Source organism: Mesorhizobium sp. B2-3-12 (assembly GCF_006442205.1).
In the GTDB taxonomy this organism is placed as follows: Bacteria; Pseudomonadota; Alphaproteobacteria; order Rhizobiales; family Rhizobiaceae; genus Mesorhizobium.
Map to the genome: position 1 here is coordinate 393,190 of NZ_VFVR01000002.1, position 56,563 is coordinate 449,752.

Consider the following 56,563-nt stretch of genomic DNA (forward strand, 5'->3'; position numbering starts at 1 on the left):
CAGCTCCCGTCGAAGCAGCAACACCTATCCGCTTCGCGCTGTCGGACGTCGATGCCGAGTGCGTCGCCGGCCAGACCGTGCTGCAGACGGCCCGCGCCTCGGGCGTGCGGATCCCGGCAGCCTGCGAATTCGGCCTGTGCGGAACCTGCAAGGTGAAGAAAGTCTCCGGCGCCGTCGAGATGAGCCACAATGGCGGCATCCTCGATCACGAGATCGACGACGGCTTCATCCTGGCCTGTTGTTCCAAGCCACTGTCGGCACTGGAAATCGAGGTTTGATCCGGCTGGCCTTCGACTGATCCCGCATATGGCCGACGCCTTACCGGCAAAGGTTACCTTGCCAAGGAACAACCGAAAGTTTACAGGCGTTGTCGGTGGAACGGGTCCTGCTGGCGGGCAGGAATGCTAAGCGGGGCGACAATGATGCATGAATCCCATGCCTATGCGGTTGCGAGCCGGGATATAGTTTTCGAATCCTTCGATGGCGAGGCCGTGGTGCTCAACCTTGCGAATGGCAAGTATTTCGGCTTCTCCGATTCCGGCAGCAAGGTGTGGCAGGCGCTTTCGTCCGGAATGGACGCCCGGGCTCTGGTCGGGCTGGCCGCGGGCGGCTCGACAATAGGCGAGGCCCAACTCGATCACTTCATAGCGCAATTGCTCGAACTGGGCTTGCTGGTGCCTTCCGACGCGACGGTGCAGCCATTGCCGGACGAATTGGCCGCCGAGCTGGCCGCCACGAACGAGCCGCTCGATGTGAGCATTCACGACGACCTCGCCGACCTGATCGTCATTGATCCCATCCACGAGGTCGAGGAACCACTCGGCTGGCCGGCGGTCAAGCAGGCTTCCTGACGGGCCGGCCGCTGCCGTGATGGAAGGCGCTTGATGCCGCGCGTCACGCTGGAAACCTTGCCCGATTACGGCCGGTATCTCCTCGCCGCCGCCGAAGATGCGGGCTTGCGCTATCCGACCACACGCAAGGTCAGCCTGCCCCTGTTGGAACTGACCGTGCATCTCGGTCACGGCGTGCTTGCCGATGCACTGGGCCATGCATTTGTCGAGGCCGGGCATGATCGGCCCGAACCGGCCGCGTGCCGCGTCTTCATCGCTCATCCCGGCATCCACGGCATTCCGGAGCCCGCGCGATGGGGCGACGCGCATTTCACCGAGCACGGTTTTGCCAAACGGCTCGCCGAAGCCGGGTTGCGCGGCCACTATTTCCACGACCTGGATTTCTGGCAGATCTACGATCCGCACCGTAGCGTTGGCGTGCAGCTGATGGCGTCGGCCGATGCCTTTCCGCCCTGGGAGCCGGGGGCGCCGCTGCGCGCCTTCCTGCACTGGGAATATGCCGCGCGCGGCATGCGGCTGACCCATGCCGGCACGCTCGGCATCGACGGCAAGGGTATCCTGCTCGCCGGCGCGGGCGGGGCGGGGAAATCCGGCACTGTCGCCGCCGGCCTGCTCAATGGGCTCGACAGTGTCGGCGACGACTATGTGCTGATCGATCTCGTCGGGGGCGTGACCGCGCGGCCCCTTTTCTCCACCCTGAAACAGGACGCGCGAGGTTTCGCGCGGCTGGGCCTGCAACAGAGGCTGGCTGAGCAAGGCCCGCTGAACTGGCAGGGCAAGCACACGTTTCACATTGGCGACGTAACGCCCCGCCCGGTGCCCGCGATGCTGGACATCGTCGCGCTGGTGATGCCACATATCAGCGGTGGCGGAGCAAGTTCGATCATGCCGGTGTCACGCAGGGATGCCATGATTGCCTTGGCGCCGTCCGGCATCGCCCAGATGCCGGGCGAGCGCGAAAGCGGCTTTCGCTTCTTCAGCGAATTGACCCGCCTCTTGCCGTGCTTTCGTTTGTCCCTCGGCACCGACCCGGCAGAAATCGCCGGCGCGATCGAGAATTTCCTGACGCGAGGCCTCTCGTGAAGCTCAGCGTGATCATGCCAGTGTACAATCGCGAGCGCTATGTCGTCTCGGCGCTGCGCTCCCTGATCAGGCAGCGCGCTGACGCCGACTTCGACATCATCGTCATCGACGACGGCTCCACGGACGCCTCGGTGGAGGCGATACGGTCTGCGATGCGCGAGGCGTCCTGCATCCGCCTGGTCCTGCAACCCAATATGGGCGTCGCGAGGGCGCGCAACGCCGGGCTTAGACACTTGCCGCCGGATGCCGGGTTTGTGTCATTCCTCGATTCCGACGACATCTCGCTTGCCGGACGCTTCAAGACGGATCTGGCTTGCTTCGAGGCCGAGCCGGGCCTTGACCTGACCTACTCCCTGATGACCCTGGCCGAGCAGATAGACGATGACACGATGGAGCCGGTAGCGGGCAGTCGCACTGTAACGCTGCGCGGAATTTCAATGAGCACCGGCCTGTTCAGCAGGGCGCTTATCGATCGCATAGGCTATTTCGACGAGGAATTCGATCAGTGCGAGGACACTGACTATCTGTTGCGCATCTTCGAAACGGGTCCGAATTACCGCCTTCTGGAGACGGTCGCGATCTACTACAGGCGCCATGCCGGCAATATCACCGGGAAGCGCGAGAGCCGGCTCCGCGACCACATGCGGGCGATCCACAAATCGATCCGGCGACGCAGGGCCAACCCATCCCTGCGTGAGATTCCCGGCATTTTCGAGCTCAAGAGCTCGCCCGACTGGCGGGGGCTTTAATGCGGTATATCTCGCGATCAAATCGGATGGTGCAGCAGCGGCCGCGAGGTCACGGATGAGGCTGAGCGTGATCATGCCGGTCTACAATCGCGAAGCCTATGTCGGCGCCGCGCTGCGTTCGCTGCTCAGGCAAGGCGACGCCGCCGATCTCGACGTCATCGTCGTCGACGACGGTTCGACCGACGGTTCGGTCGAGGCCGTGCGCGCGATGATGCATGATCATTCCTGCATCCGGCTGTTCCGGCAAGAGAACATGGGGGTGACGCGGGCGCGCAACAGCGGGCTCAGGCTGCTCAAGCCCGAGGCAGACCTGGTCTCGTTCCTCGATTCGGACGACATCTCGCCGGCCGGGCGCTTCGAGGCGGATGTCGCGCTTTTCCGGAAGAATCCCGATCTCGATCTGACCTACTCAAGGATGATGCTGGTCGACAAGATCGATGACGGGATCCTGGAACCCACGGAGGACAGCAACTGCATCACGATTCGTGGCATTCACCTGTCGGCGGCGATCTTCGCGCGCCGGCTCGTCGCGCGCATAGGCGATTTCGACGAGGATTTCGTCCAGGCCGAAGACACCGACTACCTGCTGCGCGGTTTTGAGATCGGCCCCAGATACGTGCTTCCCGACACGGTCGCACTCTACTACAGACGGCATGCGGGCAACATGACGAGGCAAGAGGACGTCCAGTCGCGGGAATTCCTGCGCGCTATCTATAAATCCATGAAGCGGCGCAAGGCCGACCCGTCGCTACGGCCGATCGAAGGTATCTTCGAGCTGGACAAACTGACAGATTGGCACTCCCTGTGATGGACGGATACGGCGTCGTCATACCGGCCTTCAACGCCTCCGGCACTATTGCCGAGACGCTGCGGTCGGTCGCTGCCCAGACGGTGCGGCCTGAGCTGGTGGTGATCGTCGATGACGGATCGACCGACGACCTCGCCGCGGCGATCGGCGGAACGGACCTGCCGCTGCGCCTGCTGCGCCAGGCAAATGCCGGGCCGGGCAGTGCCACCACCAGGGGCATCGCCGCGCTGTCGACGCCGTTCATCGCGACGCTCGACGCCGATGATCTGTGGTTGCCCGCCAAGATCGAAACACAGCTCGCGCATCTCGAAAGATTTCCCACGGCATCGGGAGTTTTTTGCCAATGGCGGAATTTCCGCAATGACCGGCCAGATGCGCCCGAAGGCGCGGCTCTGCCCGGCTGGTCGCGGACCACGATGCTGATCCGGCGCGAGGGTGCCGAGACCGTCGGACCCGTCGTCGATCCGCCGGGCGGCCGTGGCGAGATGATCGACTGGATCGCGCGGGCGCGCGAGGCGGGCCTTGCCCTCGACATGATCGAGGAGGTGCTGGCGCTGCGTCGCATCAGACCGGGCAGCCTGTCCTACGGGCGCGATGCCACGCGCGATCGCGGCTACCTGGAAGTGGCGCGGCTGGCCATGCTGCGGCGGGCCCGAAACAAGGCCGGCGCGGGCTGATGGCGCGCATTCGCCGCATCGGCCGACGCTTCCCGGACTATGGCTGGTCCTGGCCGACGGGCGGGCTCGACCAGTTGCTCAAGGCGGCGCTTCTTGCCGACGACGACGCGGCCGCCGGTTGCGCGATGGAGTGGCTGAGCGCGAACGACATCGACCTCGTCTCCTTCAGGGAGCATCGGCTGCTGACCGCCATCTGCGACCGGTTCGGCCGGAAATTGGCCGGGCATTCCGCCTATCCACGTCTTGTCGGCCTGCAAAAGATGCTGTGGACCAAGTCGCGCATGGCGATGCGCGAGGCCGAACCGGCGCTGCAGGCGATGACCGAGGCCGGATGCATGGTGATGCTGATCAAGGGTGCCAGCCGCATTGCCTTGAACGCGTCGGCGCAGCGGGGCCGGGTGGCGCACGACATCGACATATTGGTGCGGTCGCAGGACATGCCGGCGGCGTTCGACGTGCTGCGCGAGCGCGACTGGCAGATCGCCACCGGGGTGAGCCCGCAATATCTGAGGACAAGACTGGCGTCCTTGCGCTCGATGAACTTCTTCAAGGGCAATTATGGCGATATCGACCTGCACCAACTCGCCTATGACGGTTCCCAGCAAAGCGACGAGGACGACCAGGCGATCTGGCGGCGGGCGGCGGCGGCCGAGTTCAGCGGCGTCGGCGTGCTGGTACCGTCGCCCGCCGACCGCATCGCGCTGGCGATAGCGCATGGCGGGCTCGACGCCCACACGCACAGCGATTGGCTGGTCGATTGCGCGGTGGCCATTCGCGCCGGCGACGTCGACTGGGACGTGTTCCTCGATATTGTCGCCAGGCGGCGCCTTGCCGTTGCCGCGGCAGTGGCGCTCTCCTACCTAGCGCTCGAGATTGGCGTGACGGTGCCGGACAGCGTGCTGGCGCGCGTGCTGGAGATGGCCGACCGCACCGGCCTGTCGCGCTGGTCGGCCGTGCTGCAGGCCAAGCCGCGAACCGATTTCGGCAGGCTGGCCTGGCTGTCGCGCGGTTTTGCCAAGCAGTTGCGGCTGAGACGCAAGAGCGGCCGGCTGCGGCAAGAACCGCCGACCAAAGCCTGGCGTGGCCGCCGCGCCAGCCGCGTGCCGCTGGGCGCGGCCTCGCCATCGGCATTCTCCCAAGCCATACCCTGCCCACCGACGGCCGGAGACATGATGCTGGACATCACGATCCGGGTCAGTGTTCCGCCGATCCGGCGCCGCATCGAAATGGAGATCAATGCCGACGATCACCATGTCGCGCGCCTGCGCGCCATGGCCATCAGCCGGTCCGGAGGCGACCGGGTGCTGCATTTTCGCGGCAAGGTGACGCTCGACGGCCAACAGCATGCCCTGACGCTGGAGGCACGACCGTCCCGGCAATTCCGCCAATGGGAAGACCAGGCAACGGTCGCGGCCTATGGCGCGCTGCCTTTCCAGCTGGTCTCGGCGGCTTTTTCGCCGCTGCGCTGAAGACGCCGCCGCCAAAGGCAGCAGGGCCGGAGCGCGGTAGAGGCGCCCGCGGCTATACGGTGTTCCCGTCGGGCTTCGTTACCCGCCGCAGCGTCAGGTTGATCCTGCCGCCGTTCTTGAGCAGCGCCGAGGTCGAAGGGTAGATGCGGTCGACGCCATGGAAGGCAAGACGGCCCTCGCCGCCAAGCACGACGACATCGCCGCTTTTCAGCCTGAACGATTTGGTGGCGCCGTCGCGCGTCGTCTGGCCGACCCTGAACAGGCAGTCGTCGCCGAGCGAGACGGAGACGACGGGGGCCGAGAGGTCGGCCTCGTCGCGATCCTGATGCAGGCCCATCTTCGCGTCGGGCGTGTAGAAATTGATCAGGCAGGCCTCCGGTAGATGCGGATAGCCCGACACCTGCCGCCACAGGTCGAGCAGACTGCCGGGGATGGGCGGCCATGGCGTCCCGGTCACGGGATGCGTCGGCTGGTAGCGGTAGCCGCGTTCCTTGTCGGTGACCCAGCCGAGCGGACCGCAATTGGTCATGCGCACGCTCATCTCCTTGCCGGTGCGCGGCATGGCCGGCACGAACAGCGGCGCCTGCTGGACGATGGCCCTGACGTCCTCGACCAGCGCCTCCTGCACCTCGCGAGACAGATGGGCCGGCATGTGGCGGACGCCCTTGGGCAGAACGAGCAATTGGCTCACCTTTCGAATGTTCGGACCCGCAAGATGCCACCATCGGACGCCGAGGGCGACCCGAAAGCAGTCGTCGATTTCACTGAAATTGCCGAGGCGGGAATGCGCGGTGAATTCGTCTCACCAAATCAGCCAGAGGCGTTGACGGATAAAGATGATTAACTTAGCCAAGATTTTGAACCTGAGTGTCTAAGGCAACAATTTCACCCGGGCGCCGGACGGAGGCCATGGGGAACGAATGACGAGAGCGAGGTAATATAAAAGTGGTGTTTCTTCGAGACTTCGGAGCGGTCAAGCGCGGCGGTATCTGGTTCCGGCGAGGGCTTGTGGCGACGACGTGCCTGTCGACGGTGCTTGGCGTTGGCCATGCATCGGCACAGCAGGCCGGCACCCAGGCATCCGACGGTACGGGGGTGCTGGAGCCGATTACGGTCAGCGGCAAGACCGGCAGCGACACTTCCCGAGAAGACGACAAGATGGTGGCCGCCAAGCGCAGCTCCGGCGCGACCAAGACGGACACGCCGCTTATCGAAACGCCGCGCTCCGTCTCGGTGGTGACACGCAAGGAGATCGAGGAGCGCGGCGCGCAGGACATCATCGAGGCGGTGCGCTATTCCGCCGGCGTGAGCACCGGCGCCTATGGGTTCGACCCGCGCTTCGACCAAATCTACATCAGAGGCTACGATGCCACCACGCTCGGCGACTACAAGGACGGCCTGCGCCAGCCCTACATCAACTACGGCACTTTCCGCACCGACCCCTATTCGCTCGAACGCGTCGAGGTGATCAAGGGGCCGGTGTCGGTGCTTTACGGCGCGGGAACGCCGGCCGGCATCGTCAACAAGGTGCCCAAGCTGCCGACCGAGGACAGGATACGGGAAGTCGAACTGCTCTATGGCACGAAGGACAGGGCGCAGGCCGCCTTCGATTTCGGCGGACCCGTCACCGAGGGCAGCGACGATTTTCTCTACAGGATCGTCGGCCTGGCGCGAAACGGCGACACGAATTTCGACATCGCCGACGACCGTTATCTCCTGCAACCGTCCTTCACCTGGAACCCGGATGCCGCGACCTCCTTCACGGTCTACGGGCTGGTGCAGGCCGATGAGACGGATTCCAATCCTGGCGTGATCACCGACCCGTCGGGGAAGGTGCATGCCCTGCGCGAGAGCGACCCGGATTACGATTACCAGAAGATCCGGCAGCAGCAGGTTGGCTACAAGTTCGAGCACGATTTCGGCGACGGCATCACCGTGCGCCAGAATGTTCGATACTCCCATCTCGACCTGAGGTCGCGCTATCTCGCGGTCTCCGGCTGGACAGGTACGGTCGCGCATCGCTATGCGACCGCGATTCGCGACGAAATGAACGTCTTCCAGGCCGACAACCAGGTCGAGGCCAAATTCGACACTGGCGCGCTCGCCCACACGCTGCTTCTCGGCCTCGACTATACGAACCTGACCTCGTCCTTCGGCTATGGATTCGATGCGGCCGATCCGGCCTATGATTTCGACATCGCCAACCCGACCTACGGTGTCTCCGGCCCGACGCCGGCCACCACGTTCTCGGCCTCCGACGCGGATCTGCGCCAGACCGGAATCTATGCGCTGGACCAGGTCGAGCTGGACAGATGGCGCTTCACCCTTGGCGGGCGCCAGACCTGGGTCGAGCAGACGCGGGACTACGTTGGGGGCGGCTCCGAAGCGGTGAACAAGAACGCCTTCAGCATGCAGGCCGGCGCGCTTTATCTGTTCGACAATGGCTTCGCGCCCTTCGCGAGCTATGCGACTTCGTTCGAGCCGATCTCGAACCGGTCGGCCGATGGTGGCGGCATCCTGCAGCCGACGAAGGGCGAACAGGTCGAGCTCGGCATCAAGTACCAGCCGCCGGGAAGCGATATCCTGCTCTCGGCCGTCGCCTATCACCTCGTCGAGAAGAACAAGCCGGTCGTCGTGGATCCCAATGCGGGAACCTATCGTTCACTGGGCGAGGTCACCAGCAATGGATTTGAGCTGGAGGCCCGCGCGGCCGTCATGGACGGACTCGATGTGATCGCGGCCTATAACTACAACCATGCCGAGATCACGGGCGCCGCCGCTGGCTCGACGGAGCTCGGCAAGGTCCCCGCCGTCACCCCCGAGCATGTCGCGAGCCTCTGGGCCAATTACAAGTTCGACGAGAGCAGTGCCGCTCCAGGCCTTTCGGTGGGCGCGGGCGTGCGGTTGCAGAGCGCGACCTATACCGACACATCGAACACGGCCAAGAACGATGCCGCCGTCTATCTCGATGCGTCGGCGTCCTATGATTTCGGCGCCATCGACAAGAAGTATGAAGGTGTCTCGGCCGCCTTTGCCGTCCGCAACATCGCCGACGACCGCGCGACGGTATGCAACAGCGGCTATTGCTACATGGGCCAGGGCCGCAACATCACGGCTTCGCTGAAGCGCCGCTGGTAAAGGCAACGCCCCGCGCCCTTTCGGACGCGCGGCGCATTGATTCCACCGTTTGGATGCAACCCGGCTCGGCGGTTCAGCCAAGCTCGGGGATGCGCAGGACCTGGCCCGGATAGATCTTGTCGGGATGGGTCAGCATCGGCTTGTTGGCCTCGAAGATGACCGTGTTCTTGACACCCTGGCCCTTGCCATAGCTCTTTTCGGCGATCTTCCAGAGATTGTCGCCCTTCTGGACGGTGTAGAAGGTCGGCTCCTTGGCCGGGGCGGCCGTGCCGGAAGCCGGCGCGACCTGCAACTCGTCAGCCTGTACCTTGGAGACGCCGAGCGTGTTGCCGACGGCGATGACCGCCTTTTCGAAGATCGACTGGTCCTTGACCACGCCCTTCAGCACCGCGGTATCGCCCTGGACGACAACCTGCACGCCATCGGTGCCGAGCTTGTGCGAATCGAGTTCTTTCTTGAGGGTGTCGGCGGTGGGTGCGGCTTCCTCGTCGCCGCCTATGCCGAGCTTCTTGCCGACGCTCTTGACGAAATCGAACATACCCATTTCTACGTCTCCCTTGCTGTGGCAATAAGGGAAACTTGCATCTGCAACGCAAAATTGAAAGCGGTTTTGCGCACGCGACTGGCGCGTTGCTTAATCGTTCTCTACCCGGCCGCGCAGCTTCTTGATCGTACCGCGCCCCGCCTTGCTCTTCAGTCGCCGCTCGACCGCCCCCTTTGAGGGCCTTGTCTTCTTGCGCGGCGGCGGTGGCGGTTCGGCCGCCTTGGCGACCAGCGCCGTGAGCCTTGCCCGGGCATCCGCCCGGTTCTGTTCCTGGGTGCGGAAGCGTCCGGCCTCGATGACGATGACACCGTCCTTGGTGGCGCGTTGGCCGGCAAGCTTTATGGTCCGCTCGCGCACGCGGTCCGACAGGCCCTCCGCGTTGTGCGCGTCGAAGCGCAACTGCACCGCTGTCGCCACCTTGTTGACGTTCTGGCCGCCAGGACCGGACGAGCGGATGAAATCCTCGTGCAGATCGCCCGGATGGATCACGGCTTCGCCCGATATGATGATGTCGTCGTCGATCGGCATGCCGCAGTCATGGCGCGGCGGACTAAAAAAGAAAAGGCCCGATCGAAGCCGGGCCCTTCCAATGCATGTCGCCCAGAAGTGACGTCGGTTCCGGGATGACGACATGCATGAGAGAACGTCGAGCGGCGGGATGATTACTCCGCCGCTTCCTGCATCCGCGGTGCGGCCCCCAGCACCACGGCGTCGACATGGCTTTCGAATTTCTCGAAGTTGACGGCGAACATGCCGACCAGCCTTGCCGCCTGCCGGTCATAGGCGGCCTTGTCGGCCCAGGTGGAGCGCGGGTCGAGAATGGCGCTGTCGACGCCAGTCACGGCCTCCGGCACCTCGAAGCCGAAATTGGCGTCGGTGCGGAACCTGGCCGTCTTCAGCGAACCGTCGAGGGCCGCGGCGAGCAAGGCGCGCGTCGCCTTGATCGGCATACGCTTGCCGGTGCCGTAAGCGCCGCCGGTCCAGCCGGTGTTGACCAGCCAGCAATCGGCGCCATGGCGGGCAATGAGTTCGCGCAGCAGATTGCCATATTCCGAGGGGTGACGCGGCATGAAAGGGGCACCGAAGCAGGTCGAGAAGGTGGCTTCGGGCTCGGTCACGCCCTTTTCGGTTCCGGCGACCTTGGCCGTGTAACCGGAAAGGAAATGATACATCGCCTGCGCCGGTGTCAGCCTGGCGATCGGAGGCATCACGCCGAAAGCATCGGCGGTCAGCATGATGATGTTCTTCGGATGACTGGCGCGCCCGGTCTTCGAGGCATTGGGGATGAAGTCGAGCGGATAGGCGCAGCGTGTGTTTTCGGTGAGCCGGCCGTCATCGAAGTCCGGCACGCCATCGGCGTCGAGCACGACATTTTCCAGAACCGTGCCGAAGCGCTGCGTGGTGGCGAAGATCTCCGGCTCGGCTTGCGCCGACAGCTTGATCGTCTTGGCATAGCAGCCGCCTTCGAAATTGAAGATGCCGTGCGGACCCCAGCCATGCTCGTCGTCGCCGATCAGCGTGCGGGACGGATCGGCCGACAGCGTGGTCTTGCCGGTGCCCGACAGGCCGAAGAAGATGGCGGCGTCACCTGCCGGACCTTCATTGGCCGAGCAGTGCATCGGCATGACGCCCTTTTCCGGCAAGAGGTAGTTCAGCATGGTGAACACCGACTTCTTCATTTCGCCGGCATAGGAGGTGCCGCCGATCAGCACGATCTTGCGCGTCAGGTCGACGGCGATCACCGTTTCGGTGCGGCTGCCGTGGCGGGCGGGATCGGCGCGGAAGGACGGCAGGTCGATGATCGTCATCCCCGGCACGAACTGTTCGAGTTCGGCCGCGTCGGGACGGATGAGCAGGTTGCGGATGAACAGCGAGTGCCAGGCAAATTCGGTGATCACCCTGGTGGGCAGCTTGAGCTCCGCGTCGGCGCCGCCGACCAGATCCTGCACATAGAGATCCTTGTCGGCGGCCTGGGCCTGGAAGTCGGCGAGCAAGGCGTCGAATTGGGCCGGCGAGATCGCCTTGTTGTTGTCCCACCAGACTGGCAGTTCGGTGGTGGCGTCGCGCACGACGAACTTGTCCTTAGGCGAGCGACCGGTGTGCTGGCCGGTTTCGGCGACAAGCGCGCCATGCGCGGTCAGCCGGGCTTCACCGCGCCGGATCGCTTCCTCATAAAGGGCGGCCGCGCCGAAATTGTAGCGCACCACGCCGGAGGTTTTCAGACCGACATGATCGATCGCGCAGGCAGGATTGCGTTTGCCGACTTCCGACATTGGTGACCCTTCTTGAGATTTGCCGCATCTTTGCCGGCACATTTCCGGCACACCTGCCAAGCAGGCTAGGATGGTCAGAACCAGAAAAGCCAAATGATATCAAATCATTAATCGATTTAAATATTTTGAAAGTTGTTTAAATCGTTTATATATGCGAAAAGTTTCATGGCTGCCCAAAGGATTGGACGTGTCCGTTCGTCCAATCCGTGTCGAGGTAGGATTGTGGCCGCCGGCACCCCGCGCGTGACAGCGGATAAGGCCTATGCCACATTTTGTACCTAATTTGTCCTGCAAAAGCCCCTTCTCTTACGACAGAAGGGACAGCTCATGAGGGAGCCACTTGAAATGGCAACAATCGCGCTTGTCGATGACGACCGCAACATTCTGACGTCGGTGTCGATCGCCCTCGAATCCGAAGGCTACCGCGTCGAGACCTATACGGATGGTGCGTCCGCGCTGGAAGGCCTGGCGGCCCGGCCGCCGAATCTTGCCATCCTCGACATCAAGATGCCGCGCATGGACGGCATGGAGCTTCTGCGCCGGATGCGCCAGAAATCCGACCTGCCAGTGATCTTCCTGACCTCCAAGGATGACGAGATCGATGAATTGTTCGGTCTCAAGATGGGCGCCGACGACTTCATCCGCAAACCGTTCTCGCAGCGCCTACTGGTCGAGCGGGTGCGCGCCGTTCTGCGCCGGGCCAGCGCCCGCGAGGCCGCGGCAAAAACGCCCAGCCAGCAGGCTCGCTCGCTCGAGCGCGGCCAGCTCGTCATGGACCAGGAGCGCCATACCTGCACCTGGAAGGGCGAGCCGGTAACGCTCACCGTCACCGAGTTCCTGATCCTGCATTCGCTGGCGCAACGCCCGGGCGTGGTAAAAAGCCGTGATGCGCTGATGGATTCGGCCTATGATGAGCAGGTCTATGTCGACGACCGCACGATCGACAGCCACATCAAGCGGCTGCGCAAGAAATTCAAGGCCGTCGACGACGACTTCGAAATGATCGAAACCCTTTACGGAGTCGGATACCGGTTCCGCGAAGCGTAAAGCCTAGTCAGGAGCTGCTATTCGATGGCAGTGGAAGCACAACGAAGCAGACCAGCGGCCGCTGCCAGGCGGCCGTCGCGCATCATGCCGTCCTTCGTGTCGAAATTCACGGTGCCGATGCGCCGCTTCCTCGGCCATCATATCTTCTCCAGCCTGACGCGGCGTATCCTTTTTCTCAATCTCGCCGGGCTGGCGGTGCTCGTCACCGGCATCCTCTATCTCAACACCTTCCGCGACGGGCTGATCGACGCGCGCGTCGAAAGCCTGATGACGCAAGGCGAGATCATCGCCGGCGCCATCGCGGCGTCGGCGACGGTCGAGACGGATTCGATCAGCATCGACCCGGAAAAACTGCTCGAGCTGCAGGCCGGCGAAAGCCTGGGGCCGGGCTCGGACCAGCTCGACAATCTGGATTTTCCGATCAATCCCGAGCGCGTGGCGCCCGTGCTGCGGCGGCTGATCTCGCCGACCCGCACACGCGCCCGCATCTATGACCGCGACGCCAACCTGCTGCTCGATTCGCGCCATCTCTATTCGCGCGGCCAGATCCTGCGCTACGACCTGCCGCCGGTCGACGAGGAAGAGCCCGATCTTGTCGAGCGCGTCCAGAAGTTCATCTTCGACTTCTTCCGCAACACCGACCTGCCGGTCTATCACGAGCAGCCGGGCGGCAATGGCGCTACCTTCCCCGAAGTGGTCAAGGCGCTGACCGGCAGCCCGTCGACCATCGTGCGGGTCTCCGAACAGGGCGAGCAGATCGTCTCGGTGGCGGTGCCGATCCAGCGTTTTCGCGCCGTTCTCGGCGTGCTGATGCTGTCGACCGAAGGCGGCGACATCGACAAGATCGTCGCCGCCGAACGCAAGGCGATCCTGCGCGTCTTCGGCATCGCGGCGCTCGTCACGGCCATCCTGTCGATGCTGCTGGCCTCCACCATCGCCAATCCGCTGCGCCGGCTGTCCGCCGCTGCCGTTCGGGTGCGCCGCGGTGTCAAGAGCCGCGAGGAAATCCCCGACTTTTCCGACCGCCAGGACGAGATCGGCAATCTGTCTGTCGCCGTGCGCGACATGACCAACGCGCTCTACGCGCGCATCGAGGCCATCGAAAGCTTCGCCGCCGATGTTTCGCATGAGCTGAAGAACCCGCTGACATCGCTGCGCAGCGCCGTCGAAACATTACCGCTGGCGAAAAACGATAATTCACGCGCGCGTCTGATGGAGATCATCCAGCATGACGTCAAACGGCTGGACCGCCTCATCACCGACATTTCCGACGCCTCGCGGCTCGACGCCGAGTTGGCCCGCGAAGATGCCGGAACCGTCGACCTGAAGAAATTCGTCACCGACCTCGTCGCTGTTTCGCGTGAGACGACGCGCAACAAGAAGGCGGTCGAGATCGAACTCAAGGTGGCCAAGCTGCCGCAGGGCGCCAAAGGCTATCTGGTCGTCGGCCACGATCTGCGCATCGGCCAGGTCATCACCAACCTGATCGAGAACGCGCGCTCCTTCGTTCCCGAGGACCACGGCCACATCAGCCTGTCGCTGGCGCGCGCCGGCAAGTTCAACATCCTGACAGTCGACGACAATGGTCCCGGCATCCGCGCCGACAACATCGAGCGCATCTTCGAACGCTTCTATACCGACCGACCGGCCGGCGAGGCGTTCGGGCAGAACTCGGGTCTGGGCCTGTCGATCTCCAGGCAGATCGTCGAGGCTCACGGCGGTACGCTGACCGCCGAAAACATTCCCGGGACCAAGCCCGGCGAGATCAAGGGCGCACGCTTCGTCGTGACGCTGCCAGCCGAGGGATGAGCGCCTATCGCCGGGGATTGCGACGTGCGACCTGAAAACATTCACGCGACGGCGCTGCTGATCGGCGAGCGCGGCGTCTTCATCACCGGTGCGTCCGGTTCAGGCAAGACAACGCTGGCGCTGACGCTGATCGGCCATTGCCAGCAGCACGGATTGTTCTCGCGGCTCGTCGGCGACGATCAGCTCTTCGTCGAAGCTCGTGCGGGGCGGCTGGTCTGCCGCGCGCCCACCACCATAGCGGGCCTGGCCGAAGTGCCGGGGCTTGGGCCGCGGCCTCTCCCATTCGAGCCGGCCTGCGTCGTCGACCTGCATCTGCGGCTGCTGCCGGCCGGTCAAATCGCGCGCTTCCAGGAGGACGCCAGCGACGACATCGCCGGCTGCGCGGTGGCGCGGATCGATCTGGCCGAGCGCAATGTCGCGGCCGCCTTGCCGGCCGTGATGGCGCGGGTGTCGATCGCGCCTTTTCCATGATCCGCCCCGGGTTTTTTGCTGCAATGCGTCAAAATGGCATGGGCCGGCGCAATTTTGGGCTTGTCAACGGGCCGCGCGTCGACAAGATAGCGCTCCCGCCGCCTGGATTGGCTGGCGAGCATAAAATGCGCCTGTGAAGCGGCGATGACGGGAGCCACCATAGAATGATCGGACTCGTGCTTGTAACGCACGGTCAACTGGCCACCGAGTTCCGACATGCCGTCGAACATGTCGTCGGGCCACAAGACAATTTCGAAACCGTGGCGATCGGTGCCGACGACGATATGGAGCAGCGTCGCCGCGACATCGTCGACGCCGTCGCCCGCGTCGATACAGGGACGGGCGTGATCGTGCTGACCGACATGTTCGGCGGCACGCCGTCCAACCTTGCGATCTCGGTGATGGAGTCGGGCCGCACCGAGGTGATCGCCGGCATGAACCTGCCGATGCTGATCAAGCTGTCCTCGATCCGCAAGGGCGACAACATGGCCGCCGCCCTCGATGAGGCGCAGGCCGCCGGCCGCAAATACATCAACGTCGCCAGCCAGCTTCTGAGCAGCAAATGAACGCGCTATCCCCGGAAAAAGACCAGATCATCCGGGAGTTTCCGATCGTCAACCAGCGTGGCCTGCATGCGCGCGCATCGGCGAAGTTTGTCCAGCTGGCCAGCGGCTTCAACGCTTCGGTCCATGTCGAGAAGGATGGCGTCAAGGTCGGCGGCACCTCGATCATGGGCCTGATGATGCTGGCGGCAAGTCCGGGATACTCGATCCGCGTCACCGCCAGCGGCCCCGAAGCACTTGAGGTCATGGACGCGCTGGAGCAGCTCGTCGCCTCCCGTTTCGGCGAGGAGTGCTGACCCGGAAATCAGTCCGCCGGGGACATGCACGAATAAAGATTTCTTTATATCCCATTGTCGTACGAAGCCTGATCTGCTAGTCAGGCCGGCAATTCGCGCGCCTGGAAATGTCTTCCGGCTCGGGCGCATCCGCAAACAATTCGCACGCATTACATTCGCAGGGAGCACTGCCATGACGGGTAGCAAGGACTATGTGGTCGCCGACATCTCGCTTGCCGGCTGGGGCCGCAAGGAACTGGATATCGCCGAGACCGAAATGCCGGGCCTGATGGCCTGCCGCGAGGAATTCGGCGCCAAGAAGCCACTCAAGGGCGCGCGCATCACCGGCTCGCTGCATATGACCATCCAGACGGCGGTGCTGATCGAGACGCTGAAGGAGCTCGGCGCCGATATCCGCTGGGCTTCCTGCAACATCTTTTCGACCCAGGACCATGCCGCCGCGGCCATCGCCGAGGCCGGCATTCCGGTCTTCGCCGTCAAGGGCGAGAGCCTCGAACAGTACTGGGACTACACCGACAGGATCTTCCAGTGGGCCGATGGCGGCCTCTCCAACATGATCCTCGACGATGGCGGCGATGCCACCATGTATATCCTGATCGGCGCCCGCGCCGAAGCCGGCGAGGACGTGCTGTCCAATCCGCAGAGCGAGGAAGAGGAATATTTCTACGCCCAGGTCAAGAAGCGCCTGAAGGCTTCGCCGGGCTTCTTCACCAAGCAGCGGGAAGCGATCCGCGGCGTCACCGAGGAGACGACCACCGGCGTCAACCGGCTCTACCAGCTGCAGAAGAAGGGCCTGCTGCCTTTCCCCGCCATCAACGTCAACGACTCGGTCACCAAGTCGAAGTTCGACAACAAATATGGCTGCAAGGAATCGCTGGTCGACGGCATCCGTCGCGGTACCGACACGATGATGGCCGGCAAGGTCGCGGTCGTCTGCGGCTATGGCGACGTCGGCAAGGGCTCGTCGGCCTCGCTCAAGGGCGCGGGCGCCCGCGTCAAGGTCACCGAGGTCGATCCGATCTGCGCGCTGCAGGCCGCGATGGACGGTTTTGAAGTGGTCACGCTGGAAGATGCGGCACCGACCGCCGACATCGTCATCACCACCACCGGCAACAAGGATGTCGTCACCCTCGAGCATATGCGCTCGATGAAGGACATGGTGATCGTCGGCAACATCGGCCATTTCGACAACGAGATCCAGGTCGCGTCGCTGCGCAATCTGAAGTGGACCAATGTCAAGCCGCAGGTCGACATGATCACCTTCCCGGATGGCAAGCGCATGATCCTTCTGTCGGAAGGCCGCCTGCTCAATCTCGGCAACGCCACCGGTCATCCGAGCTTCGTCATGTCGGCCTCCTTCACCAACCAGGTGCTGGCGCAGATCGAGCTCTACACCAAGGGCGAGCAGTACCAGAACCAGGTCTATGTGCTGCCCAAGCATCTCGACGAGAAGGTCGCGCGCCTGCATCTCGACAAGCTCGGCGCCCGGTTGACCGAACTGTCGGGTGAGCAGGCCGCCTATATCGGCGTCACGCCACAGGGTCCGTTCAAGCCGGAACACTACCGCTATTAACCAAAGCTAGATTTACTACCAGATATTGACGCCGGGCGATTGACTTTTCGCCCGGCTTTATTTTTGCGCCGAATGATTCTTCACGCCGATTCCGGCAGGCGCTATTGTTGTGATTCGCGGGCTCGGGGACGAGGGTCGGCGTACGCATCAGGGCGGTCTTGCATTCAGGCGGCGAAGAGGACCAAGACATGCCGGGGGATAACCCGCTTCACGCGGGACAGGCCGTTTCCGGCGGCCATCAGGATTCGAGGGCCACTGGCTCGGCCAGGCCTAGCGGGCGCCGTTCGTGGCGTGGCCGCGCGGGACTGCTGCTTGCCGGCTCCACGCTCGCCGGTCCGTTGTTTGGCGGAGCGGGGCGCGCCCAGGGCGCCGAAGTGGCGGTAGCCAGCCTCTCGATCAACACTGTCGAGGTCATGCAACTGGCCGTCTTTGCCGGGGTGATGGGAGCGGCGTTCCTCTCAGCCATCGTTCTGATCCGCGAACGCGCGCGCGCATCGGCGGAAAATGTCGACCTGAGAAGCCGCGTCGCCGATGTCAGCGCCGCGTTGCGGCGTTCGGAGGCGCTGCTCAATCTGCGCGACCAGCGTGTCGTCGTCTGGGCTTCGGAGAACAAGAAACCCGAACTCATCGGCACATTGCCGACTGAAAGCGGCGCACCGGAGGAGCGGGCCGCGTTCCTGGCCTTCGGCCGCTGGCTGATGCCGCGTTCGGCGGCCGCACTCGAACATGCCATAGCGGGTTTGCGCGAAAAGGGCAGGCCGTTCGACCTGGTGATGGAATCGCAGGCCGGCGCCCCATTGGAAGTGCATGGCCGCAAGAGCGCGGCCCATGTGCTGGTGCGGTTTGTTTCGCTTTCCGAAACACAACGCAGCCAGGCCCGGCTCAAGATCGACAACCAGCGGCTGGCAGCCGACCATGACACGATGATCGGCCTGCTCGAGGCGCTGAAGATGCCGGCATGGCTGCGCGACGAGCATGGCCGCCTTAAATGGGTCAACCGGGCCTATGCCGACGCGGTCGAAGCCGAGAGCGCCGAGGCCGCCGTGCGTGACGCCAAGGAATTCCTCGGCGGCCAGGCGCGCGAAGCCATCGCCACGCAACACAAATCGCATCCGGTGTTCGAGCAGTCGCTTTCGACGGTGATCGAAGGCGACCGCCGCGTGTTCGCGGTGACCGACTTTGCCGGCGCCGACGGTTCGGCCGGCCTTGCCTGCGACACCAGCGCCATCGAGGCCATCCGCGGCGAATATGAGCGGACCGTGCGCAGCCACGCCGATACGCTCGACCAGCTCAACACCGCTGTCGCCATCTTCGACACCGACGAGAAGCTGCGCTTCTTCAACCAGGCCTTCCAGAAACTGTGGGGGCTGGACAGCGGCTTCCTGCACAGCGCGCCCGACAACGCCCTTCTGCTCGACCGGCTACGCAGCGAAGGCAAGATCGCCGAGCAGCCGGAATGGCGCCGCTGGAAGGAAGGCCTGCTCGGCGCCTACCGTGCGGTCGAATCGCAGGAACACTGGTGGCATTTGCCGGACGGCAAGACGATCCGCGTCCTCGCCAACCCGCAACCCAAGGGCGGCGTCACCTGGGTGTTCGAGAACCTGACCGAGAAGATGGACCTGGAAAGCCGCTACCGGACCGCGGTCCGGGTCCAGGGCGAAACGCTCGACAATCTGGCTGAGGGCGTCGCGGTGTTCGGCCCCGACGGCCGGTTGCGCCTGTCGAACCCGGCTTTTGCCACGCTGTGGGGGTTGGACAAGGAAGCCGCCAAGCCCAGTGTGCATGTATCGGCCATACGCGACCTCTGCGACCGGCAAGCCGTCGAGAGCCCGTGGCCCGGCTTCGTCGCCGCCATCACCGGCTTCGACGAAGAGCGCCGCGACCGCCACGGCCAGACCGAGCTCAACAACGGCACCGTGCTGCGTTACGCCATGATCCCGCTGCCCAACGGGCAAGTGATGATGACCTTCGTCGACGTCACCGACAGCGTCCATGTCGAACGCGCGCTCAAGGACAGGAACGAGGCGCTGGAGAAATCGGACCAGCTCAAGAACGACTTCGTCCAGCATGTGTCCTACGAACTGCGTTCGCCGCTGACCAACATCATCGGCTTCACCGAGCTGCTGTCGCTACCCACGACCGGCCCCTTGACGCAGAAGCAGCGCGAATATGTCGAGCATGTCGGCTCGTCCTCCTCGGTGTTGCTGACCATCGTCAACGACATACTGGACCTTGCGACGGTCGACGCCGGCATCATGCAGCTCGACATTTCCGAAGTGCGTGTCGACCGCACCATCGCGGCCGCCGCCGAACTCGTCTCCGACCGGCTGGAGGAGCATTCGATCCGCCTCGCGGTCGACGCCGCCGCGGCGCCGAAGACGTTCCATGGCGACGAAACCCGAATCCGCCAGATCCTCTACAATCTGCTGAGCAACGCCGCCAACTACGCGCCGGAGGCCAGCACCATCCGGCTGGCCTGCCGCCAGCTGGCGGACGGAGTCGAGTTCTCGGTTCACGACGACGGGCCCGGCATGCCGCCCGACGTGCTCGATTCGGTGTTCCGCCGCTTCGAGCCGCGCGCCAATGGCGGCCGCCGGCGCGGCGCTGGCCTCGGCCTGTCGATCGTCAAGAGCTTTGTCGAACTGCATGGCGGCGCCGTTCGCATCGAAACCGGTAGGGACAAGGGCACGACCGTCATCTGCACCTTCCCCGACATGCCGGGCATCCGCGCCGCGGCCGAGTAGCGCGCTCGATGACGCAACCGGTGCTGGAGCGCTTGCTCGCCGACGAGACCCAGACAGCGCGGCTGGGCGAGGATCTCGCACTGGCGCTGCGCGCGGGGGACGTGCTGGCGCTCAAGGGCGATCTCGGCGCCGGCAAGTCGACCTTGGCGCGGGCGCTGATCAGGACATTGGCCGACGATGCCGGCCTCGAAGTGCCGAGCCCTACCTTCACATTGGTTCAGAGCTACGACACGCGCATCCCGGTCCATCATTTCGATCTTTACCGGCTGTCCTCGGCGGCCGAACTCGACGAACTCGGCTTCGATGAGGCGCTGGCGCAAGGTGCCGCCCTGGTCGAATGGCCGGAGCGCGCCGACGGCTATCTGCCCAAGTCGACGGTGCTGATCGAACTTACCCAGCATGGCGAGGGGCGGCTGGCGCGATTGTCGGGGCAAGGCGCGACCTTCGACCGTTTCGCGCGCTCGCTGGCCATGCGCGGCTTCCTCGACGGCGCGGGATGGGGGCAAGCGCGGCGCCGGCATTTCATCGGCGATGCCTCGGCCCGCTCCTACGAGATCGTGTCGCTTCCCGGCGAGGCGCCGCGCGTGCTGATGAACTCGCCACGGCTGGTGCTCGGCCCTCCCGTGCGCGACGGCAAGCCCTATGCGGTGATCGCCCACACGGCCCAGTCGGTGTCGGCTTTCGTCGCCATCGACCGTGCGCTGCTGGCCGCAGGGGTCGCGGTGCCTCGGATCGACGCTCAGGATCTAGACCAGGGTTTCCTGCTGCTCGAGCATCTGGGCTCGGAAGGCTTCCTCGCCGGCAATGGCGAGCCGGTGGCCGAACGTTACGAGGCGGCGGCCGAACTGCTTGCCATGATGCACGGCAAGACCTGGCCTCATCACATGGAGGCTGCGCCCGGCGTCGTTCATGACGTGCCGCCCTTCGATCGCGATGCCATGCTGATCGAGGCGGACCTGCTGATCGACTGGTACGTGCCGGCGATATCGGACGGCCCGGCGAGCGAGGCGCTGCGTTCCGGCTACCACAGGACATGGAATGCGCTTCTCGACCGGCTGCAAGGCAGCGAATACACGCTGATGCTGCGCGACTTCCACTCGCCCAACATCATCTGGCGCGGCGAGCGGACCGGCCTCGACCGGCTCGGCATCGTCGACGTCCAGGATGCGCTGATCGGTCCCGCCGCCTATGACGTCGCCTCGCTGGCCATGGATGCGCGCGTCACCATCCCGCCCGAGATCGAAAAGCGGACGCTCGATGCCTATGTCGCGTCGCGTCGTGCAACGGGCGGCTTCGATGAAGCAGGTTTCCTCGAAGCCTACGCAATCATGGCCGCGCAACGCAATTCCAAGATCTTGGGCATTTTCGTGCGCCTCGAAAAACGGGACGGCAAACCCTATTATCTCAAGCACCTGCCGCGCATCCGCGACTATCTCAGGCGGGCACTGTCGCATCCCGCGCTCGCCGAGCTGCGGGATTTCTACAACGCGCACGGGCTGCTGGAGGAACGAGCGCTGTGACGACAAAACCAGACACCGCCATCGCCCTTGCCGCCGGGCTCGGCAAGCGCATGCGGCCGATCACCGACACAATCCCCAAGCCGCTGGTCCGGATCGCCGGCAAGACACTGCTCGACTGGGGGCTCGACAGTCTGGCGGCGGCCGGCGTCGGCAAGGCGGTGGTCAATGTCCATTACCTTCCCGAACAGATCGTCGCCCATGTCGCCGCGCGCCGCGCGCCGCGCATCGTCATTTCCGATGAAAGCGACCGGCTGCTCGATTCGGCCGGCGGCATCGTCAAGGCGTTGCCGGAGCTCGGCCAGGAGCCGTTCTACATCCTCAACGCCGATACATTCTGGATCGACCACGGCCCGCTCAATCTCGGGCGGCTCGCCCTTGCATGGGAAGCGGCGAAAATGGATATTCTGCTGATGCTGGCGGATCTCCATCAGGCGACCGGACATTGCGGCTCCACCGATTTCCTGGTGGCGCGGGACGGTGCCTTGCGGCGTTCGAAAGGCGATCCGGCGGGACTGATCTATGCCGGCGCCGCGATCATCCATCCGCGCCTGTTCAAGGACGTGGCCGCCGAACCACATTCCCTCAACGCCTATTTCGACAAGGCGATTGCCGCCGGCCGCCTGTTCGGCATGCCAATGCATGGCCACTGGATAACGGTTGGCACGCCCGATGCCATCCCGCTCGCCGAAGCGGCGGTCGCCGGCGCGCTCATCGGATCGCAATGAGCGGCTCAAGCCGCGTTTTCTCCATTCCCTCCGGAGCGCCGTTTCTGCCGACGCTTGCCGAGGCGCTGCTTGCCGGGCGCCTGGTTCCGGGGTTTCGTTTCGACGGCGACCCGCTCGCTCTGGCCGACGTCACCATCTACGTGCCGACGCGCCGCGCCGCGCGCGCCTTGCGCGGCGTTTTCGTCGACAGCCTGAAAGCGCGTGGCGGGGGCGGTTCGGCGATCCTGCCGGTGATCCGTCCGCTCGGCGAATTCGACGAGGACGAGGCCCTGTTCGAGGCCGATCCATCGGCGGCCATCGATCTCGCGCCACCGATCAGCGCCACCGAAAGGCTGTTGCTGCTGACTCCGCTGGTGCGGGCGTGGAAACGGCGGTTGCCCGCCCATGTCGCGGCCCTCTTCGCCGAGGAGATCGTCGTGCCTGCCTCCACCGCCGATGCGATCTGGCTGGCCCGCGATCTGGCCGGACTGATGGACGAGATCGAGACGGAAGGCACCGACTGGGCCAAACTCGCGGGCCTGGTGAGCGGCAACCTTGCCGGATGGTGGCAGGTCACGCTCGAATTCCTCGGCATCGTCACCGATGCCTGGCCGGAATTCCTCGAAGAGAGCGACCGCTCCAACCCGGCCGCGCATCGCAACGCCCTGATCCGTGCCGAGGCGGCGCGGCTGCGGCGCAATCCGCCCGCCGGGCCGGTCATAGCAGCGGGTTCCACCGGCTCCATACCCGCCACGGCGGAACTGCTTGCGACCATCGCCAGCCTGTCCGGAGGCGCCATCGTGCTGCCAGGGCTCGACCAGATGCTCGACGAAGCCTCCTTCCAGGCCCTCGTCGCGCCCGGCGCGCCTCCAGCCGTGCTTGGCCATCCGCAATACGGCTTGGCGAAGCTGATCGGCAAGATCGGCGTGCTGCGCGGCGACGTCGAGGAAATCGGCGCCGCCGAGCCGAAGCTCGCGCTCCGTGCGGCCCTTGTCGGCGAGGCGCTGCGGCCGGCCGAGACCACCGAATTGTGGGCAGAGACACGAAACGGGTTTTCGGCGCCCGCCATAGAGGGCGCCTTCGCCGAGGTGGCGCTGCTCGAAGCGGCAAGCGAGCGCGACGAGGCCGTGGCGATCGCCGTCGCGCTCAAGCAGGCAGTGGAAGAACCCGGCCAAAGGGCCGCTCTCGTGACCGGCGACCGCGCCCTGGCACGCCGTGTCAGCGTCGAACTCAAGCGCTTCGGTGTCGTTGCGGACGATTCCGGCGGCACGCCGCTTTCCAACACGCCGGCGGCCAGCCTGCTCAGGCTGGCGCTCGAGGCGGTGTTCCGGCCGGGCGATCCGGTCGGCCTATTGTCGCTGCTCAAGCATCCCCTGCTCGGCCTTGGCCTGGAACGTGCCGATGTGCGCCACGCGGCGGAACTGGTCGAACTGGTGGCACTGCGCGGCGGCACCGGCCGCCCCGACATCGCTTCGCTGCCAGACCTTTTCGAGTCCCGCCTCACCGGGCTCGGCGGTGACAGCCGGCCGCCCTTCTGGTTTGCCCGCCTGAGCGTGCGCTCCATCGAAAGCGCCCGGAATTTGCTTGAACGTCTCAAGCAAGCGCTGGCGCCGCTCTCGGCCTTTCGCGGCCAGGCGGAAGTCGGCCTTGCCGCGTTGGTCGAGGCCAGCGTCGTTGCGCTGGAGAATCTCGGCCGCGCCGCGGATGGCGGTCTTGGCGAACTCTACGCCGGCGATGCTGGCGAAAAGCTCGCCGAACTTTTGCGCGGGCTGGTCGCGGCTGCCGCGCCGCTGTCCTTTGCGACAATCGAATGGCCTGACGTGATGGATGCGCTGATCGCGCCCGAGACCGTCAAGCCGGCGCAAGGCACCGACAGGAACATCGCCATCTGGGGCGCGCTGGAAGCCCGGCTCCAGCATGTCGACACACTGGTCATCGGCGGCCTCAACGAAGGGGTCTGGCCGCGCAAGCCGGAGAGCGACCGCTTCATGTCCCGGCTGATGAAGACCGGCATCGACCTCGAACCGCCGGAGCGGCGCATCGGCCTTGCCGCGCATGATTTCCAGATGGCCATGGGCGCGAGACACGTGGTGCTGGCGCGTTCCGCGCGGGCCGGGGATGCGCCCGCGGTGCCGTCGCGCTGGTTGCAGCGGCTCACCACCTTCATCGGCAACGAGCACGCAGCGGCACTGCGCCGGCGCGGCGACGAGCTGCTCGCCTGGGCGCGCGCGCTCGACACGGGACCGAAGCGGGACTTCGCACCCCGGCCGCAGCCCAAGCCACCACTTTCGGTCCGCCCGACGCATTTCTCGGTCACCGAGATCGAGACGCTGCGCCGCGATCCCTACGCCATCTATGCAAGACGGATTCTCGGCCTGCTGCCGCTCGATCCGCTGATCCGCGATCCCGGCGCGGCCGAACGCGGCACGCTGTTTCACGCCATCCTGCATCTCTTCTCGTCGGAGGTGGCCGACCCACGCGCGCCGGACGCGCTGGCCGGGCTCATCGCCGCCGGCCGCGCCTGCTTTGCCGAGGCGGCGCTTCCAGCCGATGTCGAGGCCGTGTGGTGGCCGCGTTTCGAAAAGCTCGCCGCCAACATCATCGAATGGGAGCGCACGCGCGCCGATGCGGTGGTCCAGCGGCATGCCGAGGAGCGCGCCGGCAAAACCGTGGTCGGCCAATCCGGTGTGACGCTGTCCGGCTACGCCGACCGCGTCGATCTGCTGGCCGGCGGCATGGCCGACATTCTGGACTACAAGACCGGCTCCTCGCCCTCCAAGGCGCAGGCGCATACGCTGCTGGCGCCTCAGCTGGCGCTGGAGGGCGCGCTGCTGCGGCGTGGCGCGTTCAAGGATCTGGGCGCGCGCGAACCGTCGCAACTGGCCTTCATCAGGCTGAAGCCGAATGGCGAGGTGTTCGAGGAGTCCATACTCGAACACAACCGCCAGCCGCGCACGGCAACCGATCTCGCCGAAGAGGCCTGGGCGCGGCTGGAAAAGCTGCTGATCCACTATGCCGACCCGGCGACCGGCTACCTGTCGCGCGCGCTGCCGTTTCGTGAAGGCGAAACCGATGGCGCCTACGACCATCTCGCCCGCGTGCTCGAATGGTCCGCCGGCGGAGACGCCGGGGACGAGGGAGGGGAGGCATGAAGAAAGCCTACCCCATCCCCACTGACACAGCGACCAGCCAGGCCCGCGCCGCCGATCCCGGCAATTCCGCCTGGGTGTCGGCCAATGCAGGATCCGGCAAGACCCATGTGCTGGCTCAGCGCGTCATCCGGCTGCTGCTCAACGGCACCGATCCATCAAAGATCCTGTGCCTGACCTACACCCGCGCCGCCGCCGCCAACATGTCGAACCGGGTGTTTTCGACGCTGTCGGAGTGGACGACGCTTGGCGACGCCGAGCTGGCTTCCAAGGTCGAGGCGCTGGAGGGTCGCCGGCCCGATCGCGACACCATGCGCAGAGCCCGCCGCCTGTTCGCGGAGGCACTGGAGACGCCTGGCGGGCTGAAGATCCAGACGATCCACGCCTTCTGCGAATCCGTGCTGCATCAGTTCCCGCTGGAAGCCAACATTCCCGCTCATTTCGAAATGCTCGACAGCCAGATGGAGGCCTCGCTTTTTGCCGCCGCGCGCCGGGAGATGATTTCGGCCGCCGGCGACAGGAATTTAGCCGAGGCCTTCGCCACTGTCCTGGAGCGCGGCGGCGAAGCCGGTCTCGACGCCCTGCTCGGAGAGATCGTGCGCAAGCGCGACGGGTTGCGCCATTTCCTGGATGCTGTCGGGCGCGACGGCTTCCAGCCCTTGTTCGATGAATTCCATTTCAACCCCGGCCAAACCGCCGAGGGCATAGCGGCGTCGATATGGCCGCTGCCCGGCTTCCTGCCGGACTATTTTGCCGGCTTTGTCCAGGCAGCCGAAGCGACCGACGCCAGATCGGCGTTGAACAACATCCTGCCCTATGCGCGTCAGGCTTTCGCCGAGGTCGATCCCCTTCGCCGGTTGCAACTCTTGGCAAGAGCCTTCCTCAAGACCGATGGCGATCCCTACGATCCGGCGAAGGCCTTCAAGAAGGCGCTGGCCGACCGGCTGCCGGCTCTCGCCGAGCGCTATCTGTCGGCGGCTAGCGCCATCATCGAGACCGTCGACCGGCTGGCGCTGTTCCGGATGCTGGAGGGTACACGCGCGGCCCTGACCATCGCCGACTGGCTGATCGCACGCTACGAAGTGTTGAAACGCGGCCGCGGCTTTCTCGACTTCAATGATCTGATCACCCGCACGGTGAACCTTTTGGCGCGGCCCGATGCCGGCCCATGGGTGCAATACAAGCTCGACCAGGGCATCGACCACATCCTGCTCGACGAGGCTCAGGACACCAGCCCTGATCAATGGGAGGTGGTGAAGCGGCTGGCGGAAGAATTCTTTGCCGGCTTCGGTGCACGCGACCGGGTGCACCGCACGGTCTTTGCCGTCGGCGACGAGAAGCAGTCAATCTATTCGTTCCAAGGTGCCGCGCCGGACTCCTTCGCCGACAGCCGGATGCTGTTCGCCGGACGGGTCCGCGATGCCGAGGCATCCTTCGCCGACCTCAAGCTGACCTGGTCGTTCCGCTCGACCGACGATGTCCTTGCCGCCGTCGACCGCGTCTTTGCCGATCCGATCGTTCGGCGCGGCATCAGCCACGACCCCGATCCGCTGAACCACAAGGCGATCCGCACCGATGCGCCTGGCTATGTCGAGGTGTGGCCGTCAATCGGCGCCGAGGCCGTCGACGAGCCCGACGACTGGTCACAGGCGATCGACCATGCCCATGCGCCGGCGGTGCGCGTCGCCGAGAATGTCGCGGCCACCATTGCCGGGTGGATCGGCAAGGGCGAAATCATCGAGGGCCGCGGCAAGCGGCTCAAGCCAGGCGACGTGCTGGTGCTGGTGCGCAAGCGCGACAGCTTCGTTCATGCGCTGACCCGGGCGCTCAAGCGTCGCGACATTCCGGTCGCCGGCGCCGACCGGCTGAGCCTGCCAGGCCATATCGCGGTCAAGGACCTGATCGCGCTCGGCCACCTCTTGATCCAGCCGCAGGACGACCTGTCGCTGGCCGCCGTCCTGCGCAGCCCGATCTTCGATCTGCCGGAGGAGGCGCTGTTCGCGCTCGCCGGGCAAAGGCCGCCCGGCCTGTCGCTGGCGGCATCGCTGCGCCGGCATGCCGGCGAAAGCGAAGCGCTCGCGGCGATCGTCGCACAGCTCGACGCCTGGGCTGACGAGGCCGCTTTCAAGCCGGTGTTCGAATTCTATGCCACCCTGCTGGCACGCGATGGCGTGCGCCGCAGGATGATTGCGCGGCTGGGGCCGGAGGCCGGCGATATTCTCGACGAGTTCCTGAGCTTCTGCCTTGCCGAGGAGCGGACCGGCCTGCCCGGGCTGGAAGCCTTCCTGTCGACGCTGGAAAACGCCGGCCCCGAGATCAAGCGAGAGATGGACCAGACCCGTGACGAGGTGCGCGTCATGACCGTGCACGCGGCCAAGGGCCTGGAGGCGCCGGTGGTGTTCCTGGTCGACGGCGGGTCGGCCCCGTTCAGCGACCAGCATTTGCCGCGGCTGATGCCTTTCGACGGTACGGGCCGGCATTGGGACGGCAAGGGCTATCTCTGGCGCTCGGCCAGCGACGTCGCCAACGGCTTCTCTAAAACGGCGGCCGCTCGCGCCCGCGAACTCGCCGACGACGAATACCGCCGGCTGCTCTATGTCGGCATGACGCGCGCCGAGGACCGGCTTGTTGTCTGCGGTTATCACGGCAAGCGGGCGCCGAACACCGGCACCTGGCATTCGATCGTCAGCCGCGCGCTGACCGGCGCGCCCGAAAGCGAACAGCGTCCGCATCCGGCCGGCGGCGAGCCTGTCTACCGTTTCCACGTCACCAAACTGCCTCCCGTTGCGCCAAGTCCGGGCGAGCAGGCGCGGCGGGCCGATGCGTTCGGTCCGTTGCCGACGACCCTGTTCCGGCCGTTGCCGCCTTTCGAGGACCTGCCGCGTCCGTTGTCGCCGTCGGGCGCCTCGGCGCTGATCGAGGAAGGCAAGGAAGCGGTGGTCGACAAGGCCTCGCCGGTGCTGGACGCCGATGCCGAACCGGGTTTTGCCGTGCTGCGCGGGCTCGCTTTGCACAGGCTGCTGCAGATGCTGCCCGGCATGGCCGAGAGCGACCGCCAAGTTGCGGCGGAGCGTTACCTCTCGCGAACGGGTGCGGGGTGGCCGCAAGCCGAGCGTGAAAAAGCCCTGGCATCGGTCATGGCCATCCTTGCCGACCCCGGCCTCGGTCAACTGTTCGCGCCGTCGTCGCGTGCCGAGGTCGCGATCATGGGCAGCCTGGAGGTCAAGGGCAAAATCCGCTCCATCTCCGGCAAGATCGACCGGCTGGCGGTGACACCGGATACGGTCTCGATCGTCGACTACAAGACCAACCGGCCCGCACCCGCCATACTAGCCGAAGTCCCGTCAGCCTATCTGCTTCAGCTCGCGCTTTATCGCGCCCTGCTCAAGCCGCTTTATCCCGGGCGGGAAATCAAGGCGGCCTTGCTGTTCACCGAAGCGCCAAGGCTGATCGAGCTGCCACCCCGGGCCATGGACGACGCCCTTGCCCGACTCACGGGAGCGTGACACAAGAACTGCTTGAAGAAGGGCGCGGCAACCACCACATTTGGTGCGACGAAAAATTTCGAAAGGATTTCCGCATGACCACCGTCAAGGTCGACAAGAATAATTTCCAGGCCGATGTGCTTAATGCCCAGGTACCGGTCGTGGTTGATTTCTGGGCGGAATGGTGCGGCCCCTGCAAGATGATCGCGCCGGCGCTTGAGGATATCGCCACTGAACTCGGCGCGAAGGTCAAGATCGCCAAGCTAAACATCGACGAGAATCCGGAACTTGCCGCCCAGTACGGCGTGCGCTCGATTCCGACCCTGATGATCTTCAAGGGCGGCGCAATGGCCGACATGAAGGTTGGCGCCGCCCCCAAGACCGCGCTGTCACACTGGATCAACGGCAGCCTTTGAGCGCCTGAAACTTGTAAATGCAACGAGCCCGGCCGTCGCGCCGGGCTTTTTGTTGGCGTCATCGGTCGGACGCTCTGGCCCTGACGTCGGGACACCCCATGTCTTCTGTTGGCAGCAGGAACAGGGAGCGAGAAAATGACCGGATCCGCCAAGGCCACCGTCTTCATCGACAATGATCGCGTCATCGTCACCGAATACCGCTTCCAGCCCGGCGACAACACCGGCTGGCATCGACACGGCCATGACTATGTGGTCGTGCCGCTGATGGACGGCAAGGTGAAGCTGGTGACCAAGGACGGCGAATCCTTCGCCGAGATGAAGAAAGGCGCACCCTATTTCCGCAAGGAGGGCGTCGAACATGATGTCATCAGCGCCAATGACGGCGAGTACGCGTTTATCGAAATCGAGCTGAAATAGCTGCAGATGATGGCATGCCATCGTCTGCCATCTTGATGGCAGGCCCCGATCGGCATATATGTCCATTTTCGAACGGGAGTTTGAAATGGCCGAACCACAGCTCTCAGTCCGCAGCGCAAAAGCGCGCGACCTGGCTCATAGGCTTGCTCGCCGTGAAAATCGCTCGATCGCCGATGTGGTCGAACGTGCGCTTGAATCCTACGAGATTCGTGAAGCGGGCCGCGAACCGGCATCCACCTTCTATGCCCGGCTTGCATCAACCGGCACCGACATCGATCTGGAGAGGATTATCCGCGAAGGTCGCCAGGTCCATCCAGGGCCTGAACTTTGATTTTTGTCGATACCAATGTGATTTCGGAGACCCTTAGGAAGGCGCCGGATGCGGCCGTCCTGGCGTGGCTTGTCCGCAATGATGCCGAATTGGCCCTTCCCACAGTGGCGATTGCAGAAATTGCCTTCGGCATTCAAAGGATAAGACCTGATGAACGTGCCGATCGGCTGGAGCAGGGCCTTTCACAATGGCGCCGTCGATTTGCCGACCGAATTTTTGGACTGACGGAAGAGGCTGCCTTGGCTTACGGCGACATCATGGGGGCCGCGGCGCGCCAAGGCCGTGGAATGTCAGCGCCCGATGGCATGATCGCAGCGATAGCGCGCGTGAACGGAGGCCGGCTGGCGACGCGCAATCTTAACGACTTCAGCGCCACAAGCCTTGACCTGATCTCGCCGTGGGATTTCTGAAACGGGTGAGATCCTACTGGGCCGCATTTCCCCTATCGCCACCGCAAGCCACCTAAAACGTAATTGTCGTGCCTCAGGTCGGCGGCGTGCCGTTTTCCGCCAATACCGCGCCGGCCAGGTAAAGCGAACCCCCGATCAGGATGCGCGGCGGTGGGCCGTCCCAGGTGTCGCGCAGCAGCATCAGCGCGCTGGCGACGGAACTGACCGGCTCGGCCGTCAACCCGGCCTCGGTGGCGCGGATGGCCAGTTCGTCGTTCGGCACGCCGGCGTCGCTCATACTCACCGGCACGGTGTAGACATGGCGGGCAAGGCCCTTGAAGGCGCGGAAATAGCCGCTCTGGTCCTTGGTGTTGATCATGCCCGAGATGAGGAAGAGCGGACGCGGGTTCTTTTCCTCCTGCTCGGCCAGCGCTTCGGCGACGACCACGCCGGCGCCCGGATTGTGGCCGCCGTCGAGCCAGATGTCGGCGCCCTTCGGCGCCAGTTCCGCCAGCCGGCCCTGCATCAGCTTCTGCATGCGGCCGGGCCAGGCGACGTTTGTCATCGCCTTCTCGGCGGCGCGGTGGCTGATCTCGAAGCCGGCCGCCTTGACCGCCGCGATCGCAGCCGCCGCATTGGCGAACTGGTGGCGACCGGGCAGGCGCGGCGGCGGCAGGTCCATCAGGCCGTCATCGTCCTGGTAGACCATGCGGCCGTTTTCCTCGAAAGCGAGAAAATCCTGGCCGTAGACGAGGGTCGGGCAGTCGAGCCGCTCGGCGGTGTCGATCAGCACCTGCAGCGCCGTTTCGCTTTCCTGCGCGCCGATGACCACCGGGCAGCCGCGTTTCATGATGCCGGCCTTTTCGGCGGCGATCAGTTCGACACGGTCGCCCAGATACGCCTCGTGGTCCATCGACACCGGCATGATCACCGACACGGCTGGCCGCGCGATGACATTGGTGGCGTCGAAACGGCCGCCGAGACCGACCTCGATGATGGCGGCATCGGCCGGATGCTCCGAAAACAGGATGAAGGTAACGGCGGTGAGGATTTCGAAGACGGTGATCTTCTGGCCTGCATTGGCCTCGGCGACGCGGGCGATGGTCTCGGCGAAGATGTCATCGTCCACCAGCCTGCCGCCGCTCTCGGCGGCCAGCCTGTAGCGCTCGTGCCAGCTGACCAGATGCGGCGAGGTGTGGACATGGACCAGCCGACCGGAGGCTTCCAGCAGCGCCCGCGAGAAGGCGGCGCAGGAGCCCTTGCCATTGGTGCCGGCGATGTGGATGACCGGCGGCAGCAGGTCCTGCGGATTGCCCAGCCGCTCCAGCAGCCGTGTGATCCGGTCGAGCGAAAGGTCGAAGCCTTTCGGGTGAAGCGCCATCAGGGCTGCGATTTCGCGGTCGGCGGCAAGCGTCGTCATGGCACAATCCCGGCGCATGGCCCGAGAAGCAGAATCATCCCGAAACGGCCATGGCAATCAGAAGGCTACAGCGCGCCATGGAGGCGGCGCAATCGCAGTTCGCGGCAGTTGGTGTCGCGTCCTCAGGCCTCGTGTCGCATCAGGCCTGGGGCCTGGCGTCGGCGGCAACCACGGCGGGAGGCAGGATTTCCGGCTCCAGCGGCTTTTGCTCTTCCGGCATCTTGAGCAGCATCTTCAAGAGGCGCGCGATGGTCTGGCGTAGCTCCAGCCGCGACACCACCATGTCGACCATGCCGTGCTCCATCAGATATTCGGAGCGCTGGAAGCCGTCCGGCAATTTCTCGCGAATGGTCTGCTCGATGACACGCGGCCCGGCAAAACCGATCAGCGCGCCGGGTTCGGCAATGTGCACGTCGCCCAGCATGGCGTAGGAGGCGGTGACGCCGCCAGTGGTCGGGTTGGTCAGCACAACGATATAGGGCAGGCCGGCCTCTTTCAGACGGTCGACACCGACCGTGGTGCGCGGCAATTGCATGAGGGACAAAATGCCTTCCTGCATGCGGGCGCCGCCGGAAGCGGCGAACAGGATTAGCGGCCGCTTGCGCTGCAAGGCGACCTCGAAGCCATGTACGATGGCATCACCCGCGGCCATGCCGAGCGAGCCGCCCATGAAGGCGAAATCCTGCACCGTCACCACCACGGGCAGGCCCTCGACGGTCCCAAGCGCATTGATGATGGCGTCTTCCAGGCCGGTCTTGGCCTTGGCGTCCTTAAGCCGGTCGACATAGCGTTTCTCGTCACGGAACTTCAGCGGATCCAGCACGACCTTGGGATTGTCGAGCTGTTCGTATTTGCCGTCGTCGAGGAAGAATTTCAGCCGCTCCTTGGCCGAGATCTTCATGTGATGGCCGGATGACGGGATGACGAACTGGTTGGATTCCAGATCCTTGTGGAACACCATTTCGCCCGTCTCGGGATCCTTGATCCAGAGATTCTCGGGCATGTCGGTGCGCCGGCCGAGCATCGAATTGATCTTCGGGCGAACGTAATTGGTGATCCAGTTCATCGCTTCGGCTCCTGTCCTGACGAAGAGTGGGAAGAAATAAGAAAACTATTCGGCGGCAGCAAGGCGGGCCGAGCGGACGCCTTGCGCGAGGCCGCTGACCAGCGTGGCGACGGCTTCGGCCGGATCGGCGGTCTTCTCGCCCTTCGGGCCCAGCACATTGGCAACCGCATTGACGATCGCCGTGCCGACGACCACGCCGTCGGCGTTGGCGCCGATGACGCGCGCCTGTTCGGCGGTCTTGACGCCGAAACCGACGCAGACCGGCAGGTCGGTGTGACCCTTGATGCGCTTGACGGCCGACGCCACCTTGCCGGTGTCGGCGAGTGCCGCACCGGTAATGCCGGTCATAGAGACGTAATAGACGAAGCCCGATGTGTTCTGCAGCACCTTGGGCAGGCGCTTGTCGTCGGTGGTCGGCGTCGCCAGCCGGATGAAGTTGATGCCGGCCTTCAGCGCCGGAATGCAGAGCTCCTCATCCATCTCCGGCGGCAGGTCGACGACGATCAGCCCATCAATGCCGCTCGCCTTGGCGTCGACGAGGAAGCGGTCGACGCCGTAGATATAGATCGGATTGTAATAGCCCATCAGCACGATCGGCGTCTCGTCATCGCCGGCGCGGAAGTCGGACGCCAATTTCAGCGTCTTCACCAGCGTCTGGCCGCCCTTGAGCGCCCTGAGGCCCGCGGCCTGGATCGCCGGGCCGTCGGCCATCGGATCGGAGAACGGCATGCCCATCTCGATCACGTCGGCGCCCGCCTTGGGCAGCGCCTTCATGATCGACAAAGAGGTGTCGTAGTCCGGGTCGCCGCCCATGAAATAGGTGACGAGCGCCGGGCGACCTTCGACTTTAAGCTTCGCCATGCGGCGGTCGATGCGGGTCGTCATGACAGGCCCTTTGGACGAATTTTGCTCATAATCAACTCCCAAATCGAAACGGTCCAAAGGGCCTAGATCTCCATGCCCAGCATCGAGGCCACCGTGTGCACGTCCTTGTCGCCACGGCCGGACAGATTGACTATGACGATCTGGTCCTTGTCCATGGCTGGCACGATCTTGACCGCATGGGCGATGGCGTGCGCCGACTCCAGCGCCGGGATGATGCCTTCAACGCGCGTCGTCAGCTTGAAGGCCTCCAGCGCCTCGTCGTCGAGAACAGGCACGTATTCGACACGGCCGGAATCGCGCAGCCAGGAATGTTCGGGGCCGACGCCGGGATAGTCGAGGCCAGCCGAGATCGAATGGCCGTCCATGATCTGGCCGTCGGCATTCTGCAGGAGATAGGTGCGGTTGCCGTGCAGCACGCCGGGCGAGCCGGCATTCATCGAAGCGCAATGCTCGATACCGTCGAGGCCGCGCCCGCCGGCTTCTATGCCGATGATGCGCACATCCTTGTCGTCAAGGAAGGGATGGAAGAGGCCGATGGCGTTGGAACCGCCGCCGACGGCAGCGATGATGGTGTCGGGCAACCGGCCCTCCTGTTCGAGGATCTGCGCGCGTGCCTCTGTGCCGATCACCGACTGGAAATCGCGCACCAGTTCCGGATAGGGATGCGGGCCGGCGGCGGTGCCGATCAGGTAGTAGGTGTCCTCGACATTGGTGACCCAATCGCGAAGGGCTTCGTTCATGGCGTCCTTCAGCGTGCCGTGACCCGCGGTCACCGGCCGCACTTCGGCGCCAAGCAGCTTCATGCGGAAGACGTTGGGGCTTTGGCGGGCGACATCGGTCGCGCCCATATAGACGACGCAGGGAAAGCCGAAGCGGGCCGCGACCGTAGCGGATGCGACGCCGTGCTGGCCGGCGCCGGTCTCGGCGATGATGCGCTTCTTGCCCATGCGCTTGGCGAGCAGGATCTGGCCGAGGCAATTGTTGATCTTGTGCGAACCGGTGTGGTTCAGATCCTCGCGCTTGAAATAGACTTTCGCGCCGCCCCCGAGGCCCTTCGCCGAGGAGACCTCACGAAGATGCTTCGTCAGGCCTTCGGCGAAATACAGCTTTGACGGCCGCCCGGCATAATGGGTCGAGAGATCGGTCAGCTCGGCCCTGAAATCCGGATCGTTCTTGACCTCGTTCCAGTTCTTCTCCAGGTCGAGGATTAGCGGCATCAGCGTTTCGGCGACGAAACGACCACCGAAAATGCCGAACATGCCCTGTTCGTCGGGCCCGGTGCGGAAGGAATTGGGTGTCGCCGGCTTGTTCATCGCCGATCGCTCCTTGATTTAGTGAGCATGTCCTTGTCGGAAAACCGGATTCCACTTTTCCGGGACATGCTCTGGTTTGAGCCTGTTCAGGCGGCGCGGTCGTCGCGCGCTGCCCGGACGGCCCGGAAAAACTGTTCGATCAGCGCCGGATCCTTGACGCCCGGCGCGCTTTCCACGCCAGAGGAAATGTCTATGGCGGGCGGATTGGCAAGCCGAAGGGCATCGCCGATGTTGGCGGCGTTGAGCCCACCGGAAAGCATGTAATCGACGCCGGCGTCAAGGCCGGCGAGGATGCGCCAGTCGAAGGCTACGCCGTTGCCGCCCGGCAGTTCGGAACCCTTTGGCGGCTTGGCATCGAACAGGAACCGGTCGGCGATGCCGATGAACGGCTTGATCCGATCGAGGTCGGCGACCTCGCTGAGCGGCAGCGCCTTCATCACCGGCAGGCCATAACGCGCTTTCAACTCGGTTACCCGGTCGGGCGTTTCCGAACCATGCAACTGCAACATGTCGGGCTGCATTTTTTCGACGATCCCGTCCAGGAAGGCGTCGGTGGCGTCGACGGTGACGGCGACCGCCAGGGCCTTGCCGCGCGCCGCTTCGCGCAGACGCCCAGCCTCCGCCGGTTCGACATAGCGCGGGCTTTTGGCGAAGAAAATGAAACCGACATGGCTGGCGCCGCCGGCCAGGGCCGCGGCCATTGCCTGGTCGGTCTTCAAGCCGCAGATCTTGATGTCAAGCGCCATGGCGCGGGAATTGACATGAAACGCTGCAAGAGTCGAGAAAAAGCATGCTGTTTGCCGGCAAGGCCAAAGGCGCTACCTATTGATGGACAGCATGCAAGGCGGGAGCACAGCCATGGCCGACCAGACCGTTGCCGAACTGAAGCAGAAGATCGCGCAGGCGCGCGAGGTGATCGCGCATCTCATGGACAAGGCCGCCTTCAACGGGGCCGAAGCGCATCGGGCGCTGGATTATTTCGGCGGCGACACGTTTGACCGGAATTTCCTGCCCTGGCCGCATCATGGCGATGAAGGGTTGCGGCCGGAGGAGTTGAATGCGGCGAACGATGATTGATAAGGCAGCTACATTATCCAATATCTGACACTGCTCTTTGCAGCGCGCTGTCCAACTTGTAAACCGCATCCCAAGGGAACTCGTGGCCCCATCTTTCCCTGTAGTTCTGCAGCCCGTGGCTACTTAGGATCGTTCTTGTCGCGGTTAGAACCGCCTCCGCGAACTCTCGCAAAAGGCACATTGCATCAAGTCTTACAGCACCTGCGCCATCCGGTTCCTCCGACCATGTTTCCGGGAAACTCAGGAGCCGAACCCTGGTCTGGTTGCCTTGTGGCTCAAGCACGAAGCGACACTCTCCCGGTTCGTCGAGAAAGCGCGCGACCGCATACGGAGCCCCATCGACGATAGCGAGCGTCGCTTGAACCAGATCACGCAAAGCGTCACCAACATAGGATGCTTCAACGCTGGCGGTCTTGCTGTCGATTGCGACATCGCAGTCTGCCCAGCCAGCGTCGTCCAGCCGATAGTCGATCTTAACGGCCATCCGCTACTCAAACACGATCGCCTGTAGTGCGCCGCCGTTGCGCTTCAGCCAGTCCTTGCAGCGGTCGGTGTCTGGGCAGAGTTTCTCGCACAATTTCCAGAATTTCGGGCCGTGGTTCATCTCCTTGAGATGCGCCACCTCATGCGCGACGAGGTAGTTGATGACCGGCTGCGGCGCCATCATGATGCGCCAGGAGAAGGACAGATTGCCTTCCGAAGTGCAGGAGCCCCAGCGGCTGGACGTGTCCTTGTAGCGGATCGCCTTGGCGCGCTTGCCGAGCGCCTCGGTGTGTTTGATGACCAGCTTCTCGATATCCTTCTTGGCCTCGCGCTTCAGGAAATCGGCGATGCGGCGCGGCAGATGGATGCGATCGCCATGCACGACCAGCAGCGGGCCGCGCTCGTCGCGCGATATGGTGACGGTGCCGCGCTTTGACGGCTCGTGGACGATGCGGTGCGGCACGCCGCGCACCGGGATCTTGATGCCTGGTCTTACTTGTGGACGCGTCGGCACCTTGGCCAGGCGCTGCTCCAGCCAGTCCTGGTGGCGGTCGAGGAACCTGTCCACCTCGCCGCGGCGAAGGCCCGGCGGCACGGTGATGCGCAGGCCCTGGCCGCCGGAATCGATGCGCAGCGTCAGGCGCTTTGCCCTGGCGCTCTCGACGATCTTGAGCGGCAGCGTGCGGCCGGCGACGCAATATTCCCGCTCCACGACAGGCGTGGGCTTGGGCTTCGTCAGATTGCGGAAGAACCCGATGGTCATGGCGGGACGATACGCGATTCGAGGAAAACGATAAGAACAAAAAAGAAACGGCGCCGCTCGCGCGACGCCGTCATCATACCTTGGCCCTGTCGCTGGGCCTCAGTCGTCGAGCAGGTTCGAGCCTTTGCCACGCTTGGTGGGGGTCGCTCCGGTGCTCGGGTCGGTCTTGGCCGGAGCCGTCGACTTGTTGCGGTTGGCCATGAACCGGTCGAACTCGTCCTGGTCCTTGGCGCGGCGCAATTCACGAGCATACTCGTCGAACTGCGTCAGCATCTCGTCGAGCTTGCGGCGCTCTTCGTTCAGGCGCTCGAGCTCCTTTTCGCGCCAGTCGTCGAAAGCGACGTTGCCGGTGCGGGCTGAACCGTTGCCCCAACGCGCGGCCTTGTCGGAACCACGGCGGCAGCCGGCGAAGATGCCGTCGGTCGCGCGGTTGACGTCACGCTTGAAGCCCTCGAGCCGGTCGCCCCAGATGATGTAGGCGAGCATGGCAAAGCCGAGCGGCCAGAACACCATGAAGCCGATCACCATCAACGCGATGGTCGCCGGCGTCCAGGCCGGGCGGATCAATGCAGATGTGTTCATTTTCTCCCATTCCTTCGGTTGGAGACAGCCAGAACCGGCTGCGTGGAATCGAAATGGGAAGGCGAAAACGGCGATTCAAGACAATGTCGGCTAAAACCGAACAAGGGCCTGAAATGATTATCGCTTTTTGAGCATATCGAGGAAAAGCACGACCAAGCCGGCGACCAGGCCCCAAAATGCCGCACCGACGCCGAACAGCGTCAGCCCGGAGGCGGTGACGACGAAGGTCACGGTGGCTGGCATGCGTTCGCCTTCATCCTTCAGCGCGATGGACAGTGCGTTGGCGAGTGAGGCCATCAGTGCAAGACCCGCCACCAGCACGATCAGGCTCTGCGGCAGCACGGCGAAGATCGCCACCAGCGAAGCGCCGAAAATCGCGAAGATGAGGTAGGCAAGCGCATAGAACGGGCCGGTCTTCCAGCGCTCGGCCGGATCGGGATGGACGTCCGGTCCGGTGCAGATCGCCGCCGAGATCGCCGCCAGATTGGTTGTCCCGGCCCCGAACGGCGCAGACAGAAGTGAAAACAGGCCGGTAACGCCGATCAGCGGCCCAGGTTCAGGGTGGTAGCCGGCCGCCCGCAGCACCGCCAGCCCCGACAGGTTCTGCGAGGCCATGGTAACGAGATAAAGCGGCAGCGCCAGGCCGATGATCGCCTTGGCGGTGAAATGGGGAGCAATGAACGTCAGCGTCGACAGTTCGGGCGCGGGCAAGCCGCCGACACGGCCCGTAAGAAAGGCGGCAAGGCCGCCGCCAACCAGCACCGCCAGCACCGACAGGGCCGGATTGAACAGCCGGATGACAAAGAACGCCGCGATCAGCAGCAGGATGAGCCATGGGTCCGCCGGGATCGCCTTCATGGCATTGATGGCGAAGGTGACGACGATGCCGGCCAGCATGCCGGAAGCGACCGAGGCGGGTATTCTCGATATCAGGCGGGTCAGCGGTCCAAACAGGCCGGTGGCGACCAAAAGGACGCCGGTGACGATATAGGCGCCGACGGCCTCGCCGATCGTGAAGCCGCTCGATGCGGCGACCAGCGCCAGACCCGGCGTCGACCAGGCGGTGATGACAGGCATTTTCGTGCGCCATGACAGCCACAGGCACTCGACCGTCATGGCCAGGCAGATCGCCGTCACGCCGCTCGCCGTCTCGACCTGCGTCGCGCCGACCGCCTTGGCGGCGGCAATGACGATGGCAAGCGTGCCGCCAAAGCCGACGATGGCCGCGACGAAGGCCGAGATCGGGATGGAAAGGCGCATCGTCACTCGCCTCGCTTGGCCATGTCGCCGACCGCCCGCACCAGCATGTCGAGGTCTTGCGGGCGCGACAGGCGATGATCCCCGTCAGGGATCAGCGACAGCGTGACATCGTCGGCCGGCAGCAGGGCGGCGAGCTTCAGGGCGTGGCTCGACGGCACATCGGCATCGGCCAGTCCCTGCAGGATGTGAACCGGGCAATGGGTGTCGATCGGCCCGGTCATCACCCGGTTTTCGCGTCCGTCCTCGATCAGGGCGCGTGTGTAGATGTAGGGCTCGGCGGAATAGTCCGATGGCTCGGCGAAGAACCCCTTTTCGGCGAGGTCGCGCTTCTGAGCCTCGGTCAGCACCGGCTCGATGAGGTCGCTGGTGAAATCTGGCGCCGGCGCCAGCAGCACCAGGCCGACGACGCTTGCGTCGCCCGCCTTGCGCAATTCCCGCACCATGCGCAGCGCGATCCAGGCCCCCATGGAGGAGCCGACCAGGATCTGGCTGCCCTTGGCGAAATGCCGGAAGACGGCAAGGCTTTGCGATAACCATGTCGAAATCGTACCCTCGGCAAAGGCGCCGCCGGATTCGCCGTGGCCTGAATAGTCATGCCGCAGGAAGGCGCGGCCTTCCCGTGCCGCCCAGTCCGCCAGCGTCTGCGCCTTCGTGCCCAGCATGTCCGACTTGTAACCGCCGAGCCAGACGATGCCGGGTGCGGCGCCGGCCGCATGGCGCACCGCGATGCGTGATCCATCGACGTCCATAAAGGTTGGAGCCAGAAGGGGTGGGGGCGTGGCGGTCATGGCTTTTTCCTCGGGCCCGTCTTTGGCACGCGGCCCTTGTGACACAGCCGATAGCGTGGCGAAAAGTGCTCGCGCTGTTTCTTTGTTTGGTGCAGGCCCGCGATCAGGGTGATTTTCTGTCAATGCTATGCTATTGACTCCGCCCGCGCGCTCACCACATTGGCGCGTCCACGCATCAAGACTGACAAATCCTGAACGAAACGGCCAAGGAGACCACGACCATTCGCAGACCTTTCAAAGCAGCGGCGCCGACCAAGGATGGGCCGCGCTCCAACCGTGACATCCGGGTTCCCCGGGTCCAGCTTATCGACGCCGAAGGCCAGAACCGCGGCGATGTTTCCATCAACGACGCATTGCTGCTTGCCGAAGAGGCCGGGCTCGATCTCGTCGAAATATCGCCCAACGCAGTGCCGCCCGTCGTAAAAATCCTCGATCTCGGCAAGTTGAAATACGCCAACCAGAAGAAGGCGGCCGAGGCGCGCAAGAATCAGAAGGTCATCGAGATCAAGGAGATCAAGATGCGCCCGAACATCGACAGCCATGACTACGAGACCAAGATGAAGGCGGTGCGCCGCTTCTTCGAGGAAGGCGACAAGGTCAAGCTGACGCTGCGTTTTCGCGGCCGCGAGATGGCGCATATGGAACTCGGCATGCAACTTCTGAACAAGGTACGCGAGGAAGTGGCGACCATTGCCAAGGTGGAAGCCGAGCCAAAGCTCGAAGGCCGTCAGATGATGATGGTGCTGGCGCCGCGCTAAGCCTGCTTTCGGCTGAAATGCCAGAGATCACGGCACGGTCACGAAAAGGTTAGGCGGGCAACCGCGCTCTAAATCCGCCTGAATCGTGCTACAGGGCGTCCCGGCGATCGGCGGGACGCCTTGTTCTTAGCTCAAAGCCGTGATCGCCGGCAAAGCTCTTCGACGATCGGATTCCCGGCATGGCCAACGAGAAGGTTTCGGACGTCAAGGACGTCAAACACGGGCTGGGCAACTACCAGCAGATGCGCCGGCTGGTGCTTGCGGTGCTCGTGGTGGTGCTGTTTCTGGCGCTGCTGTTTGGCCAGTCGACCTTCCCGCCGGACACGCCGGTGCATGAAACGATCGAGATGTTCGGCGTGCTGTTGATTTTCCTCGGCATCGTCGGGCGCCTCTGGGCGACGCTCTATATAGGCGGGCGCAAGTCGTCCGAGGTGGTGACCGGCGGCCCCTACTCGATCACCCGCAATCCGCTCTACGTGTTCTCGACCGTGGCTGCCGCCGGTGTCGGCGCGCAGATCGGCTCGTTCTCCGGCATCATCCTTTTCGCCGTCCTGTGCGCCGGCGCCTTCCATATCGTCATCCTGCGCGAGGAGAAATTCCTCAAGGAAGCGCTCGGCGCACCCTATGCCGACTATCTGGCGCGCGTGCCGCGCTTCTTCCCCAAGCTCTCGCTCTACCAGGAAGGCGACACCGGCAGCTTCAAGCCGCGCCTGCTTTTGACCACGCTGCTCGACGGGCTGGTGTTCCTGATCGCGCTGCCGGCCTTCGAACTGATCGACGGCGCGCAACTGTCGGGCATGCTGCCGGTCTGGTTCACGCTGCCCTGATTGGGATTGCCCGTCGCGCATCGGCGCGACGGGGTGGGTGTTGCGCGCCGGCTCTGTTTGATCTATAGCACCGCCGTTCCAAGAAAACCGCCCGGCAGGGCATGCCGTGGCGGTTTCATTTGCTTTTCGGGCTTTGGTCGGCCCGAAGCGAACAAGAAGCGCGATCGTGCGCCAACAATACGGAGTAGCAAAATGCCCAAGATGAAGACCAAATCAGCCGCCAAGAAGCGGTTCAAGATCACAGGTACGGGTAAAGTCCTGTCGGCTGCGGCCGGCAAGCGTCACGGCATGATCAAGCGTTCCAACAAGTTCATTCGAAATGCCCGCGGCACGATGGTTCTGGCTGAACCGGATGGCAAGAAGGTCATCAAGAATTTTCTTCCGAACGGCCTTTAAGTTTTAAGGAGATCATGACATGGCACGCGTAAAAAGAGGCGTCACCTCGCACGCCAAGCACAAGAAGGTCCTGAAAGCCGCCAAGGGCTTCTACGGCCGCCGCAAGAACACCATCCGCATCGCCAAGCAGGCGGTGGAAAAGTCGCTGCAGTACGCTTACCGCGACCGCAAGAACCGCAAGCGCTCGTTCCGCGCGCTGTGGATCCAGCGCATCAACGCCGCGACCCACGAGCACGGCCTGACCTATGGCCGCTTCATCGACGGTTTGAACAAGGCCGGCATCGAGATCGATCGCAAGATCCTGTCCGACATGGCCATCCACGAGCCGCAGGCTTTCGCCGCCCTGGTCGCCAAGGCCAAGGTCGCGCTCGAATATCTGAAGAACACCACGCCGAACGCTTTTGAAAGCGCTGTCGCCTAAGACCAGCGCTTCCCAAGCACTTTCGACACTTGATTTGGGGAACCCGCGCTGGCACGGCTGGCGCGGGTTTTCTTATGCCTGATGTAACCAAATTGGTGACCGGTGGTCACCCGATCGAGAGAGTTTCGCCGTGAACGCCACTGCTGGAAATCTTGAAGCCCTGGAAGCTTCGCTGCTCGCCGACATCGCCTCGGCCGCCGACGAGCCGGCGATCGAGGCCGTGCGTGTCGCGGCCCTTGGCAAGAAAGGCTCGGTCTCGGAAATGCTGAAGACGCTTGGCGCGATGAGCGCCGAGGAACGGCAGGTGAAGGGTCCGGCGATCAACGGTCTCAAGAACCGCGTCACCGAGGCGCTGACTGCCCGCAAGGCTGAACTCAGGGATGTGGCGATCGCCGCGCGGCTGGCGGCCGAAAAGGTCGACGTGACATTGCCGGTGCGGCAGTCGCCGGCCGAACGCGGCCGCATCCATCCGATCAGCCAGGTCATCGACGAGATCGCGGCGATCTTCGGCGATCTCGGCTTCGCCATCGCCGAAGGTCCCGATATCGAGACCGACTATTATAATTTCACCGCGCTGAATTTCCCCGAAGGCCATCCGGCGCGCGAGATGCATGACACCTTCTTCTTCCAGCCGGACGAGAAGGGCGGGCGCAAGCTGTTGCGCACCCACACCTCGCCGGTGCAGATCCGCACCATGGAGAAGCAGAAGCCGCCGATCCGCATCGTCATTCCGGGCAAGACCTACCGCCAGGATTCCGACGCCACCCACTCGCCGATGTTCCATCAGGTCGAGGGGCTGGTGATCGACAAGTCGGCCAACGTCGCCAACATGAAGTGGGTGCTGGAAGAGTTCTGCAAGGCCTTCTTCGAGGTGCCTTCGGTCAAGATGCGCTTCCGTCCGTCCTTCTTCCCGTTCACCGAGCCCAGCCTCGAGGTCGACATCCAGTGCGACCGCTCGCGGCCGGGCGAAGTGCGCTTCGGCGAAGGCTCCGACTGGATGGAGATCCTCGGCTGCGGCATGGTCCACCCGAACGTGCTGAGGGCCGGCGGGCTCGATCCCGACGAGTATCAAGGCTTTGCCTGGGGCATGGGCATCGACCGCATCGCCATGCTGAAATACGGCATGCCGGACCTGCGCGCCTTCTTCGACGCGGATGTGCGCTGGCTGTCGCATTACGGCTTCCGGCCGCTCGACATGCCGACGCTGTTCGGGGGCCTGAGCGCGTGAGCCCAGTTGCCGATCCCTATGCGGACGCGGTGACCTTCCGATTCGGCGACAGCCCGGAACTGGCCGACGCGTTGCTGGCGCTGGTGCTGTCGGGCCGCAAGACGGCGACCTGCGGCGCGCTGCGCGACTATGGCGGCGCCGAGCCGGTGCCGGAGGTCGGTCGTCGTGATGTGGTGCTCGACGGCAGCGGCCGCCGGGCCGCCGTCATCGAAACGGTCGAGGCGATCGTGCGGCGCTTCGACGAGGTCGATGCCGATTTTGCCCGCGACGAGGGTGAAGGCGATTTGAGCTACGAATACTGGCATGACGCCCATCACGCCTATTTTGGGCGCAATGGCGGTTTTTCGCCCGACATGAAACTGATTTGCGAGCGCTTCCGCCTGGTCGAAGTGTTCGCGCAAGAAGACGCGAAAGTGTGAGACGATGAAATTCACCCTCTCCTGGCTCAAGGACCATCTCGAGACCGACGCCACGCTCGCCGAGATCGTTGAGCGGCTCACGTCGATCGGCCTCGAGGTCGAGCATGTCGACGACAAGGCGGGCCTGAAGCCCTTCGTCATCGCCAAGGTGCTGACGGCGGTGCAGCATCCCGATGCCGACCGGCTGCGCGTGCTGACCGTCGACACCGGTGACGGCAAGCCGCCGGTGCAGGTCGTCTGCGGCGCACCCAATGCGCGGGCGGGCCTGATCGGCGCTTTCGCCGCGCCCGGCACCTATGTGCCCGGCATCGACGTGACGCTGACGGTCGGCAGGATCCGTGGCGTCGAAAGCCATGGCATGATGTGTTCCGAGCGCGAACTGGAACTGTCGGACGAGCACAATGGCATCATCGACCTGCCGGCCGATGCGCCGGTTGGCACCAGCTTTGCCGCCTATGCCCATCTCGACGATCCGGTCATCGAGATCAATCTGACGCCGAACCGGCCCGATGCCACCAGCGTGTACGGCATCGCCAGGGACCTGGCGGCGAGCGGGCTTGGCCGCCTAGTCGGCGGCGCGATCATGCCACATGTCGGCAGCGGCATGTGCCCGGTGAAGGTGACGATCGAGGCGCCGGAGCTTTGCCCCGGCTTCGCGCTCAGGCTGGTCAAGGGCGTCAAGAACGGCCCCTCGCCGAAATGGCTGCAGCAGCGGCTGATCGCCATTGGTCTGAGGCCGATCAGCGCGCTGGTCGACATCACCAATTACGTCACCTTCGACCGTGGCCGGCCGTTGCACGTCTTCGATGCCGCCAAGGTCGCCGGCAACCTCGTGGTGCGCCGCGCCAGGGATGGCGAGAAGGTTCAGGCGCTCGACGGGCGCGAATACACGCTGACGCCGGAGATGTGCGTCATCGCGGACGATAATGGCGTCGAATCCATTGCCGGCGTCATGGGCGGCGAACACTCGGGCTGCGACGAGAACACGACGGAGGTGCTGATCGAATCCGCCCTTTGGGATCCGATCACCACGGCCCGCACCGGCCGCGCGCTCGGCATCATCACCGATGCGCGCTACCGCTTCGAGCGCGGCGTCGATCCCGAATTCATGGTGCCTGGTATCGAACTGGCGACCAAGCTGGTGATCGACTTCTGCGGCGGCACGCCGACGGAAACCGAAGTGGCCGGCTATGCCGGACATCAGCCGAAGATCGTTACGCTGCCGGTGTCGGAAGTGAAGCGGCTGACCGGCATCGAAGTGCCTCGGGCGGAGAGCCTCGACATCCTGTCGCGGCTCGGCTTCCACGCGCAGGGATCGGGCGACGTCGTCGACGTCACCGTGCCCTCCTGGCGCCCCGATGTCGACGGCAAGGCCGACCTGGTCGAAGAAGTGATGCGCATCCATGGCGTCGACAACATCGCCCCGCAGCCGCTCGGCGCGCATGACGCGGTCAATGGCAAGATCCTGACGACGCTGCAGATCCGCACCCGTGCCGCCAAGCGTTCGCTCGCCGTGCGCGGCATGATGGAGGCTGTTACCTGGTCGTTCATTCCGGCCAGGCACGCCGAACTGTTCGGCGGCGGCCAGACGGCGCTGAAGCTCGCCAACCCGATCGCCGCCGACATGTCCGACATGCGGCCTTCGCTGCTGCCGGGGCTGATTTCGGCCGCGCAGCGCAACGCCGACAAGGGCATCGGCGACGTGGCGCTGTTCGAGGTCTCGGGCACCTATGAGGGCGATGGCGCCGACCAGCAACGCCGCGTCGCCGCCGGCGTGCGCCGCGGTACGGCCAGGCTCGACGGCTCCGGCCGTAGCTGGGCCGGCAATTCCGGTCCGGTCGGCGTGTTCGACGCCAAGGCCGATGCCATCGCCGCGCTCGAAGCCTGCGGCGCGCCGGTCGACCGGCTGCAGATCGAGGCGGGCGGACCGGCCTGGTATCATCCCGGCCGTTCCGGCACCATCAAGCTCGGTCCGAAGACCGTGCTCGGCACGTTTGGTGAGTTCCATCCGAAGACGCTGGAAGGGCTCGACGTCTCCGGACCGCTCTGTGGCTTCGAGGTGTTCGTCGACGCAGTGCCCGAGCCGAAAGCCAAGCCGACCAAGACCAAGCCGAAGCTGGAGCTCTCCGCCTTCCAGGCGGTGAAGCGCGATTTTGCTTTCGTCGTCGACAAGGCGGTCGAGGCGGGCACGCTTGTTCGCGCCGCACTGGCCGCCGACAAGAAGCTGATCACTGGCGTCTCGGTCTTCGATATCTTCGAGGGAGCGTCCCTCGGCGAAGGAAAAAAATCGATCGCCATCGAAGTGTCGATCCAGCCGGTCGAGAAAACACTGACCGACGAGGATTTCGAGGCGCTGGCCAAGCGCATCGTCGAGAATGTCGGCAAGCAGACGGGCGGCGTGCTGCGGGCATAGAAAGTTCAGGATTGCCGGAGCATGGCGAATCGCTCTCCAAAGGGCGATGAACCATCTCCGCCATTCCGGACTGCCGTTCGAAGCGCAACGCATGGTGTTCCTCGACATCGTGGCGGCTGATCAGTTGCTCGCCGATACATTGGCGCGGGTGCGTGAACTCGCCTTGCCGGATTGGCTGGTCGTGTCCGGCGCTCTCTACAACAGCGTCTGGAATCACCTGACCGGCAAGCCGTTGGGCTACGGCATCAGGGACGTCGACCTTTTCTATTTCGATGACTCCGACCTGTCCTACGAGGCCGAGGACGCGGTGATCCGCCGGGCGGCGGCACATTTCGAGGGACTGCCTCTGCCGGTCGAGGTGCGCAACCAGGCCCGGGTGCATCTGTGGTATCCGCGGAAATTCGGGCAGCCTTGCCCGCGTTATGCGAGCGCCAGCGAGTCCGTCAGCTTTTTTGCCTCGAAGACGCATGCGGTGGGGGTGCGGTACGGCCGGGACAGGGAGCTGGAGTTGGTGGCACCGTTCGGGCTCGACGACATCTTCTCGTTTCGCATCACGCCGAACCGGGTGCTGGATAATCAGCGCACGCATGAAGTGAAGGGAAAGCGCGCGCGGGAGTATTGGCCGGAGATTAGCGTGGTGCCGTGGTAAGAGAACTAGGCTCGAGGCACTCCCCTCTGGCCTGCCGGCCATCTCCCCCGCAAGGAGGGAGATTGGCAGCTTCGTGCTCGTCGCCCACCCTGCAACGTTGGTGATTGGCGAAGGCGGCGGCGACATCGATCTCCCCCCTTGCGGGGGAGATGTCCGGCAGGACAGAGGGGGGTGCCTCGCGCCAGCTTTCAACAAGATGGGGCGCCGAAGCGCCCCATTGCCTACCCATTCACCAGCGCCAGCAGTTCCTCCGTATAGCGCTTGCCCATCACCTTATCAGGCGACAGCGCATCGCCGATCGCCGCCACCTCCGCGGCACTCAGCTCGATCGCGGCCGCCGCCGTGTTCTGCTCCAGATGGCGGATTTTTCGTGCGCCGGGGATGGGGACAATAAAGTCGCCCTGGTGCAGCACCCAGGCGAGCGCCAGTTGCGCCGAGGTCACGCCCTTTTCGGCCGCCAGTCTTTCCAGCGTGGCGATCACCTCAGCATTGGCTTCCATGGCCTCGGCCTGGAAGCGCGGCAAGGTGCGGCGCCAGTCGCCGTCGTCAAGCGTTTCGGGCTTGGCAATCGCCCCCGTCAAAAGGCCGCGACCGAGCGGGCTGTAAGGCACGAAGCCAATGCCCAACTCGCGGCAGACAGCAAAGACATCGTCTTCAGGGTCGCGGCTCCATAGCGAATATTCGCTCTGAACGGCCGCGATCGGGTGGACGGCATGCGCCCGGCGGATGGTGGCGGCGCTTGCCTCCGACAGGCCGAGCGCGCGCACCTTGCCCTCACGCACCAGCTCGGCCATGGCGCCGACCGTCTCCTCGATCGGCACGTTCGGGTCGACGCGGTGCTGGTAGTAGAGATCGATGACATCGGTGCCCAGCCGCTTCAGCGACGCCTCGGCAACAGCCTTGACGTGCTCGGGACGGCTGTCGACACCGGCCATGCGATCCAAGCCGGTGCCTTCCTCCAGTATCTTGAAGCCGAATTTGGTGGCGATCGTCACCTTGTCACGAACCGGCTTCAGCGCCTTCCCCAGCAGGATCTCGTTCTCGTAGGGACCGTAGACCTCCGCCGTGTCGAAGAAGGTGACACCGATCTCGACGGCGCGGTGCAGGGTCGAGGTCGCCTCGGCTTCCGGCTGGCCGCCATAGGCGAAGCTCATGCCCATGCAACCAAGGCCAACCGGGAAGACTTCGAGTTCAGTACCGAGTTTGCGGGTTTTCATCACGCGTCTCCTTGTTGTGATGCGGCAGAAATAGCGCCTTGCAGGCCGTTCGATAATCGGCTCTTCTTAGTACGGGTCGTTCCAAGAAATAGATCAATGAATCGGGCACATCTCTCACAGCTTGCGGTGCTGGCAACCGTTGCCCAATGCGGCAGTTTTCGCGGTGCGGCCAGGGAACTGGCGATCGCGCCTTCGGCGGTGAGCCATGCGGTCTCCAGCCTGGAGGCACGGCTTGGCGTGCGCCTTTTGGCGCGCAGCACGCGCAGTGTCGCCCCGACCGAGGAAGGCGCGCAATTGCTGGAGCGATTGCGCCCGGCCCTGTCCGAGATCGATCTGGCGCTGGAAACAGCGGCGGAGGCGCGCGACCGACCAGCCGGGAACCTGCGGCTGACCGTGCCGCGTACGGCCGCGCATCTGACGCTGACGCCACGGCTCGGCGCCTTTGCAGCGGCGTATCCACAGATCGTGCTGGAGATCGTCATCGAGGACCGCTTCACCGACGTGGTGGAAGGCGGTTTCGACGCCGGCGTGCGGCTCGGCGAAAGCCTGCAGCGCGACATGATCGCCGTGCGCATCGGCCCCGATCTTCGCGGCGCCGTCGTCGGCGCGCCCTCCTATTTCAAGGCCATGCCGCCGCCGCGCCATCCGCGAGAGCTGGCCGAGCACCGCTGCATCCGCTTCCGCTTTTCCAGCGGCATCCTTTACCGCTGGGAATTCGAGAAGGGCGGCGAGGAGATCGAAATCGCCGCGCAAGGGCCGCTGATCCTCGACGAGGATCATCTGATCGCCCAGGCCGCCATCGACGGCGCCGGGCTCGCCTTCGTCTTCGAGCCTTACGTGCGCGCGCCGCTTGCCGACGGCCGGCTGATCCGCGTGCTGGAGGACTGGTGCCCGTGCTTTGACGGTTTCTTCGTCTATTATCCCAGCCGCCGCCAGATGCGGCCGGCGCTGAGGGCTTTCGTCGATTTCTTCAAGGTGAGCGGATAGGCGCCGGCGAGATCGGCAGGATTATCAGCGTCGGCGCCGCCTCTCATCTGCCTGCCGGCGCCTTACTGGCGACTTCGGAGATTGGCGAAACCATCGGCGAAGGCTTCTTTCTACCCGTTTACGGGGAGAAATGCCCGGCAGGGCAATGAGGGGCAGCGCTGCCGTCCGGGAAGAAAGCATGGTTCAGCAGCGTTGGTCCCACATGCGCCCGCTCACCAACACCCCCACCCGCTACAGCTGGGCAACCATCCTCCTGCACTGGCTGATCGCCCTGATTTTCATCGGTCAGTTAGTGCTCGGCTTTGTCATGGTGCGGATCGAGAGCCAGCGCGCCGCCTTCGAACTGATCCAACTGCACAAATCGTTCGGCTTTCTGCTGCTCGGCCTCATCATCCTGCGCATCGCCTGGCGGCTCGGCAACAAGGCGCCTCCCTTGCCGCCTTCCGTTGGCGCCCTGGAGCGGCGGACGGCGCCGCTGGCGCATCTGGCGCTCTATGCCTTCCAGCTCGCCCTGCCCCTGTCCGGCTGGGCGCTGGTGTCGGTCTCGACGCTGGAAATCCCCAGCATGCCGTTCAACCTGTTCGTCATGCCGAACCTGCCGCTCATCGAATCCGACGCCGCCGAGGGCTTTTGGGCGGCGGTGCACTGGTATCTCGCCTATGCCGGCGCGGCACTTGTTGCCCTGCATGTCGCCGCGGCGCTGCGCCACCACTTCCTGCTGCGCGACCAAGTGCTCACGCGCATGATCACGCCTTCGTCAGCCGGGGAATAGAACGGGCTTTGGTCTCGTTTGTGAGGTGAGGACGCCGCAGAGCGTTGCCTCCTAAACAAGGAACACCCCAATGCGTGCGCGAATCCTCGGATTGGCGGCTACCGCCGCCTGCCTTGCCATGCCCGTCTACGCGGCAGTCATGCTCGGCGATGCCGCCGGCAGCTACACGATCAGCCAGGCCGGCTCCGCGATCCGCTTCACCATCGGCAAGGCCGGTGGCGGCGGCTTCGATGGCGCCTTCGCCCGCTTCAAGGGCACGATCCGCATCGACAACAATGATGTCGGTCGCTCGAAGGTCGACCTCACCATCTATCCCGAAAGCGTCGCCACCGGCCAAGGCCGCATCGACGCCTTCCTGCGCTCCGACGCGGTGTTCGATGCCGCCAACAGCCCCGAAATCCAGTTCCGTTCGACAAGCGTGACCCGCACCAGCGACACGACGGCGCTCGTCACCGGCCGGCTGACGGCGCGCGGCAAGACGTTTGCGGAAAAATTCACCGCCGAGCTCGATGGGCTGAAGGGCGGGACGATCAAATTCCATGTCACCGGCAAGGTGCTGAGGTCGCGCTACGGCATGGATGTCGGCACGCCGCTCTATTCCAATGTCGTCGACTTCGACATGACGCTGACGGGGAAGCGAGGATAGGTTCAGGGCGGGCATCCGTGACTTCGTCATCCTAGGGTGGAGCAGTCGCGAAGCGACGTCGCGAAACCCCTAGGATCCATTCCGTGACCTCAAGGCATGGCGGCGCTCCAAAATTCTGCGCCGTTGCATCCTTCGGCGAAGTCACGGACGAAGGTGCATTGTGACCCGTGTCTTTCATTGGCTTTTCCCGCGATTTCGGGCAAACCTCGTCACCGATAAATCGACATGGAGAAGCCAGATGTTCCGATGGGGTGTGTTGTCGACGGCCAAGATCGGCCGCGAGCATTTGTTGCCGGCAATGGTCGAGGCGGAGAACGGGGTGCTGTCGGCAATCGCCAGCCGCGACCTGTCGAAGGCCAAGGCCTTGGGCGAGCGCTTCGGTGCGCGCCACGCCTTCGGCTCCTATGAGGAATTGCTCGCGTCCGACCAGGTCGACGGTGTCTATATCCCCTTGCCGACCTCGCAACATGTCGAATGGACTGAAAAAGCCATCGAGGCCGGCAAGCATGTGCTGGTCGAAAAACCGCTGGCGCTCGACGCCAAGGACATCGCACCGCTGATCAAGCTGCGCGACAGCAAGAAAGTGCTGGTCTGCGAAGCCTTCATGGTCATCTACCATCCGCAATGGATCAAGGTGCGGGACCTCATCGCCAGCGGCGCCATCGGCCGGCTGCGCCATGTGCAGGGCGCTTTCTCCTACTACAATGTCGACCCCAACAACATGCGCAACAAACTCGATCTCGGCGGCGGCGCGCTGCCCGACATCGGCGTCTACCCGACCGTGTCGACGCGGTTCTCGACCGGCAAGGAGCCGCTGCGCGTCCAGGCGACGATCGAGCGCGACAAGACATTCGGCACCGACATCTACTCCTCGATCCGCGCCGATTTCGGCGACTTCGAACTGTCCTTCTACCTGTCGACGCAGATGGCGGCGCGCCAGGTGATGGTGTTCCACGGCGAGAAGGGTTTCATCGAGGTGTTTTCGCCGTTCAATGCCGGGCTCTACGACCATCACCGCGTCGAATTGCACAACCAGAACCACAGCGAAGCGCAGGTGTTCCGCTTCCCCGGCACGCAGCAATACAGGCTCGAGGTCGAGACCTTCGCGCGGGCGGCGCAGGGCGGCAAGGAGCGGGTCTTCACGCTGGAGGAATCGGTCGCCAATCAGAAGGTCATCGACGCCATCTTCCGCGCCGGCGAAAACAAGGGCGGCTGGGAAAACGTCTAAGTCCTCGTATTAATTTGCCGGCTAATCCTGGGGAGGAAAAATGGGGGACGACGCGGATGTCATCATTGTCGGCGCCGGTCTTGCCGGGCTGGTCGCCGCCGCCGAGCTTGCCGAGGCCGGCAAGAAAATCATCATCGTCGACCAGGAGCCGGAACAGTCGCTGGGCGGCCAGGCTTTCTGGTCGTTCGGTGGGCTGTTCCTGGTCGATTCCCCGGAGCAGCGGCGCATGCGCATCCGCGACTCCCATGATCTGGCGCTCGAGGACTGGATGGGCACCGCAGCCTTCGACCGGCCCGAAGACCACTGGCCGCGCAAATGGGCGGAGGCCTATGTCGGTTTCGCCGCCGGCGAGAAGCGTTCCTGGCTGACGGAGCGCGGACTGAAGTTCTTTCCTGTCGTCGGCTGGGCCGAACGCGGCGGCGGCAATGCCATCGGCCACGGCAATTCGGTGCCGCGCTTCCACATCACCTGGGGCACCGGCCCCGGCGTGCTCGAACCTTTCGTGCTGCGCGTGCGCGAGGCGCAAAAGCGTGGATTGATCGACTTCAGGTTCCGTCACCGGGTCAATGAGCTGACGCGAACTGGCGCGTCCGTGACCGGCGTGCGCGGCGAGATCCTTGAGCCGAGCACCGTCGAACGTGGCCACAAGAGTTCGCGCGAAATATCGGGCGATTTCGAGTTTCATGCCCAATCGGTGATCGTCGCCTCCGGTGGCATCGGCGGCAACCATGAGCTGGTGCGGGCAAACTGGCCCCAGCGGCTGGGCACCGCGCCGAAGCGCATGATCACCGGCGTGCCCGACCATGTCGACGGCCGCATGCTGGCCATATCAGAAAAAGCCGGCGGCTCGATCATCAACCGCGACCGCATGTGGCACTATGTCGAGGGCATCAGGAACTGGGCGCCGCTCTGGACCGAGCATGCGATCCGCATCCTGCCCGGCCCGTCCTCGCTGTGGCTCGATGCCCGGGGGAAGCGCCTGCCGGTGCCGCTCTATCCCGGTTTCGACACGCTGGGCACGCTGAGCCACATCATGAGCACCGGCTTCGACTATTCCTGGTTCATCCTGACCAAAAAAATCATCCAGAAGGAGTTCGCGCTGTCGGGCTCCGAACAGAACCCCGACCTGACGGGAAAAAGCTGGCGTCAGGTGCTCGGCCGCGCCACGTCGGGCATCCCCGGCCCGGTCAAGGCGTTCATGGAAAAGGGCGAGGACTTCATCGTCGAGGCCGAATTGCCGAAGCTGGTGGCGCGCATGAACGCGCTGGCCGGCGGCGAACCGCTGCTTGAGGTCGCAACGGTCGAGCGCGAAATCCGCGCCCGCGATCGGCAGCTCGACAACCCGTTCTCCAAGGACATGCAGATCACCGCGCTGCGCGGCGCCCGCGCCTATCTGGGCGACCGGCTGATCCGCACGGCCAAGCCGCACAAGATGCTCGACCCGGCGAACGGGCCGCTGATCGCCGTGCGCCTCAACATCCTGACCCGCAAGACGCTGGGTGGCCTGCAGACCGATCTCGACAGCCGCGTGCTCGATACCGACGGCCAGCCGGTGCCGGGCCTCTATGCCGTCGGCGAGGCCGCGGGCTTCGGCGGCGGCGGCGTGCATGGCTATGCGGCGCTCGAAGGCACGTTCCTCGGCGGCTGTATTTTCTCGGGGCGCGGTGCGGGACGGGCGGCGGCGCGATCGGTGGGGTGAAAGGACGGGCCGCAAAGCCGATATCATCGACCGCGCAACCAACGAATTGAAGTCCAAGGAAGATTTGGCGCGCCCGAAGAGATGCAGCGCACGATCCACTTACTCATTGTTCTGTTTGTCTATTTTCATCGTAACGTAGCATGCCTGGAGCATGAACCCGTGACAAATACCAGTTGCGACCGAGCTGGCACGGACTTCTTGGCAATGACTGATTCGGGGTCGGAAGCTGCCGGTCTGCTTTATGCCGCCAGCACGGAAAGCATGCGCGGGCTCATGGCGCTTCCCAACCTATGGATGGCTTCAGGGTGTTGCTGGCTCCACTTTGCCGCCGCGCGAAATCGACGAACGCCTTGAAGGCAGCGGTTGGGTTGCGGCGACTGGGATAGTAGAGGCTCAAGGGAGAGAGCGTGGGTGTCCAATCTTCAAGCACGCGCACGAGGCGGCCTGCCTCGATGTCGTCGCGGACGTCGAATTCCATCGCCAGAGTGAGGCCGACGGAAGCGAGGGCGGCGGTACGTGCGAGGCTCGCTTCGTCGAGGGTGACGGGGCCCTCAACGTCGATATGGACCGATTGTCCATCCTTCTCGAACGGCCAACGGTAGATCGCGCCATCGGGAAGCCGGACGCGGAGACAGGAATGCTCGGCGAGGTCCTGGGGGATCAGGGGCGTCCCGTGCGCTTTCAAATAGCTCGGTGCGCCTACCACAACGTTGCGCCGCGCGACACCTAACGGCAATGCGATCATGTCGGCCGGTACAAGGTCTGAGCTACGGACGCCAAGGTCGAAGCCGCCCGCTACAATGTCCACCAGGCGACCCTCTGTGACGATGTCGATGTGGACCTGAGGGTGCACGCACAGGAACGGTAGGACGAGCCACGAGAAGATTTCCCGTGCCGCTGTCGGAAAGGCGTTGATGCGCAGCGTGCCCGAAGGGGTAGCCTGTTGAGAGCGCGCAACCTCCATCGCCTCATGAATGTCCTGCACGGCAGGTGCGACTTGCGCAACGAACCGCTGACCTGCCTCCGTTAAGGAGACGCTTCGCGTCGTCCGGTTGAAGAGCCGTACCCCGAGCGTGCGCTCCAGCTTTCCCACCGCATTGCTGAGCGCGGTCGTTGAAACCCCTAGCTCAAGCGCAGCCGTGCGAAACTTGCCCCGGCGCGCAACCATGAGAACTGCGTTTAAGTCCATCAGGCTACTTTGCACAATTATCCCGAACTTCGTGATGCGACATCCCGAATTGTCCTGATTATCGCGCCATTTGTCCATCGCTATCTTGGCAGGGCAAACACACTTGCAGCGTTCAAGGCTGCACCCGCAGTAAGAAGGAAAAAACAATGACGCTCGAACTTCCATCGCCCATCGCCGCGTATGTCGCCGCCAACGCCCGTCTCGATGTGGACGGAATGTTGAGCCCCTTCACGCGCGACGCGGTCCTTTTTGCTGATGGAGGCCGTCACGAGGGCTACGCCGGAATGCGGGCCTTGTTCGAAGAAGCGGTGATCCCGGTCAAGGCGATCTTCACGCCGGATGCCGTTCGCCACGAGAACGGTCAGGTCGTCGTCGAAGGCCCTGCCCATGGCGACTTCAGGGGCAGCCCGATCCGCTTCACTTACCGCTTCACACTCGAAAGCAACGCCATCAAAGCGCTGGAGATCACGGCATGACCATCAAGGCTGATCCGACCGAGTTCACGGGAAAGCGCGTGCTTATCAGCGGCGGCACCAAGGGTCTGGGCCGCGCCACCGTCGAACGCTTCCTGGCAGGCGGCGCCCGGGTAATCACTTCCGCCCGCGGAACCCTGGAGCCCATCGATGGCGTCGAATTCGTACAGGCGGACCTGACCACGGCTGAGGGCGGAGAAGCCCTCGCCAGTGCGGCGCTCAAGCGTCTGGGCGGCGTCGACATTCTCGCCCATGTGCTCGGCGGCTCGACCACCCCGGGCGGTGGCTTTGTCGCCCTGACTGACGAGTACTGGCTTTCCGAGCTGAACCTGAACCTCCTGGCCACCGTCCGCCTCGACCGGCTCCTGATTCCGCAGATGATCGAGCGAGGCAGCGGCGTGGTGGTGCACGTCACCTCCATCCAGTCGGTCCTGCCGCTTCCCGACGCGACAACCGCCTACGCCAGCGCCAAGGCCGCACTGCGGACTTACAGCAAGTCCATCTCCAAGGAACTGGGTCCCAAAGGCGTGAGGGTCAACGTCGTCTCTCCCGGCTGGATCATGACCGAGGGGACCGATGTATTTCTCAAGCGCATCCAAGCCGCCAACGGTGGCACTATCGAGGACGCGCGCCAACTCGTCCTGGCCGGCCTTGGCGGCATTGCCATCGGGCGCGGAGCCGATCCGTTCGAAGTCGCCGAAGCCATCGCCTTTCTGGCCTCGGATCGCGCCTCTTCGATCCATGGTTCGGAGCTCGTCGTCGACGGCGGCACCGTCCCGACCGTCTGATCAAAGGGACCCGTCCACGCTTGGCCGAGTTGGCCCAGCGTGGACAAACGTATGAACATGCCCTGATGGCCTCAACCTCTGCTCTCCGGCCTCAGGAGCGACGCGGTCGCATGATCACCGGCCGCCGCGCCAAAGCTTGCGCGTTACGCGGGCCAGGCTGCGCTAACTTAGGTTACACCAGCGATGTCTTCTGGTAGCTGATACCGAATTCGAACCGATTTGCCCGCCGCTGGACCTATTTAATGCGCCCCATTTTACGCTCCGTCAGTAGCAAACGTGCAGGTCAGAATGCTGTAAAATCAACGCTTAA

Annotated in this window: 56 protein-coding genes (1 of these 56 cut by a window edge); 40 read left to right on the forward strand and 16 right to left on the reverse strand. The window is 64.3% G+C overall.

Going from position 1 to position 56,563, the window contains the following annotated elements; all coding sequences use genetic code 11:
* The 7 genes from FJ948_RS07180 to FJ948_RS07210 all read left to right on the forward strand — a co-directional run.
* Positions 1-278: the end of a hybrid-cluster NAD(P)-dependent oxidoreductase gene (locus FJ948_RS07180; protein ID WP_181173586.1), read on the forward strand. Its footprint begins 832 nt before the window's first position; 278 of the gene's 1,110 nt are visible here — the last part of the coding sequence; its start codon lies off the left edge, out of view; the stop codon is at positions 276-278.
* Positions 279-419: 141 nt separating this feature from the next.
* A complete protein-coding gene (locus FJ948_RS07185) occupies positions 420-851 on the forward strand; it encodes a PqqD family protein (RefSeq protein WP_140702897.1) in 432 nt (143 codons plus the stop codon).
* 33 nt (positions 852-884) lie between these two features.
* Positions 885-1,934 (forward strand): serine kinase, encoded by a 1,050-nt coding sequence (locus FJ948_RS07190; protein WP_140702899.1) that lies wholly within the window; start codon positions 885-887, stop codon positions 1,932-1,934.
* Positions 1,931-2,683, forward strand: a complete 753-nt coding sequence (locus FJ948_RS07195; protein ID WP_181173587.1) for a glycosyltransferase family A protein — start codon at positions 1,931-1,933, stop codon at positions 2,681-2,683. Before FJ948_RS07190 ends, FJ948_RS07195 begins: the two co-directional genes overlap by 4 nt.
* 55 nt (positions 2,684-2,738) lie before the next feature.
* A complete protein-coding gene (locus FJ948_RS07200) occupies positions 2,739-3,491 on the forward strand; it encodes a glycosyltransferase (protein WP_140702900.1) in 753 nt (250 codons plus the stop codon).
* A complete protein-coding gene (locus FJ948_RS07205; protein ID WP_140702901.1) occupies positions 3,491-4,168 on the forward strand; it encodes a glycosyltransferase family A protein in 678 nt (225 codons plus the stop codon). The genes FJ948_RS07200 and FJ948_RS07205 overlap by 1 nt, the downstream gene beginning before the upstream one ends.
* Positions 4,168-5,637, forward strand: coding sequence for a nucleotidyltransferase family protein (locus tag FJ948_RS07210; protein WP_181173588.1), 1,470 nt, complete (start codon positions 4,168-4,170; stop codon positions 5,635-5,637). The genes FJ948_RS07205 and FJ948_RS07210 overlap by 1 nt, the downstream gene beginning before the upstream one ends.
* Positions 5,638-5,689: 52 nt before the next feature.
* Here the strand turns inward: FJ948_RS07210 and FJ948_RS07215 are convergent, their stop codons facing one another.
* Entirely contained in the window at positions 5,690-6,319 is a 630-nt protein-coding gene (locus tag FJ948_RS07215; RefSeq protein WP_140702904.1) for an alpha-ketoglutarate-dependent dioxygenase AlkB, read from the reverse strand.
* Positions 6,320-6,352: 33 nt separating this feature from the next.
* On the opposite strand from FJ948_RS07215, the gene FJ948_RS30885 reads away from it, so the two are divergent.
* Both FJ948_RS30885 and FJ948_RS07220 read left to right on the forward strand, forming a co-directional pair.
* Positions 6,353-6,481, forward strand: coding sequence for a hypothetical protein (locus tag FJ948_RS30885; RefSeq protein WP_263494871.1), 129 nt, complete (start codon positions 6,353-6,355; stop codon positions 6,479-6,481).
* Between the two features lie 95 nt (positions 6,482-6,576).
* Positions 6,577-8,775 (forward strand): TonB-dependent siderophore receptor, encoded by a 2,199-nt coding sequence (locus FJ948_RS07220; protein ID WP_181173625.1) that lies wholly within the window; start codon positions 6,577-6,579, stop codon positions 8,773-8,775.
* Positions 8,776-8,848: 73 nt separating this feature from the next.
* On the opposite strand, the gene lysM is transcribed toward FJ948_RS07220, so the two are convergent.
* From lysM to FJ948_RS07235, 3 genes are all read right to left on the reverse strand, one after another.
* Positions 8,849-9,319, reverse strand: a complete 471-nt coding sequence (gene lysM / locus FJ948_RS07225; RefSeq protein WP_140702906.1) for a peptidoglycan-binding protein LysM — start codon at positions 9,317-9,319, stop codon at positions 8,849-8,851.
* 90 nt (positions 9,320-9,409) lie between these two features.
* Positions 9,410-9,847, reverse strand: coding sequence for an alternative ribosome rescue aminoacyl-tRNA hydrolase ArfB (arfB, locus tag FJ948_RS07230; protein WP_140702908.1), 438 nt, complete (start codon positions 9,845-9,847; stop codon positions 9,410-9,412).
* 134 nt (positions 9,848-9,981) lie between these two features.
* Positions 9,982-11,592, reverse strand: coding sequence for a phosphoenolpyruvate carboxykinase (locus FJ948_RS07235; RefSeq protein ID WP_140702910.1), 1,611 nt, complete (start codon positions 11,590-11,592; stop codon positions 9,982-9,984).
* 345 nt (positions 11,593-11,937) lie between these two features.
* On the opposite strand from FJ948_RS07235, the gene FJ948_RS07240 reads away from it, so the two are divergent.
* The 15 genes from FJ948_RS07240 to FJ948_RS07315 all read left to right on the forward strand — a co-directional run bounded on the left by FJ948_RS07240 (position 11,938) and on the right by FJ948_RS07315 (position 30,527).
* Positions 11,938-12,639 carry a response regulator transcription factor gene (locus FJ948_RS07240; RefSeq protein WP_013528337.1) on the forward strand — a complete coding sequence of 234 codons (702 nt, stop codon included), beginning with the start codon at positions 11,938-11,940 and terminating at the stop codon, positions 12,637-12,639.
* 24 nt (positions 12,640-12,663) lie between these two features.
* Positions 12,664-14,448: a sensor histidine kinase gene (locus FJ948_RS07245; protein ID WP_140702912.1), complete on the forward strand. Its 1,785-nt coding sequence runs from the start codon at positions 12,664-12,666 to the stop codon at positions 14,446-14,448.
* A 24-nt stretch (positions 14,449-14,472) separates the two neighbouring features.
* Positions 14,473-14,919 (forward strand): HPr kinase/phosphorylase, encoded by a 447-nt coding sequence (locus tag FJ948_RS07250; protein ID WP_140702914.1) that lies wholly within the window; start codon positions 14,473-14,475, stop codon positions 14,917-14,919.
* 164 nt (positions 14,920-15,083) lie between these two features.
* Positions 15,084-15,485 carry a PTS sugar transporter subunit IIA gene (locus tag FJ948_RS07260; RefSeq protein ID WP_027032585.1) on the forward strand — a complete coding sequence of 134 codons (402 nt, stop codon included), beginning with the start codon at positions 15,084-15,086 and terminating at the stop codon, positions 15,483-15,485.
* The gene (locus FJ948_RS07265) at positions 15,482-15,778 is read left to right on the forward strand and encodes an HPr family phosphocarrier protein (RefSeq protein ID WP_140702916.1); all 297 of its coding nucleotides are present in this window, start codon (positions 15,482-15,484) and stop codon (positions 15,776-15,778) included. Before FJ948_RS07260 ends, FJ948_RS07265 begins: the two co-directional genes overlap by 4 nt.
* A 172-nt stretch (positions 15,779-15,950) precedes the next feature.
* Positions 15,951-17,351, forward strand: coding sequence for an adenosylhomocysteinase (ahcY, locus tag FJ948_RS07270; RefSeq protein ID WP_140702918.1), 1,401 nt, complete (start codon positions 15,951-15,953; stop codon positions 17,349-17,351).
* Between the two features lie 188 nt (positions 17,352-17,539).
* Complete coding sequence (locus FJ948_RS07275) at positions 17,540-20,095, forward strand: PAS domain-containing sensor histidine kinase (RefSeq protein ID WP_140702920.1); 2,556 nt, start codon at positions 17,540-17,542, stop codon at positions 20,093-20,095.
* 8 nt (positions 20,096-20,103) lie between these two features.
* Entirely contained in the window at positions 20,104-21,615 is a 1,512-nt protein-coding gene (tsaE, locus tag FJ948_RS07280) for a tRNA (adenosine(37)-N6)-threonylcarbamoyltransferase complex ATPase subunit type 1 TsaE (protein ID WP_140702921.1), read from the forward strand.
* A complete protein-coding gene (locus FJ948_RS07285) occupies positions 21,612-22,340 on the forward strand; it encodes a nucleotidyltransferase family protein (RefSeq protein ID WP_140702923.1) in 729 nt (242 codons plus the stop codon). The genes tsaE and FJ948_RS07285 overlap by 4 nt, the downstream gene beginning before the upstream one ends.
* Positions 22,337-25,471 (forward strand): double-strand break repair protein AddB, encoded by a 3,135-nt coding sequence (gene addB / locus FJ948_RS07290; RefSeq protein ID WP_140702925.1) that lies wholly within the window; start codon positions 22,337-22,339, stop codon positions 25,469-25,471. Before FJ948_RS07285 ends, addB begins: the two co-directional genes overlap by 4 nt.
* Positions 25,468-28,974: a double-strand break repair helicase AddA gene (gene addA / locus FJ948_RS07295; protein ID WP_140702927.1), complete on the forward strand. Its 3,507-nt coding sequence runs from the start codon at positions 25,468-25,470 to the stop codon at positions 28,972-28,974. The genes addB and addA overlap by 4 nt, the downstream gene beginning before the upstream one ends.
* Before the next feature lie 74 nt (positions 28,975-29,048).
* Positions 29,049-29,369 carry a thioredoxin gene (gene trxA, locus FJ948_RS07300; RefSeq protein WP_140702929.1) on the forward strand — a complete coding sequence of 107 codons (321 nt, stop codon included), beginning with the start codon at positions 29,049-29,051 and terminating at the stop codon, positions 29,367-29,369.
* Positions 29,370-29,504: 135 nt separating this feature from the next.
* Positions 29,505-29,786, forward strand: a complete 282-nt coding sequence (locus FJ948_RS07305; RefSeq protein ID WP_140702931.1) for a cupin domain-containing protein — start codon at positions 29,505-29,507, stop codon at positions 29,784-29,786.
* An 85-nt stretch (positions 29,787-29,871) separates the two neighbouring features.
* Positions 29,872-30,117, forward strand: coding sequence for a type II toxin-antitoxin system VapB family antitoxin (locus FJ948_RS07310; protein ID WP_140703905.1), 246 nt, complete (start codon positions 29,872-29,874; stop codon positions 30,115-30,117).
* The gene (locus FJ948_RS07315; protein WP_140702933.1) at positions 30,114-30,527 is read left to right on the forward strand and encodes a type II toxin-antitoxin system VapC family toxin; all 414 of its coding nucleotides are present in this window, start codon (positions 30,114-30,116) and stop codon (positions 30,525-30,527) included. Before FJ948_RS07310 ends, FJ948_RS07315 begins: the two co-directional genes overlap by 4 nt.
* A 73-nt stretch (positions 30,528-30,600) precedes the next feature.
* On the opposite strand, the gene FJ948_RS07320 is transcribed toward FJ948_RS07315, so the two are convergent.
* From FJ948_RS07320 to FJ948_RS07340, 5 genes are all read right to left on the reverse strand, one after another.
* Positions 30,601-31,926, reverse strand: a complete 1,326-nt coding sequence (locus FJ948_RS07320; RefSeq protein WP_140702935.1) for a folylpolyglutamate synthase/dihydrofolate synthase family protein — start codon at positions 31,924-31,926, stop codon at positions 30,601-30,603.
* Between the two features lie 139 nt (positions 31,927-32,065).
* Positions 32,066-32,992 carry an acetyl-CoA carboxylase, carboxyltransferase subunit beta gene (gene accD / locus FJ948_RS07325; protein ID WP_140702937.1) on the reverse strand — a complete coding sequence of 309 codons (927 nt, stop codon included), beginning with the start codon at positions 32,990-32,992 and terminating at the stop codon, positions 32,066-32,068.
* Positions 32,993-33,037: 45 nt separating this feature from the next.
* On the reverse strand, positions 33,038-33,877 hold the full coding sequence (trpA, locus tag FJ948_RS07330; RefSeq protein WP_140702939.1) for a tryptophan synthase subunit alpha: 840 nt from the start codon (positions 33,875-33,877) through the stop codon (positions 33,038-33,040).
* A 62-nt stretch (positions 33,878-33,939) separates the two neighbouring features.
* The gene (trpB, locus tag FJ948_RS07335) at positions 33,940-35,190 is read right to left on the reverse strand and encodes a tryptophan synthase subunit beta (RefSeq protein WP_140702941.1); all 1,251 of its coding nucleotides are present in this window, start codon (positions 35,188-35,190) and stop codon (positions 33,940-33,942) included.
* Positions 35,191-35,276: 86 nt separating this feature from the next.
* Positions 35,277-35,936, reverse strand: coding sequence for a phosphoribosylanthranilate isomerase (locus FJ948_RS07340; protein WP_140702943.1), 660 nt, complete (start codon positions 35,934-35,936; stop codon positions 35,277-35,279).
* 112 nt (positions 35,937-36,048) lie between these two features.
* Here FJ948_RS07340 and FJ948_RS07345 point away from each other — a divergent pair, with 112 nt between their 5' ends.
* The gene (locus FJ948_RS07345) at positions 36,049-36,267 is read left to right on the forward strand and encodes a hypothetical protein (protein ID WP_140702945.1); all 219 of its coding nucleotides are present in this window, start codon (positions 36,049-36,051) and stop codon (positions 36,265-36,267) included.
* 13 nt (positions 36,268-36,280) lie between these two features.
* Here the strand turns inward: FJ948_RS07345 and FJ948_RS07350 are convergent, their stop codons facing one another.
* The 5 genes from FJ948_RS07350 to FJ948_RS07370 all read right to left on the reverse strand — a co-directional run bounded on the left by FJ948_RS07350 (position 36,281) and on the right by FJ948_RS07370 (position 40,143).
* Positions 36,281-36,751, reverse strand: coding sequence for a hypothetical protein (locus FJ948_RS07350; RefSeq protein WP_140702947.1), 471 nt, complete (start codon positions 36,749-36,751; stop codon positions 36,281-36,283).
* Between the two features lie 3 nt (positions 36,752-36,754).
* Positions 36,755-37,513 carry a M48 family metallopeptidase gene (locus FJ948_RS07355; RefSeq protein ID WP_140702949.1) on the reverse strand — a complete coding sequence of 253 codons (759 nt, stop codon included), beginning with the start codon at positions 37,511-37,513 and terminating at the stop codon, positions 36,755-36,757.
* Positions 37,514-37,612: 99 nt separating this feature from the next.
* Entirely contained in the window at positions 37,613-38,095 is a 483-nt protein-coding gene (locus tag FJ948_RS07360; RefSeq protein ID WP_140702951.1) for a DUF2852 domain-containing protein, read from the reverse strand.
* Between the two features lie 117 nt (positions 38,096-38,212).
* Positions 38,213-39,355: a benzoate/H(+) symporter BenE family transporter gene (locus tag FJ948_RS07365; RefSeq protein ID WP_140702952.1), complete on the reverse strand. Its 1,143-nt coding sequence runs from the start codon at positions 39,353-39,355 to the stop codon at positions 38,213-38,215.
* A gap of 2 nt (positions 39,356-39,357) precedes the next feature.
* Positions 39,358-40,143, reverse strand: coding sequence for an alpha/beta hydrolase (locus FJ948_RS07370; RefSeq protein ID WP_140702954.1), 786 nt, complete (start codon positions 40,141-40,143; stop codon positions 39,358-39,360).
* 221 nt (positions 40,144-40,364) lie between these two features.
* Here FJ948_RS07370 and infC point away from each other — a divergent pair, with 221 nt between their 5' ends.
* The 8 genes from infC (at position 40,365) to FJ948_RS07410 (ending at position 47,254) form a co-directional block, all read left to right on the forward strand.
* Complete coding sequence (gene infC, locus FJ948_RS07375; protein WP_010912915.1) at positions 40,365-40,901, forward strand: translation initiation factor IF-3; 537 nt, start codon at positions 40,365-40,367, stop codon at positions 40,899-40,901.
* A 179-nt stretch (positions 40,902-41,080) separates the two neighbouring features.
* Complete coding sequence (locus FJ948_RS07380) at positions 41,081-41,728, forward strand: isoprenylcysteine carboxylmethyltransferase family protein (RefSeq protein WP_140702956.1); 648 nt, start codon at positions 41,081-41,083, stop codon at positions 41,726-41,728.
* A 192-nt stretch (positions 41,729-41,920) separates the two neighbouring features.
* Positions 41,921-42,124 carry a 50S ribosomal protein L35 gene (gene rpmI, locus FJ948_RS07385; RefSeq protein WP_006201248.1) on the forward strand — a complete coding sequence of 68 codons (204 nt, stop codon included), beginning with the start codon at positions 41,921-41,923 and terminating at the stop codon, positions 42,122-42,124.
* Positions 42,125-42,143: 19 nt separating this feature from the next.
* Positions 42,144-42,545: a 50S ribosomal protein L20 gene (gene rplT, locus FJ948_RS07390; RefSeq protein WP_006201247.1), complete on the forward strand. Its 402-nt coding sequence runs from the start codon at positions 42,144-42,146 to the stop codon at positions 42,543-42,545.
* A gap of 130 nt (positions 42,546-42,675) precedes the next feature.
* Positions 42,676-43,773, forward strand: a complete 1,098-nt coding sequence (gene pheS, locus FJ948_RS07395) for a phenylalanine--tRNA ligase subunit alpha (RefSeq protein ID WP_140702958.1) — start codon at positions 42,676-42,678, stop codon at positions 43,771-43,773.
* The gene (locus tag FJ948_RS07400; RefSeq protein ID WP_140702960.1) at positions 43,770-44,192 is read left to right on the forward strand and encodes an ASCH domain-containing protein; all 423 of its coding nucleotides are present in this window, start codon (positions 43,770-43,772) and stop codon (positions 44,190-44,192) included. The genes pheS and FJ948_RS07400 overlap by 4 nt, the downstream gene beginning before the upstream one ends.
* A 4-nt stretch (positions 44,193-44,196) precedes the next feature.
* Positions 44,197-46,605 carry a phenylalanine--tRNA ligase subunit beta gene (gene pheT, locus FJ948_RS07405; RefSeq protein ID WP_140702962.1) on the forward strand — a complete coding sequence of 803 codons (2,409 nt, stop codon included), beginning with the start codon at positions 44,197-44,199 and terminating at the stop codon, positions 46,603-46,605.
* Between the two features lie 46 nt (positions 46,606-46,651).
* On the forward strand, positions 46,652-47,254 hold the full coding sequence (locus FJ948_RS07410) for a nucleotidyltransferase family protein (protein WP_140702964.1): 603 nt from the start codon (positions 46,652-46,654) through the stop codon (positions 47,252-47,254).
* 221 nt (positions 47,255-47,475) lie between these two features.
* On the opposite strand, the gene FJ948_RS07415 is transcribed toward FJ948_RS07410, so the two are convergent.
* Entirely contained in the window at positions 47,476-48,471 is a 996-nt protein-coding gene (locus FJ948_RS07415) for an aldo/keto reductase (protein WP_140702966.1), read from the reverse strand.
* A 96-nt stretch (positions 48,472-48,567) separates the two neighbouring features.
* Here FJ948_RS07415 and FJ948_RS07420 point away from each other — a divergent pair, with 96 nt between their 5' ends.
* The 5 genes from FJ948_RS07420 to FJ948_RS07440 all read left to right on the forward strand — a co-directional run bounded on the left by FJ948_RS07420 (position 48,568) and on the right by FJ948_RS07440 (position 53,803).
* A complete protein-coding gene (locus FJ948_RS07420) occupies positions 48,568-49,458 on the forward strand; it encodes a LysR family transcriptional regulator (protein WP_140702968.1) in 891 nt (296 codons plus the stop codon).
* Positions 49,459-49,660: 202 nt separating this feature from the next.
* On the forward strand, positions 49,661-50,230 hold the full coding sequence (locus FJ948_RS07425) for a cytochrome b (protein ID WP_140703907.1): 570 nt from the start codon (positions 49,661-49,663) through the stop codon (positions 50,228-50,230).
* A gap of 70 nt (positions 50,231-50,300) precedes the next feature.
* Positions 50,301-50,876, forward strand: coding sequence for a YceI family protein (locus FJ948_RS07430; RefSeq protein WP_140702970.1), 576 nt, complete (start codon positions 50,301-50,303; stop codon positions 50,874-50,876).
* A 238-nt stretch (positions 50,877-51,114) separates the two neighbouring features.
* Entirely contained in the window at positions 51,115-52,104 is a 990-nt protein-coding gene (locus FJ948_RS07435; protein ID WP_140702972.1) for a Gfo/Idh/MocA family oxidoreductase, read from the forward strand.
* A gap of 40 nt (positions 52,105-52,144) precedes the next feature.
* Positions 52,145-53,803, forward strand: coding sequence for an FAD-binding dehydrogenase (locus FJ948_RS07440; protein WP_140702974.1), 1,659 nt, complete (start codon positions 52,145-52,147; stop codon positions 53,801-53,803).
* A 271-nt stretch (positions 53,804-54,074) separates the two neighbouring features.
* Here the strand turns inward: FJ948_RS07440 and FJ948_RS07445 are convergent, their stop codons facing one another.
* Positions 54,075-55,070, reverse strand: a complete 996-nt coding sequence (locus tag FJ948_RS07445; RefSeq protein WP_181173589.1) for a LysR family transcriptional regulator — start codon at positions 55,068-55,070, stop codon at positions 54,075-54,077.
* A gap of 68 nt (positions 55,071-55,138) precedes the next feature.
* Between FJ948_RS07445 and FJ948_RS07450 the strand changes: the two genes are divergently transcribed.
* Positions 55,139-55,468 carry a nuclear transport factor 2 family protein gene (locus FJ948_RS07450; RefSeq protein WP_140702976.1) on the forward strand — a complete coding sequence of 110 codons (330 nt, stop codon included), beginning with the start codon at positions 55,139-55,141 and terminating at the stop codon, positions 55,466-55,468.
* On the forward strand, positions 55,465-56,253 hold the full coding sequence (locus tag FJ948_RS07455) for an SDR family oxidoreductase (protein WP_140702978.1): 789 nt from the start codon (positions 55,465-55,467) through the stop codon (positions 56,251-56,253). Before FJ948_RS07450 ends, FJ948_RS07455 begins: the two co-directional genes overlap by 4 nt.
* The last annotated feature ends 310 nt before the right edge of the window (positions 56,254-56,563 follow it).

Bases quoted from the DNA above. Each gene is read 5' to 3' on its own strand.
- FJ948_RS07240 (WP_013528337.1), top strand. From the start codon at position 11,938: ATGGCAACAATCGCGCTTGTCGATGACGACCGCAACATTCTGACGTCG.
- addB (WP_140702925.1), top strand. From the start codon at position 22,337: ATGAGCGGCTCAAGCCGCGTTTTCTCCATTCCCTCCGGAGCGCCGTTT.
- FJ948_RS07350 (WP_140702947.1), bottom strand. From the start codon at position 36,751: ATGGCCGTTAAGATCGACTATCGGCTGGACGACGCTGGCTGGGCAGAC.
- FJ948_RS07260 (WP_027032585.1), top strand. From the start codon at position 15,084: ATGATCGGACTCGTGCTTGTAACGCACGGTCAACTGGCCACCGAGTTC.
- FJ948_RS07420 (WP_140702968.1), top strand. From the start codon at position 48,568: ATGAATCGGGCACATCTCTCACAGCTTGCGGTGCTGGCAACCGTTGCC.
- trxA (WP_140702929.1), top strand. From the start codon at position 29,049: ATGACCACCGTCAAGGTCGACAAGAATAATTTCCAGGCCGATGTGCTT.
- FJ948_RS07450 (WP_140702976.1), top strand. From the start codon at position 55,139: ATGACGCTCGAACTTCCATCGCCCATCGCCGCGTATGTCGCCGCCAAC.
- FJ948_RS07185 (WP_140702897.1), top strand. From the start codon at position 420: ATGATGCATGAATCCCATGCCTATGCGGTTGCGAGCCGGGATATAGTT.
- FJ948_RS07370 (WP_140702954.1), bottom strand. From the start codon at position 40,143: ATGACCGCCACGCCCCCACCCCTTCTGGCTCCAACCTTTATGGACGTC.
- FJ948_RS07310 (WP_140703905.1), top strand. From the start codon at position 29,872: ATGGCCGAACCACAGCTCTCAGTCCGCAGCGCAAAAGCGCGCGACCTG.
- rpmI (WP_006201248.1), top strand. From the start codon at position 41,921: ATGCCCAAGATGAAGACCAAATCAGCCGCCAAGAAGCGGTTCAAGATC.
- FJ948_RS07355 (WP_140702949.1), bottom strand. From the start codon at position 37,513: ATGACCATCGGGTTCTTCCGCAATCTGACGAAGCCCAAGCCCACGCCT.
- FJ948_RS30885 (WP_263494871.1), top strand. From the start codon at position 6,353: ATGCCACCATCGGACGCCGAGGGCGACCCGAAAGCAGTCGTCGATTTC.
- FJ948_RS07440 (WP_140702974.1), top strand. From the start codon at position 52,145: ATGGGGGACGACGCGGATGTCATCATTGTCGGCGCCGGTCTTGCCGGG.
- ahcY (WP_140702918.1), top strand. From the start codon at position 15,951: ATGACGGGTAGCAAGGACTATGTGGTCGCCGACATCTCGCTTGCCGGC.
- FJ948_RS07305 (WP_140702931.1), top strand. From the start codon at position 29,505: ATGACCGGATCCGCCAAGGCCACCGTCTTCATCGACAATGATCGCGTC.
- FJ948_RS07340 (WP_140702943.1), bottom strand. From the start codon at position 35,936: ATGGCGCTTGACATCAAGATCTGCGGCTTGAAGACCGACCAGGCAATG.
- FJ948_RS07410 (WP_140702964.1), top strand. From the start codon at position 46,652: ATGAACCATCTCCGCCATTCCGGACTGCCGTTCGAAGCGCAACGCATG.
- FJ948_RS07365 (WP_140702952.1), bottom strand. From the start codon at position 39,355: ATGCGCCTTTCCATCCCGATCTCGGCCTTCGTCGCGGCCATCGTCGGC.
- lysM (WP_140702906.1), bottom strand. From the start codon at position 9,319: ATGGGTATGTTCGATTTCGTCAAGAGCGTCGGCAAGAAGCTCGGCATA.
- trpB (WP_140702941.1), bottom strand. From the start codon at position 35,190: ATGAACAAGCCGGCGACACCCAATTCCTTCCGCACCGGGCCCGACGAA.
- FJ948_RS07190 (WP_140702899.1), top strand. From the start codon at position 885: ATGCCGCGCGTCACGCTGGAAACCTTGCCCGATTACGGCCGGTATCTC.
- FJ948_RS07345 (WP_140702945.1), top strand. From the start codon at position 36,049: ATGGCCGACCAGACCGTTGCCGAACTGAAGCAGAAGATCGCGCAGGCG.
- FJ948_RS07265 (WP_140702916.1), top strand. From the start codon at position 15,482: ATGAACGCGCTATCCCCGGAAAAAGACCAGATCATCCGGGAGTTTCCG.
- FJ948_RS07235 (WP_140702910.1), bottom strand. From the start codon at position 11,592: ATGTCGGAAGTCGGCAAACGCAATCCTGCCTGCGCGATCGATCATGTC.
- FJ948_RS07200 (WP_140702900.1), top strand. From the start codon at position 2,739: ATGAGGCTGAGCGTGATCATGCCGGTCTACAATCGCGAAGCCTATGTC.
- FJ948_RS07275 (WP_140702920.1), top strand. From the start codon at position 17,540: ATGCCGGGGGATAACCCGCTTCACGCGGGACAGGCCGTTTCCGGCGGC.
- tsaE (WP_140702921.1), top strand. From the start codon at position 20,104: ATGACGCAACCGGTGCTGGAGCGCTTGCTCGCCGACGAGACCCAGACA.
- FJ948_RS07435 (WP_140702972.1), top strand. From the start codon at position 51,115: ATGTTCCGATGGGGTGTGTTGTCGACGGCCAAGATCGGCCGCGAGCAT.
- pheT (WP_140702962.1), top strand. From the start codon at position 44,197: ATGAAATTCACCCTCTCCTGGCTCAAGGACCATCTCGAGACCGACGCC.
- FJ948_RS07425 (WP_140703907.1), top strand. From the start codon at position 49,661: ATGCGCCCGCTCACCAACACCCCCACCCGCTACAGCTGGGCAACCATC.
- FJ948_RS07430 (WP_140702970.1), top strand. From the start codon at position 50,301: ATGCGTGCGCGAATCCTCGGATTGGCGGCTACCGCCGCCTGCCTTGCC.
- FJ948_RS07380 (WP_140702956.1), top strand. From the start codon at position 41,081: ATGGCCAACGAGAAGGTTTCGGACGTCAAGGACGTCAAACACGGGCTG.
- trpA (WP_140702939.1), bottom strand. From the start codon at position 33,877: ATGACGACCCGCATCGACCGCCGCATGGCGAAGCTTAAAGTCGAAGGT.
- FJ948_RS07245 (WP_140702912.1), top strand. From the start codon at position 12,664: ATGGCAGTGGAAGCACAACGAAGCAGACCAGCGGCCGCTGCCAGGCGG.
- FJ948_RS07445 (WP_181173589.1), bottom strand. From the start codon at position 55,070: ATGGACAAATGGCGCGATAATCAGGACAATTCGGGATGTCGCATCACG.
- FJ948_RS07210 (WP_181173588.1), top strand. From the start codon at position 4,168: ATGGCGCGCATTCGCCGCATCGGCCGACGCTTCCCGGACTATGGCTGG.
- FJ948_RS07205 (WP_140702901.1), top strand. From the start codon at position 3,491: ATGGACGGATACGGCGTCGTCATACCGGCCTTCAACGCCTCCGGCACT.
- FJ948_RS07455 (WP_140702978.1), top strand. From the start codon at position 55,465: ATGACCATCAAGGCTGATCCGACCGAGTTCACGGGAAAGCGCGTGCTT.
- FJ948_RS07415 (WP_140702966.1), bottom strand. From the start codon at position 48,471: ATGAAAACCCGCAAACTCGGTACTGAACTCGAAGTCTTCCCGGTTGGC.
- FJ948_RS07320 (WP_140702935.1), bottom strand. From the start codon at position 31,926: ATGACGACGCTTGCCGCCGACCGCGAAATCGCAGCCCTGATGGCGCTT.
- accD (WP_140702937.1), bottom strand. From the start codon at position 32,992: ATGAACTGGATCACCAATTACGTTCGCCCGAAGATCAATTCGATGCTC.
- arfB (WP_140702908.1), bottom strand. From the start codon at position 9,847: ATGCCGATCGACGACGACATCATCATATCGGGCGAAGCCGTGATCCAT.
- addA (WP_140702927.1), top strand. From the start codon at position 25,468: ATGAAGAAAGCCTACCCCATCCCCACTGACACAGCGACCAGCCAGGCC.
- FJ948_RS07360 (WP_140702951.1), bottom strand. From the start codon at position 38,095: ATGAACACATCTGCATTGATCCGCCCGGCCTGGACGCCGGCGACCATC.
- rplT (WP_006201247.1), top strand. From the start codon at position 42,144: ATGGCACGCGTAAAAAGAGGCGTCACCTCGCACGCCAAGCACAAGAAG.